The organism is Pseudoalteromonas sp. '520P1 No. 423' (assembly GCF_001269985.1).
Lineage (GTDB): Bacteria > Pseudomonadota > Gammaproteobacteria > Enterobacterales > Alteromonadaceae > Pseudoalteromonas.
In genome coordinates this window covers 57,672-115,342 of sequence record NZ_BBZB01000002.1, presented here as the reverse complement: position 1 = coordinate 115,342, position 57,671 = coordinate 57,672, and the positions used below count along the sequence as shown (strand labels likewise).

The following is a 57,671-nucleotide window of genomic DNA, read 5'->3' as shown; positions in this document are numbered from 1 at the left end:
TATTTTTAGCATTGATTTTATAAAGTAACATCTTTTCTTTTATATAATCATATAAAAGGGATCTGTTAGCGTTAAGCCAGATAAATTAATACTATACTGAAATTGCTTGTCATCAGTGAGTTTATGTTCTAGTTCTGAAATTGCTAAAAAAGTCCTATCGATAACCCATCTATCTAACTTAATAATTAAACCGTACTTTTCTGCTGCAGGTATAAACAGTGCTGGTGATATTAGGTTCTAATAAAAAATCTAAAAGAGAATGTGATATAAAATTTAAAAACTTATCTCCAAACGCATATCCAAAATTATTATTAATTACCTGAAACTTATCTAAATCTATATGAAATACAACTCCAGTAATTGTTATCGACTTTTGATGTTTTTCATCTATGACTTTATTCAAACATTGAATAAAGTATTGGCGGTTATTTAAACCAGTTAAATGGTCGTAATTATTACTATATACCAACTGTGTTTTCATTTCTGATTGTTTGGTGATCTAAGTTATCAGTTACTTCGCCCCCCATGCTCCAAAATTTACTTTCACATAATTTATTAAGTAATACTGCAATAAAAGTTTGTTCCTGTATTTCAATGTCGTGTTTAGAAACCATCATTTTAGCTATCATTCCAGCATGAAAAGACTGCGTCATTAAATTAATTAAACGATTGTAAACAATTGGGGTTAAATTTTTATTTTTTAATAAGCTACTGAGTAATTTAGATGTTAATGCATGATCATGTAACACTGCTTGACCTAATTTAGCTAAAGATGCTGTATCGTCCTTTGCTACGTTTTCAAGCTCTCTTACTGTAGATGCTAATGCAGGCATTTCTTGTTTTGAAATCTTATCTATCCAAGGCTGGGCTTTGTCAGAAAAGCTTGTATCCAATTGGAGTATCTCCATAGCCTGATAAGTATTAATAAAATATAGCAAAAATTTCTATTCTGTCAGTATTAAAGCAATATAAAGCCGTAGGGCTTTAGATTTTCTTCATATTAATTAAATTTAGCTGTTTAGATGTGATGAGTGACGAGCTTTTTAAGAGGATACGGTTAATATTTTTGATTTTAAAAAGTTGAAGGGCTAATATTTAAACCCTTCAACTTTATCATTTTATAAATGTATTATTTAATTTCTCTACGGTGAAGGATTTTATTTTCCAAAATAATAGATTTTAAAATTTGGTTAGGGACTTTTATCGCTAAACCATCATTCAAAGAAGCACTTTGCAATACGTCGTTGGCCTTCGATGCTCTAGATAAAGCAACGACCGGACAAGATTCAGTTTTCATATATTCAAGTGCGGCACTGAACATGCCCTCTGTTGGATCGCCTAGTGCCTTAGAATAATCATCAGCAACATTACAACCTTTAACTTCTGATGAAAATTGAGGAAACTCTTTTGGCACAAAACCATCAGAATATTCGCCAAAACCTTTTTCATTTACACCTTTAAATTGAATAGTGAAATAAGTATCGCCACAGTTATCTTGCGGATAGAAACCATAAGGTTTTCCACATGTTTTATTGCCTATTTGAATAACATCAATATCTATACCACGTAAGCCATTCATAAAGGCTTCACTGGCAGAACAAGTAGAGCCTGTAGTTAAAACAAATATACGTTGTAAAGCTACGCTTGGTAAATCCTCAGATGTAAATTGATACGATACGTAATCAATTTTTTTATTATAAAAAGGCGTTGGCGAAAGCGAACTTCCGGTTACAGGGTTAGTACTAGGATACTTATCATTAAAGATCGTATTTTCAAATGTTCGGTTACTAGTAGCATTATCTCCGGCAACCATATAAGCAAGTTGAGAAGCCATTGCCAATAATCCGCCACCGTTATAACGTAAATCAACAACAAGCTCTGAAACATTTTCATCTGAAAATTGCTTAACTGCTGCAATTAAACCTTCTTGTGCTAAACCAATATGAGAATTAAATTGTAAATAGCCGACTTTGCCGATTTCAGTCTCAATTATTTTTGTATTTTGTACTGGGGATGAAACAACATCTGCTGAAACAAATCTCTTAGTGATGATTGTGCCATCAGGTTCGAGTAATTTAAAATCATGAGATTCACCTACTTCAGCTGGAAACAAACCTGCGTTGATAACATCCACATTGTCACCATTTACAAAATCCACACCATCAACTTCCAAAATCTGTGTACCACGCTTTAAATCAGCTAACGCTGCTGGAGAGTCTGGTTCAGTGTATCTTACAGTTAAATTCCTAGGTGGGATCCGAGCATTAAATTGCCAACTTATGCCATAACCCGATGTAACACCAGATTGCGTTTGTTTTTTATAGTCAGCTGTGTTTTGGGAGCCATGAAAGTTATCTTTTTTTGCACCTGAATCTGTTGTTTGAGTGGTTTTAAGTTGTTTAAAATAATCTGCTACATTAAAGTTATTTGGATCATTATCTTCAATTTCGCTGTACCATAGGTAAGTGTTATCACTATAAGATCTTAACCACATTTTTTCATGTAGTGCACTGCCAGCTTTGTCAGGGTAAGGTGCATTGTTATTATAAGGATCACTACCGGTTCTTGGGGTTTCACAATAATCTTTAAATTTAGAGTCTGCTTCAAAAGTACCCGCAACCCAAGAAGGAGTATCACCAGTACCTGTGCCAGGATCAGTAACTAAATTTGTGCCACTATTTGATGAACCACCACAAGCCGTTAATGTTAATGCGCTTAAAGCTAAGAAAATTTTAGTTTTATCCGATTTATGAAATACCATAAATTCCTTCTTAATTGTTGCCAGTTTTAAATAAAACATTTGAAATATTTAAGCAAATTACCAAACCTCATATAAAGTTACAAGTAAGTTACAATTATTATCTATAGTCATTATGTATATATTATAGGTTCACAGTTTTATGCAGCTAATCTGCATATATAACACTCTCAAAAATTAATGAGAAAAACCCTAAGTTGACAGGGGTATAGATACAATATATTAGTTTAAATAAGCCGTTTTTATTTCAATTATTAATAAGGTCTAGATTTAAACCTTCAAAACAATACTTAAAAGTAAATTCCGTAAGCCTATAATTTTATTGATTAAATATACAAGCTTACATTGAGGTTTATCTAGATGAAATACCATGAAAAATAAAACTGAATAAATTGTTCTATCAGAACGTCAGGTTTTATTTTGTAATTCATAAAATTTAATAAATTGAATAAATAATCGATTTTATACAGTAAGGGTATTAAATGAGTAATAACTGGAATGAATTTAAAACACAGCTAGAGAACTGTCTATGTCCACCAGGTAATGGCGTATTCACGGTTAATACTGCAAAAGAACGTAAAGAAGCGTTACATCAAAAACTTTATAATGAAACATCACAAGAGAAAGTAACTGCTTTATGGCAATCATCTTTATCTGAGATGCCAAGTTCAGAGCATAAAGCGGTGATCCTAGGGATCAGTTCAGACTGTGGTGGCGGTATTTTACGTGGCGCGAACTGGGGTCCTTTATTACTTCGCGCAACTATGGTTGAACAACAAGCACAAACCCAAGCATTTGATATGGGTGATATTCGAATTATTCCTCATTTATTACACGATAAATACTTGAACAATGGCACCATAGAAAATTGTCAAAAAGCGCTATATAAAAAAGATGATGCTAACAATAAATCAGATTATGCTGTAAGCCCGTTATCTATTACAGAAGATGTATGTGATAGCTTCTATGCCAATCTCCCTGAGAAAGGTATTTTTGGTATCGGTGGTGATCACTCAATTAGCTACCCATTAACAAAATCATTTTTAAAAGCAAAACGTGATCGTGGTATCCGTACTGCAATTATACATTTTGATGCTCATACTGATTTGTTGGTAGAACGTTTAGGTATAGATCTATGTTTTGGTTCTTGGTGTACACATATTCTTGAATATTTGCCTGATCCAAGTCACTTAATTCAAATTGGCATACGCTCTAGTGGTAAACCAAAATCTCATTGGGAAGATACATTTGGCGTAAAACAGCATTGGGCACATGAAATTCAAGAGCAAGGCGCTCAAAAAATTGTTGATGGTATTATTGAACAATTAAAGCGTGACAATGTAGATGAACTTTATGTGAGCTTTGATATCGATGCATTAGATGCTAAATGGGCATCAGCAACTGGTACACCAGAACCAGATGGTATGACACCAGATGAATCTTTATTAATCTTAAAAGCATTAAGTAAACAGTTCCCAATTACAGGTGCTGATATGATGGAAATAGCACCTTTCACAGATAGCTCTTTAGTTGGTCAATCAAGTTCAGAAACGACATTAAAAGAAGGCGCAAAAATTTCAGCGTTTTTAATTGATGCAATGAATAAATAATAGAGTTTAATAATGAAACAAAACCCGCTTATCCAAAATATTAAAGAGCTGCTCAAAAAGCAACATATTCGTAGTCATTACGAATTGTCTTATTATTTGGCTGAGCGCGGTTTTGAAAATACCAGTCAGCCTCAGATCTCTCGCATTTTAAAACAAATTGGTGCGATAAGCATTAAAAATAGCAACGGTGAATCAGTTTATACAATAAAACATGAACTCATGATGCCAACACTTGATACGCAGGTAAAAGAACTTGTGATCGATAGCCATACTAATCAATATATTGTAATGGTGGAAACTATTCCTGGTTCAGCTGACGTCATTGCAAGAATAATTGAAAGCTTACCTGTTAAAACTCAGATCCTAGCGACAATAGCCGGAGACGATAATGTAATGCTGCTCCCAAAATCAATTAAAGAATGTAATCAAATTCTATCTTTTATAAAACAAGTCTTTAGCTAAGCAGAAAAAACTAATAATAGTCTTTTATTGTACCAAACAAGTCAAAATTACTACTTCACAGATACCAATAAAATATAATCTAAGGTTATAGCATCTTGTAATTGTATTGAAAATAATAATATAAGTTTATAAATTACATAGATTTCTTATCTAAGATTTATCTATTTTGATAATTAATGATAGTATCAAACCTATATAAAATTACATTTATTATGATCAATAAGGGTAATCAATGAACAGTTTCACTAAAGTAATTTGTTTTCTTTTTTTATTGCTAAAAACAACACATCTATTAGCAACTCCCTTTGAATCAGAAAATAGTTTTACGCCAGCAAAGTTAATACCTAAATCTCATAATGTAAAGGAAGTACCTCATGCAACAAGGCTCGAAGGTTGGGTATATATGAGTTATATAGTAGATGTGGATGGGAAAACTAAAGATATTGAAATATTAGCCTATTCCACTAAAGGTGCTAATTTACATCATGCATATAAAAGAGTAGAAAGCCTTCGCTATGAAGCCGCATTATATAAAGGTAAGCCTGTAGAGTCTGCTAAAACATATTTGCTTAAACATACAATTAGTTTTTATGGTAGCAATAATGAAGGCATTTCTACTGGGTATAGATATGGGTTTAATCGTGTTGATAAATATTTACAAACAAAAGAATTTACTAAAGCAAAAAGTGAACTTGATCAACTCAATGAAGATCATAGTAAAAATTTAACTGAGCAAGCCTTGACAGCATGGCTTTATAGTAACTACTACGCATCTCAAAAAGATTGGTCTAATTATGGAGAAATGGTACAAATAGCTAATCATTTAAGAGAAATGTTACCAACTAAAATGGCAATCAAAAATAGTCAAAATCTATTATCTTATTACGAGTTTACTCAACAATATGCAGATGCTGTTAATACCGTTTATAAAATGAAGAATATTAAAAACGCAGAAATTAAACCTGATACTATCAAAGCAATGATATTACCTTTATCAAAAAAGTTGAACAGCTCAGTTGCAATAAAAATTGAGGCAAATTTAAAAAAAGACATAGCATGGCAATACTCTGTTGGCCGTAAGGTATTAAGTGTCAAAGTCGAGCAAGGGAAATTAGACTCTGCACAATTTCGATGCACCAATGTCGTATACAACATTGAAATGGATAACTTAAACTCTATTGTCATACCAAATGACTTCCACAATTGTTCATTTTTATTAAAAGGTGCTGAAGGTAGTAAAATCATTATTACAGAAAAAAATCAAACTCAGTTATTATAAATTCTAAAGCGTAAGGTAATTAGGATATTTGCAAGCAGGGGCTATTGCTTGTTTTTAACTAGTTGGTATATCACTATTTAGTTACTATAAATAGTGAGTTAACATCTGATAAAACTCGATATTCATTACCTTACTTTTATTGTGACCAAGATGATATTCATGGTTGTTAGTGGTTATAGATTTACTAATTAAAAATAATGAAAGCCAGCTAAATAGCAGGCTTTTTACATTATTAATAAGCATAAAAAGGTATTTTCAAAAAAAATTTCAAAAAGTTTAAAAAAAATTTAGTTTTACTGTTGAAATTGCTTTGACCCACCCATATTAACTAATCATCGAGCAAGTGTATTACAAAATATTACAGAATTTTAGAAGTTGGAGAAAAGTTTCATGGGTAAGATTATCGGAATCGATTTAGGTACTACTAACTCTTGTGTTGCAGTACTTGACGGCGGTGTGCCACGCGTTATTGAAAATGCTGAAGGCGATCGTACAACTCCTTCAATCATCGCATATGCTGATGAAGGTGAGATTCTAGTAGGTCAACCTGCTAAGCGCCAAGCTGTAACAAACCCGACAAATACCTTATTCGCTATCAAGCGTTTAATCGGTCGTCGTTTTAAAGACAAAGAAGTACAACGTGACATCGACATCATGCCTTTCAAAATTGTTGAAGCTGATAACGGCGATGCATGGGTACAAGCTAAAGATGAAAAATTAGCAGCACCACAAATCTCTGCAGAAATCTTGAAGAAAATGAAAAAGACTGCTGAAGATTACTTAGGTGAAGAAGTAACTGGTGCAGTAATTACTGTTCCTGCATACTTTAACGATTCACAACGTCAAGCAACTAAAGATGCTGGTCGTATAGCGGGTCTTGAAGTTAAACGTATTATCAATGAACCAACTGCTGCTGCATTAGCATACGGTATGGACAAGAAGAAAGGCGACAACGTAGTAGCTGTTTACGACCTTGGTGGTGGTACTTTCGATATTTCAATCATCGAAATCGATGAAGTTGAAGGCGAGCACACTTTTGAAGTACTAGCTACAAACGGTGATACGCACTTAGGTGGTGAAGATTTCGATAACCGCGTAATCAACTACTTAGTAGAAGAGTTCAAAAAAGAGCAGTCAATCGACTTAAGAAATGACCCGCTTGCAATGCAACGTGTTAAAGAAGCAGCTGAAAAAGCGAAGATTGAATTATCTTCTGCACAACAAACAGATGTTAATTTACCATACGTAACTGCTGATGCAACTGGTCCTAAGCACATGAATGTTAAGATCACACGTGCTAAATTAGAATCTTTAGTTGAAGATTTAGTAGCACAGTCTTTAGCTCCGCTTAAGCAAGCACTTGCAGATGCAGATTTATCTGTTGGTGACATCCATGATGTTATCTTAGTTGGTGGTCAAACACGTATGCCTATGGTTCAAAAAGAAGTTGCTGACTTCTTTGGTAAAGAATCACGTAAAGACGTTAACCCTGATGAAGCTGTAGCTATGGGTGCTGCAATCCAAGCTGGTGTTCTAGCTGGTGACGTTAAAGATGTATTATTACTAGATGTAAGCCCGCTTTCTCTAGGTATCGAAACTATGGGTCAAATGATGACTACATTAATCGAGAAAAATACAACTATCCCTACGAAAAAGTCACAGACTTTCTCAACTGCGGAAGATAACCAATCAGCTGTAACGATCCACGTATTACAAGGTGAGCGTAAGCGTTCTTCTGACAATAAATCTTTAGGTCAGTTTAACCTTGAAGGTATCCGTGCAGCACAACGTGGTACACCACAAATCGAAGTAACTTTTGATGTTGATGCTGATGGTATCTTACATGTATCTGCAAAAGATAAAGATACTGGTACTGAGCAAAAAATCACTATCCAAGCATCTTCAGGTCTTTCAGATGAAGAAGTAGAAGCTATGGTTCGTGATGCTGAAGCAAATGCTGAAGCAGATAAAGAGTTTGAAGAACTAGCTGCTGCACGTAACCAAGCTGATGCGATGGTTCACGGTACTAAGAAACAAATCGAAGAAGCAGGCGAAGCATTACCAGCAGAAGATAAAGAAGCAATTGAAGCTGCACTAGCTGAACTAGAAACAGCAAGCAAAGGCGAAGATAAAGCTGAAATTGATGCTAAAACTCAAGCATTAATGGAAAAATCTCAAAAGCTAATGGAAATTGCTCAAGCTAAGCAACAAGCTGAACAACAACCAGGTGCAGAGCAAGCTGAACCTTCAGCTAAGCAAGACGACGATGTTGTTGATGCTGAGTTTGAAGAAGTGAAAGAAGATAATAAATAACTTTTAAAGCGTAATTAAATTAAAGAGTTATTTAGGGCGCACAAGTATATAAACTTGATGCGCCCTTTGTATTAATTCGCAATTAAGATTTTTTCAATAAACTTAATTGTCAATTAATTCGAGTTAAATTGATACAGAGAAAATTATGTCTAAACGCGATTGTTATGAAGTCCTTGGGATCTCAAAAGATGCCAGTGAAAGAGACATCAAAAAAGCATATAAAAAATTAGCAATGAAATATCACCCAGACCGTACGGCAGGTGATAAAGCATTAGAAGCTAAATTTAAAGAAGTAAAAGATGCTTATGAAATTCTAAGTGATAGTCAAAAACGTCAAACTTATGATCAATACGGTCATGCTGCATTTGAACAAGGCGGCGGCGGTGGCGGTTACGGCGGCGGCCAAGGTGACTTCGGCGATATTTTTGGTGATGTATTTGGTGATATATTTGGTGGCGGCGGCGGCGGTCGACGTCAATCTCGTCAGCAACGCGGTGCCGATTTACGCTACAACATGGAATTAAGTTTAGAAGAAGCTGTCCGTGGTAAAGAAGTGGAAATTAAAGTTCCAACTTGGGTTGGTTGTGAACCATGTGATGGCAGTGGCGCTAAGAAAGGCTCAAAACCAAAAACATGTACAACCTGTCATGGTTCAGGTCAAGTTCAAATGCGACAAGGTTTCTTTGCTGTGCAACAAACTTGTCCTACTTGTGGTGGTCAAGGCCAAATCATATCAGACCCATGTAAACATTGTCATGGACAAGGTCGTGTTGAAAAAAACAAAACTTTATCTGTGAAAATACCAGCAGGTGTTGATACTGGGGATCGTATTCGCCTTTCAGGTGAGGGTGAGGCAGGCGTACATGGTGCACCAGCCGGTGATTTATATGTTCAAGTTTCAGTACGTGAACATGCTATTTTCACACGTGATGGTAACAACCTTTATTGTGAAGTGCCAATTGGCTTTACAACTGCCGCATTAGGTGGTGGTATTGAAGTACCGACACTAGATGGTAGAGCAAAATTAAAAATCCCAGCTGAATGTCAGACAGATAAAATGTTCCGTATGCGTGGCAAAGGTGTTAAGTCTGTACGCAGTGGCGCGATTGGTGATTTAATTTGTAAAGTTGTTATTGAAACACCTGTAAAATTAAACGAGCGTCAAAAAGAACTGCTTCAAGAATTTGAAGATAGTATGAGCGATAATAATTCAAAGAATCGTCCAAAAGAGCAAGGCTTTTTTGATGGTGTTAAAAAGTTTTTTGATGATTTAACTAAATAAGTTAATCAATATAAGCAACCAGTACAGGCTGGTTGCTTTACCTTTTCACAACTATTTCCGCGCCAATAAATAATAAACGACTTCCAAATATTACCTATTTATTACAAAAAGCGATTCTTTATTATTGTTTAATTTGATATAAATAATTTATGTAACAAACAGGTGATTATTTTGCCTGATAAAATAAAAGATCATATAAAAAAAGAACAATAAAAGATCTCTATGTGATATGTTACGCAGTTGTATATACCGTTGTCATTTTTTGTTTTATCGAAACCTTTGAACTTTTATATAAAGCATCAAGAAAATTTGAACAATTGGAACTTGATGAAATTATCCCTACCTTAATAGTCAGTTCTTTTTGTTTTATTGCACTTTCATACAGAAGGTGGAAAGAAGCGAAATACCTATCACTGTATTGTTAAGGACTGTCACTAATCGATCCGCTCACTCATTTACCCAACCGTCGAGTAATCAAAAATTATTAACCGACTTACCTCAATCAGCCCAATATCCGGTATCACTTATTTTAGTTGATATACAAGGCCTACAAAGGATAAAAGAGCGCTTAGGTCTCTCTAGCTGAACACTCCCTAATACAATACTTAAATCATGTAACTGATCAATTAACTGCTTCACAATTGATAGTACAATGACATTCGGAGCAATTTATTATTTACTGCCCTGATACGAATATCTATTTAGCCAAGCAACTAATTAATGAATTAGAAACGGCACATCAACACATTACAAATAGTATTTTTGCAGAGATAGAAGTCACTTATGCCTATGAGAGTATTTTTAGTGATGATGAAGTATCTGTTGCACTCGCTGTATTAGAAGATAACCTTCATAAATCTCACTTGTTTAATAAAATTAATAACTAACACATTCGTAATTAGTTACATTTATTTATTATGATTTATAGTCATAGTCAACTATCTTAACTGTAATTAAATGATTGCATAAGAAAAATAATAAATGAGTAATCGGTTAGCCCCTTTATTAGATATTTGGTTTAAACAAAAAGATGAGTGTCAGTGGGTTTTAGCAAGTATTATAGAGACTAAAGGTTCCTCTTATCGAAAAGCGGGCGCTATCATGCTTTTTAATAGTTTAGGAAAAAGTTATGGCTTATTAAGTGGCGGCTGTCTTGAATCAGATTTATTACGACAAGCTCAAAAATGCATAACTAAAAATAGCAATATTTCTGTATGTTATGATATGCAAGATGAGGCTGATATCGCTTGGCAGTTGGGAATAGGTTGTGGCGGTTTAGTCAAAGTACTTTTGCAGCCAATCCTTAAAAACAATAATTACTTAGACCTGATAAAGCTAAAAGATGTATTGGCTCAGAGAAAGCAATGCACCTACCAAGTCAATTTAGAGTCGAGTAACAATCATGTTTTTACTATTCAAAGTGAAGCTAATTTAAACTCCTTTTTTAATATCAAAATTTTCCCAACGCCATCATTAATCGTTTTTGGTGGTGGGATTGATAGTAAACCCCTTATTAAAATGGCAAATACGCTAGGTTGGGATATTACGTTAATAGATAGTCGCCCTGGCTACGCACGAAACGCATACTTTAAAGAGGCTAACGCCATAATCAAACAAAACTATAAAACATTAACTGATGATGTAAAAATTCAACAAGCTGATGCAATTGTCATTATGCACCACAATGTAAGTTTAGATGCCCAAGCACTTAATTTGGCAAATGATTCAAAAGCAAAATATATCGGTTTATTAGGCCCACAACATAGAACTGAAAAAGTATTTTCACAAGCTGGTCTTACACCACTTACTTTTAAAAAGCCATTAGCAAACCCAATAGGCTTAGATTTAGGCGGTGAATTGCCTGAATCAATCGCTTTATCTATCTTATCTCAAGCGCATGCCAAAATTGAAAACAGCACCGCGAAATCTTTAGGTTTTTATCAACAAGAAACGATTATCGAGTTAGCTTATTCCAATTAAAAAATTGATAATCGAATAATTAGTCAGCAAAAAACAATCAACCGGAGCAAGTATGATCAGTTTAACCGTCAATAATAAAATTCTGAAACTTGATATCGAACCTCAAATGCCATTGTTATATGCATTAAGAGATGAACTTAAATTAACAGGTACAAAATTCGGCTGTGGTGCTGGACAATGTGGCGCCTGTACAGTTCATTTAGATGGTCAAGCGATCAGATCTTGTATCACACCAATTTCAGTTGTAGCAGATAAAAACATAACAACAATTGAAGGTTTAGGGGGAAGTGATGACCATAAAATACAAATTGCATGGAAAGAGTTCAAAGTGCCGCAATGTGGTTATTGTCAAAGTGGTCAAATGATGAGTGCAGCTGCATTATTAAAACACAATTCAGATCCTACAGAGCAACAAATAGAAAGCTTTATGCAAGGCAATATTTGTCGCTGTGGTACCTATAAAAGAATAAAAAAAGCAATTCAATCGGCAGCAAAAAAATAATAAGGATATTCGATAATGAAAAATATTGAAAATGTAAGCCGTAGAGATTTTTTAAAGCTATCAGGCATTAGTGCCACAGCTTTTATGTTGGGTGTGAATTTGCCTTTATCAAAAGTACAAGCTGAGGAAGTAGGCAATCACGAACTTAACTTTTTTGTAAGTCTAGATAGCAATGGTGATGTCACTTTAGTATGTCATAGATCAGAAATGGGCCAAGGGATCAGAACAAGTGTTCCACAAATCATAGCGGATGAACTTGAAGCTGATTGGAATAAGATCTCGGTTGTACAAGCCAAAGCCGATAGAAAATATGGTTCACAAGGTACAGCAGGTTCAGCATCAATTCGTAATTATTTTACAACAATTCGACAAACAGGTGCCGTTGCTAGAGATATGTTAGAGCAAGCAGCTGCAAATATTTGGCAAGTAGATAAATCAGCAGTGCAAGCAAAACAACATTATATTCACCATAAAACAACTGGGCAAAAGATTGGTTTTGGTGAGTTAGCAAAACATGCAGCGAAATTAACACCGCCAGATCCTAAAACGATTAAATTAAAAGCTAATACGGACTTCTCGTTAATTGGCAAAGACGTAAAACAAGTAGACCTAGATAATATTGTTGAAGGTAAAGCACAGTATGCGCAAGATATTCAACTAGACAATATGTTAATCGCTAGCATTCAAAGACCGCCTGTAGTTGGTGGAAAAGTTAAATCTTTTGATGCTACAGAAGCTAAAAAAGTAAAAGGGGTTGTTGATGTCATTCAACTAAAAGAACGGCCGTTTCCGGTAAACGTAATGCCTTTATCGGGTATTGCAGTTGTGGCAACTAATACATGGGCTGCAATTGAAGGCAGAAAAAAGCTTTTAATTCAGTGGGATCATGGCAACAAACAAGTTCATAATAGCGAATCATTTAAAAAAGAGCTGATCACAAAAGTTAATCAACCAGGCAATGCGGTAAATAGTAAAGGTGATGTATATGCACATAAATACAATCCACAAAATACCCTAGAGGCCACATATACAGTCCCTTATATTAATCATGCACCTATGGAAACACCCGCTGCCACAGCCATGATTCAAGGTGATAAATGTACTATTTGGGCTGGTACTCAGAATCCGCAATGGGCACAAGGCATGGTTGCACAAGAACTTGGCTTAAAGCGAGAGGATGCGCATAAAGTTGAGCTAAATGTCACCTTGATGGGTGGTGCATTTGGCCGTAAGTCTAAAGGTGATTTTATTATAGAGGCCGTGGAACTAGCAAAGGCCACAGGGCGTCCAATAAAAGTAATTTGGAGTCGTGAAGATGACATTAAACATGGATTTTATCACTCAAGCGCCGCTAACTATTTCAAAGCTGAAATTTTAGATAATGGCAAAGTCGATAATTTAATTTCAAGAAACGCTTACCCGCCAATCGGTTGGCTTTTTAATGATAAAACTAAAACACCCAGTGATAGTCAGCTCTCTTTAGGTTTTACCGACTTGCCTTTTGATTTAAATACATTAAGTTATGAGAATCATGAGGTTGATTCTTTTGTACGTCCAGGTTGGGTACGCTCAGTCGCCTGTATTAATAATGGGTTTGCATTAGGCTCTTTTGTTGATGAATTAGCAGTGAAAGCACAAGTGCCACCAAGAAAAATGTGGCTAGATTTAATAGGTTCAGACAGAGTTGTTGATCCAACTGAAAATGGTTTCAAATATTCTAATTATAATTTAGATCCTAAAGCACATCCTATAGATACAAAACGAATCAAACATATAATCAATCTGATCAGCGATAAAGCGAATGTTGAACACAAACTACCTCAAGGACAAGGGTGGGGCATCAGCTTTTTACGCAGTTTTGGCTCTTTTGTCGCTGCGGCCACTAAAGTTGAGGTTAAAGATAAAAAAGTCACAGTTTTGGAAATGCATACGGCAGTTGATTGCGGTATAGTTGTAACACCAGATCGCGTAAAAGCACAAATGGAAGGCGCTATGATTTTTGGTCTATCAATCGCCCTCATGGGTGAAATAACAGTAGATAAAGGCATAGTTGAGCAGAGTAATTTTCATGATTATCCTGTTACCAGAATCAATCAAGTACCTAAACTCTTCGTACACTTAGTTGACTCTGATGCACCACCTGGTGGTATTGGCGAGCCTGGTGTGCCACCTGTTGCACCTAGCATTACAAACGCCATTTACCATGCAAGTAAAACACGGATCAGAGACTTACCGGTTAATAAGGTATTTCAAGTATAATAAGTGTTAATTTAAGACTAAATAATGGTCAGTTTGGGCGCCACATAAACAGCGCTCTGATTGACCTTTATTATAATTTTCTGGGGTATAAGTACAATTTTTGAATCCCTGAACTGCACATTTATCCTGACAATTCAATTTTGCTACCCAGTTTGTATACTCACTAGACATCAAATTAAACATCATAATAATACTTATTACGTAAATAAATACTTTTACAAATTGAAACTTATTAGCAGTACTCATCAGTACCTCCAAAACTTCCATTGTTTTTTAATGTAAGCAGTCACCTTATTAGACTTTAGTCTAATAGTTTAAAAAATTAAATTAAAAGATCACAGCACTCTAAATATTTCTTTCTATACTTGAAATCGTAGCGAAATCATAAAAAATAGTATCAGGGAGAGTGATATGAGCGATTCGTTATTTGAAAGTATTGGGGGAGAAGGCGCTGTAAATGCAGCCGTAGATTTATTTTATAGAAAAGTTTTAATGGATGAGTCTATCAGCCATTTTTTTGAAAGCACCGATATGGATGCACAAAGAAATAAATCAAAAAGCTTTTTTACCTTTGCTTTTGGTGGACCTAATAACTATGCAGGTAAACCTTTGAAGAATGTACATACCCCCTTAGTTAATAATGGCCTTAATGAAACACACTTTATGGCTGTAGCAGGTCATCTACAGTCCACTTTAGACTAATTAGGTGTACCAAAAGAATTAAGTGCTCAAGTAATGCCTATTGCAGCGGTTACAATTAATGATGTATTGAATCGTTAATGCCGAAGATCTTTTTATCAAACAAGTGAGTTTACAGCAGGCAAAGATCAGTTGGTCAGCCAAATACTGCTGGAGAGCAATTTTATCAAATTGTGGCCAATGCTTATAGAACAAAACAACCTGTATTTATAGAAGTACCAAGAGATCAAGTTTTCAGAAAAATTTAACATTCCATTTGCTACAAGTTGGTTTGCTAAAGGCATGTTTGATGAGTTTTCGCCTTTGTGTTTAGGTGCATATAACGGTGTGTTTACACAAACATCAGGTAAAGACTACATTGAATCTCAAACCGATTATGTTTTAGAAATAGCAACAAGCATTCTTGCACAAGACTCAAATACAGCATTTGGCACAGGCACTCAGAAAATAGAAACCTATAGAGACACACATAAATATAAAACCAAAAGATGATTTAGATTTTAATAATTTAGCTGACAAATTAAATGAGCTGCAAAGTGAAGATCATACGCCATATGTTTATTTGCCAAAAAATTCAAGAAACTGGCAATAAAGATAGGACTGTGATCATCATAGGTGATGGCGGATTTCATTTTCAACTAAATGAATTAATAAATTTTTTAAAAGATAATACTCAAGTTACTATCATTTATATGCGCAACAATATATATGATTTAGGTAAAAGCAGTGATGCCAATATTTACAACTGTAACGATGAAAAATTCAATGTGCATAATATCATTCAAGCTTATTCAGGAAACTCTACAACGTGTAAAACTGTCAATGAATTTAAGCAAAGCTTTAAAACCAGTATGGATTCAGAGGGTATTAATTTAATAGAAGTTTTGGCAAAACCCATAGAAGAAAAGCAGTGTAATTAACAATAAATGTTAAAAATGACTTTATTTAGGGAAGTTTTAATTTTTAAGCAAAACTTGGGGAATTAAACCCCCAAGTTATTTATACCATTTGGTTAAAATGAAACTGATACATCACCGTAGAAGAAACGTCCACGAAATGAATATAAATTATCATCAGTGCCTGTTACGCCATTTTCTAGGTAAGGAGGCATTTTATCAAATACGTTTTGAATACCAAACTTCACATCCATTTTGTATTCTTCAATGAAGTAACCCACTTGAACATTATGGGAAACCGTTGAAGCCATTACATTTTTACCTTCAATTTCTGAATTATATGTCGCATCATAAGTTGCACGCATATTATCCATGCTCCAATCAAGCTGTAAAGTTGCTTTTGTTTCAGGAATACTGCCAAATGCACTATCGTAGTCACCTACAATATCTCTAAATGGTGTATCGTTTGTATCTTGCACTTCAAAAGCAAGCATACGAGATACATCCATATTCACTCTAAATTCACCAATTTGTGTTTCGAATAAGTAATTAGCATTTAAATCAACACCTGAAATATTACGAGATGCGATATTATTAGCAGGAGCATAAGTTGATGAAATATAACCAGTACCATTGTTTGAACGTTCTACATCATTAGCATAATCAGGGTTACCAGCAACATATTGATCGATTACATAATTTGTACTTGCAAATACAACATTGCTTTGTTCAATTTCAAAATAATCTAAAGTAAAAGCAAGATTATCAGATGCTTCATATACAATACCTAAAGTCATGTTATCAGCTTCTTCAGGCTTAAGATCTGGGTTACCACCACCAATTACATTTGAACTTAGAATGGTATTTTTACTTACAGCAGGATCTAATCCCTGACATCCAGGAATACTCGTATTAAAATAATTTTCTGTATTATCTGGATTACACGGATCATGTAAATCTTCAGTTAAGCTAACTGTTTGGCCTTGGTACATTTGCGCCATTGTAGGTGCTCTAAAACCAGTACTGAAACTACCACGTAACGTTAGCTCATCCATAGGTTTATAAATAACACCAAACTTAGGGTTGGTGGTACTTTCGTCGATATCGCTATACTCGGTATATCTAACTGCGGCTTCAAGCTCTAAGTTATCAAGTACTGGAATTTTCGTTTCTAAGTAAAGCTCAGTGATTTCACGAACAGGTGAAATAACAGGAGTACTTGCAGAAGCCCAAGATACATCAAAACTTTCTGTGCGCTGACTGATATCAACTTCTTGAGTTAGTTGATCTTCACGATATTCTACACCCACAGCAAACATCATTTCACCCGCTGGTAGCTCCATTAATGGACCTGAAACACTACCTTGTATAAACATTAAATCATTTTTGTTAGTTTGAACTGGGACCGTGATATTTATGTAATCAAGCATTTCTTGTGTAATTGACCCTTCTGGACCAAAAACGTTTAATGCTACACAATTTGGATCTTCATCAGTCTCACATTCGTCCGATAAAGCACGTTCAATACGATTAATTGATGGTTGAGAACCACCTGAAGTTACAAGTTCCGCAGATTGTTGAGAAAATACAACTTCCCAATCATACTCATCAGCAACAACCCCTTGTAAACCTAAAGTATAACGATTTATTTTATTCTCTGTTTTATAAATACGGGGACCATATTCACTAAAACGACGTGCTACATTACCTGCAACACCAAAAGGATTATATTTTTGATTTGGGCCTACACCAAAGTGATTACCATCTGCATCATCATAGCCTAAAAATGCGTTTGGTGTTTCAGCACCACCTGCATACCAACCGGTATCTACACCAGGAGGAGCCTGATTACCTTGAACAAATCCATCATGGAAAGATAACTCACTAAAGAAGCGCGTATCATCATTTAATTGATAGTCAGCAGTCATAAATATTGAAGTTGTTTTACTATCATTTGCACCTGACTGCACATCACGATAATTATAACCCATAGTATCGTAATCAAAAGGCACTACAACACTTGGGTTAGCTGCATCTAATACTGTCCAATTGCCTTCACCTAGACCAAAACCTGATAACTTTGCATTTGGTGCTGTACTTGAGCGTTTATTATCACCACCGATAAAACCAAAATCAGCATCATGTGTTAAATGACGATCTCTTTCTTTCCAGCCTGAGACATTGGTTGTTGATGCTGCAAGCATAAAACTGGCTTTATCAGTACTTGCACCCGTTACTAATCCAACTTTACGTTCCTGAGCATCACCTTCTGATGAAATACCATAATGTGTACTCACATCAAAACCATCAAACCTTTGCTTAGTTATGATATTAATAACACCCGCTATCGCATCAGAGCCATAAATTGCAGATGCACCATCTTTAAGTACCTGCATTTCTTGAACAGCTTCAAACGGTATACCTGACAAATCAACTAAACCATTGGCATCAGAACCTACAACACGACGTCCATTAACCAATACTAAGGTATTTGTTGCTTCTATTCCCCGTAATGTTGCTGTTTGAATAGAATTTGCACCTGAGCTACTTTGGTTATTTGTTGTATTGCCCGTTAGTGCTGGTAGACGACGTAATGCTGAACTTACATCAGTGATCCCCATATTAATCATGGATTGTTTGTCTATAACAGTGATAGGAGAAGTTGATGCTAATTCTGTACGCGCAATCCTTGAACCCGTAACCATAATACGCTCAACATCTTTTGCGCCTTCTGCAGCCTGAATAGTTGGCGCTGTTAATGCTGTTAGCATTGCTAACATAAGTGGTGTTGTCTTAAATGTTTTCATTATTATCCCGTATAATTTTTTGATATAACATTTTGTATTTGTTTCACACACTCATTAAGTGAAACTATTTCTAGGCTATACGGAATACCTTATACTGTATACAAAAGTTCATTAAGAAAATGTAATATTTTATTACAGGGCTGCATTTAGGGACTAAAGGCGGTAAATATATGATTAAACAGTTAATTAGTTTTATGCTGCCAAACACTAAATAGAGTTTAAACTCTACATTATTGCTTAATTTAAAGAAAAAATTAGAAATATAACTGACATGGTATTTAGGATTTGACGTATGTAGCTCAGGTTGAACTTTTATAGCATTTCCGATAATTAAATGACAAGTGAATTATCGGAAGTGATATAGCTAATGTGACTTAATTATGATTTTTGATTAAAAAGCTCAATAGTAACGTCTTCACCTGAAGATACACCATATGAATCTTGCACTAACATGACATAACAATTAGCACGGCTTAACGAGCTTAAAATGCCAGATCCCTGTTTACCAGTAGAGTTAACCTGCCATAAACCCGCTTCATCTTGACTTGCGATACCTCGCTGAAACTCTAACCTACCTGGACGTTTTTTAAAGTCAGCAATCGAAACTGCATTTAATCTTGTCCTAACAGTTTGATTTTCACCGGATAATTTTTTAATAAATGGGATCGCTAACTGATCAAAAGTGACAGTCGCAGAAACCGGATTGCCTGGTAAACCAATAAAATAGCTATCAGGTAACTTTCCACATGCAAATGGTTTTCCAGGTTTTATCGCAATTTTCCAAAAGTTAATTTCACCCATTTCGGTTAATATATCTTTGACATAATCCGCTTCACCTACAGACACACCACCTGAAGAAACGACAACATCGGCAACTTTATTTGCATGTTCAAATGTATTTCTTAAAATCATTTGATCATCGCTAATAATGCCTAAATCTATGATTTCAACCGGTAACTCTTTAAGCATTGAAATAACGGTATACCTATTAGATTCAAAAATTTGACCAGCCTTTAATTGACCACCTGGTTCGACTAATTCATCACCTGTCGACATTACAGCTACTTTTACTTTTGAAAATACATCAATTGCTTCAATGCCTAATGACGCAAGTAAACCAATATCAGCAGCAACTAATTTATGACCTTTATTTAAAACTAAAGCGCCTTTCTGAATATCTTCCCCTAAGTTACGGATATTAGCGCCTTTAGCAGCAGGTTTAATAAAAGTAATTTTGTCCTCAGCCACTTCAGTATTTTCTTGCATAATCACACAATCAACACCTTGTGGGATCACGGCTCCAGTCATAATGCGAACACATTGACCTTGTTCAACTATGCCCTCAAATGGCTGTCCAGCAAAAGAGTAACCAACCTTGTTTAGGGTATTATTACTCTCTAAATCTTCACTTCTTAAAGCATAACCATCCATCGCAGAGTTGTGATGCGGTGGCACATTAACAGGAGAGGTAATATCTTGTGCTAGAATACGCCCAAATGCTTTATTTATTGAAATCAATTCAGCGTCAAGACTTGGTACAGCACTACATAATAAACGTTTAAGTGCATCTTCAAAAGGCAGTAAATACCCTTGCTGGCTATCACAATCACACGACATAATTTTTAGGCCTTCATATATTAATTTATTTTCGAATTATACAAACAATACTATTTGATTCTTATGATTAAAATCATATTTCTGGTAGATCATTGCCAATATAATTTAAATAATTCTGGATATTGTAATTTTAGAAATTTAGCTTTGTTTTTAAAACGTTTCCCTTGAGGTTCATCAACACCAGATGGTACAAAAGGAAGTTCATCTTCATTTCTGTTTTCGTATATTTGACCTGCTAAAAGATCATATTCATCTAGATAAGGGTAAGGTTGTTCATCTTTTACAGGAATTACATCATAACCAGCTAAATTATCTGGATTTTCAAGTGCTTTATCAAAAATGGCACGACCACGTGAAATTAACCAAGAACGAAATTCTGAAAAAGCATATTCAGAATTACAGCCACAAATAATAAAAGCAGCAGCCCATAAATCCCATGTATAACTAATACGCATCTTTTGATTAAAGTATTTATCAAAATCAGCAAGTTCAGAATCGCAAAGCTGTTCTAGTTTATTTTTTAAGTTTTCAGAGATTTCATCAGGAGTTGCGTGAAAGTCAGGAGCTTGAACTAATGTCCAAAAGTGTTCTTCAGTCATAAAATATTCTTACATGTGTTTAATACATTAATTATATCTCATAAGTTAAAATAAAAAGCCCTCTAATTTATAAAATTAGAGGGCTTTAATCATTATTTATTACTAAATACTATTTATTTAATAAACCACGACGTTTTAATAAAGGTTCAATTTTTGGATCTTGACCTCTAAATCGCTTGTACATAAGCGCTGGATCTTCTGTACCGCCAGGTTCTAGTACATGTTTACGGTAACCTTCAGCTGTAGCTTGATCAAAGATACCTTTTTCTTTAAATACTTCCCAAGTATCAGCATCATAGATATTTGACCAAATGTACCCATAATAACCTGATGAGTATCCACCAGCGAATATATGAGAGAAGTAAGTTGTACGATATCTAGGTGCAATCTCTTTGATTAAACCAATTTTATCTAAATATGATTTTTCAAATGCATCTGCATCTTGAAGTTCAGCAGTTTCAAGTGAATGCCAATTCATATCTAATAATGCTGCGGCTAAGTATTCTGTTGTACCAAAACCTTGATTAAATTGACCCGCAGCTTGGATCTTTTCAATCAACGCCATAGGAATTACTTCACCTGTTTTATAGTGTTTAGCAAATTGTGCTAACACTTCAGGTTCCATCATCCAGTTTTCCATTACTTGTGATGGATACTCAACATAATCACGCGGTAAAGCAGTACCCGTTTGAGAACGGTAATAACCATTTGATAATAAACCTTGAATCGCATGACCAAATTCATGGAACAATGTTGATGCTTGATCAAAAGTTAATAATGTTGGCGTATCGCCTACTGGGCGAGGGTAGTTTAATACATTGTAGATAATAGGCTTTACATCTTCACCATACATACGGTGTTGCTTGCGGAATGAACTCATCCAAGCACCGCCGCGTTTGCTTTCACGCACATAGTGATCTGTTAGGAATAAACCCGCACTTGTACCGTCTTTTTCAAACATTTCAAAAGTACGTACATCTTCATGATATTTTGGTACATCAAAACGTTCCACAAATGTCACACCCCAGAGCTTTTCTGCTGTATAAAAAATACCTTGTAATGTATTTTCTAAAGAAAAGTATGGTTTTGCTTCAGAAGCATCTAGGTCATAACGATCTTTTCTGATTTTTTCTGCGTAATACCACCAATCCCAAGCTTCTAATTCAAACTTGCCACCTTCAGCATCAATCATTTTTTGCATATCTGCAGCTTCAATTTTAGCTTTAGCAAGTGCTGCAGGCCAAACTTGATCTAACAATTTAAATACATTTTGTGGTGTTTTTGCTGTCGCATTTTCTAAAACATAATCAGCATGGGTTTTGTAACCTAAGACTTGTGCGCGTTGGTAACGTAAAGAAGCAATTTTAGATGCTAGTTTTTTATTATCAAATTCATTATTGTTATCACCACGATGTGTATAACCATTATAAACGGCTTTACGTAGCTCACGATTTTCAGCGTAAGTTAAAAATGGGTTTTTACTTGGTCTATGCGTTGTGAATACCCATTTACCTTTATGACCACGCTCGATAGCAGTTTGTGCAGCAGCAGCAATAATATCAGCTGGTAAGCCTGCTAAATCAGACTCTTTATCAATGACAACTTCAAAGCTGTTTGTTTCAGCCAATAAATTTTCACCAAATTTTAAAGAAAGCTTACTGATCTCTTGGTTTAAATCACGTAATTGCTGTTTTTCATTTTCATTTAAATTAGCGCCACCACGTACGAAGCTTTTATAAGTCACTTCTAATAACGTTTTTTGATCAACACGTAACTCTAACGAGTCTTTACTATCGTATACTGATTTTACACGTTTAAATAATTTTTCATTTAATAAAATATCATCACTTAATGCTGATAATTTTGGAGAAAGTTCTTTTGCAATCGTGCGAACTTCATCACTTGACATAGAACCCGTTAAACCATAAAAAACATTGCTTACTTTATTCAGTAAAACACCGTTTTTTTCCATCGCTTCAATGGTATTTTCAAATGTAGGTTTTAATGGAGAGTTAGCAATTTCTAACGTTTGCGCTTTGCTTTGTGCAATACCTTTAGCAAATGCAGGTAAGTAATGTTCATTTTTAATTTTTTCAAATGGTGCGATACCAAAAGGTGTATCGTATTTTTCGAAAAAAGGATTTGCTTGAGTTGCAACTTCTGTTTTAGCAGCAACAGATTCATTATTATCACCTGTTGCTTGGCAACCAGCGAGTGCAATTGCTAAGGCAATTGGCGTTAGAATTTTTTTCATTTGTGTCTTCCATTTTATTGTCCACAGACATGAAACATTAAAATGGTAATAAGTGCAAAGAAATAAGATAAAAAGCATGGTTTTTATGTTGAAAATCAAATTTAGGGTTATTAAATTTACAAAACTTAGTTTTTATTATTTAATATTTCCTTAATCGTTGGATGAAAATTGCGTGGTAGCCAACGGGTTAAAATCTTATAAAAAGCATTGTGTCTCTGCATTTTTTGTAAAGTTGCTTCAAGTATCGCTATATTTTTTTTGCCTATTTCATTAGTATTGCAGCCTATATATCCTTCACTAAATTTTGGTGTTTCAGTGATCATAAGAGATATAATATCTCCAACTAAACCGAGCTTTTTAGCAATATATTCATGCTCATCAGGATAACCTAACACAATATCAACTCTGTCCATCACAAGCATTTTGGTGATGCTCTCTAACACGTTACTTCCTGGACGAAATGTCACTTGTGTAGATCTTGTAGTTGCAATGATTGAATCTATTTCAACGCCGTAAGAGCGATTAGGAATTGCGCCCAGCATCAAATTTTTATTCTCTAATAATTTAATTAACGATAAAGGCTTATCGATAGAAATGTTTAAAGCTTCAATATCACTTTTCCTCATAGCAATTGATACAGGCAAACCAATTGTTGAAGAAGAATCTGTAAAAGCGATATGTTTTTGTCTTTTTGGCGTTTTATAAAGAGAAAGTGTGCAAAAACTCTTATTTGGATCTGATAGCTCGTGTATCAATCTTGAGCCTGGAATATACATAAAAGTAAATTTATAATTTGGCATCATTTTATCTAGCAGTTTAATAATACCTTCATCTCGTCCCATACCTTGACCATAATCATCAATAATATAATAAGGAGGAAAATCATAAACTAGCCAATTAATTTCTTTCGAAAAACTCGTGTTATTAAACAATAAAAGAAATAGTAAAAATATATACTTAATATTCTTCACCTAAGTATTTTACTTATTAACTAAATATAGAACTATGCGGTAAAAAGGTCGATTGTTTTTTGACATAAATTGCAAATAATACAATAACTCTTTTCAGCATTATAATTGCACCAATATATTCCAACACCTCACCATCAAAGCACATTATTACATCACATCAAGCATTACTCATTGAAATTAAAGGATATTTTATTTGGCATAGTATCTGCGTTATATCTACTGAGCGTTTAATTTAATTTCAGGAAGTTATTATGTTGTTTGGGCGAAAAAAAAGAAAACCAATAAAAATCCCAAGTAAAAAAGTTGCACAGTGGAAGTATACAACATGTAATTACTGTTCTACGGGCTGTTCAATTGAAATTGGTCTAAACGAAGAAAATAAAATTGTTACAACTCGCGGCCATGCAGGGGCTGATGTAAATCGCGGAAAGCTCTGCATTAAAGGTATTTTAGAGCATGAGTTATTTGAAAGCCCAGGTCGAGGTAGTGAGCCTTTAATAAGAGAAAAACATTTTGAGTCTTTTGAGAAAACTTCTTGGGATAATGCTTTAGATACTACAGCTGAAAAAATAAAAGAAATACAAAAAAAATATGGTAAAGACGCTTTTGCAATTGTCTCAAGCGGTCAATTATTAACAGAAGAGTTTTATACTTTAGGTAAACTCGCTCGTGGCTGTATTGGCACAAACAACTATGATGGTAATACGACTTTATGCATGGCATCAGCGGTAAGTGGTTATAAAAGATCATTTGGTTCTGATGGCCCGCCAGGATGTTATGATGATTTTGAACATACCCATTGTTTTATGGCGTTTGGTTCAAATTTACCGGAGCAACATCCAATCATTTATTGGCGTTTGAAAGAAGCGTTAGAAAAAAGAAAGTTCCCTCTGATTGTTGTAGACCCTCGTGTCACTATGCTGGCGCAATTTGCTGATATTCATCTGCCTATCACCCCAGGTACCGACTGTGTATTAATCAATTCAATGATGTATGTGATCATCAATGAAGAGTTACAAGATCAAGACTATATTAATGCACATACTGAAGGTTTTGATGAAATAAAAACTTTAGTACAAGACTACTCACCAAAAACAGCACAACATATTTGTGGTATAGATGAAGATACCATAAGAAACGTGGCACGAATCTACGCCAAAGCACCAGCTGCTATGTCTATTTGGACTATGGGCATTAATCAATCAACTCATGGCTCTGACGGTGTCGCTAATATTAATAACCTTAACCTGATAACTGGCAATATAGGCAAGCCAGGAGGGACAAGTTTATCAATTACGGGTCAATGTAATGCTATGGGCACAAGAGAATGGTCATCTTGTTCTGGCTTACCTGGTTACCGTTATCTAGAAAACGAAGCCGATAGAAAAGAAATTGCACAGTTTTGGGGTATCGATCCTGAGTTTTTCCCTAAAAAACGCGGATTAGCTGAAACTGATATTTTTCCCGCAATTGAAACCGGTGAAATAAAAGGCATGTGGATAGTTGCAACCAATCCAATGACTTCCATGCCAAATACAGCCCGTATTCGCAAAGCATTAGAAAATTTAGATTTTTTAGTGATTCAGGATGTTTATGAAGATGTAGAAACGAACCAGTATTCCCATGTTTATTTCCCTGCAGCTGTTTGGGCTGAAAAACAAGGCTGTCATACCAATACAGAACGTCGTGTGAATTTAATAAACAATGCCATGCCACCATATAAAAACGCTAAACCTGATTTTTGGATTTTTAACCAACTGGCCAAACGTTTTGATAATGGCAAGATTATTAATTTTCCTGACGCTCCTGAAGATGTATTTAATGAAATGAAGCAACTGTCTAAAGGCAAAGATAGAACATTAGATATTTCAGGCATGAGTTATGAAAAAATTGAACAAGCGAAAGGTATTCAATGGCCTTATCGGGAAGGGCAAACCAGTTTAAAAGGAGATCCGCGTTTATATACTGATGGAAAATTCCAAACACAATCAGGCAAAGCTAACTTAATTCCCGTTAACTTTTACAATAATAATGAACAACCCTGTGATGAGTTTCCTTTTTGGTTAAACAGCGGCAGGGTCGTTGAACATTTTCATACCCGTACTCGAACAGGGAAAATTGGTAACTGTAATAAATTTAGCCCAACTGTATATATGGAAATGAACCCAGATGCAGCTATTGAGCTAGGTATTAGCCACCAGTCTTACGTTAGATTGACTAGCAGGCGAGGGGATGCGGTTGTCATGGTACAACTTACGCAAAGGGTTCCTCGCAATATGGTGTTTATTCCATTTCATTTTCACGATTGTGTCAATCGTTTAACTTTAGGTCTACTAGACCCTTATTCTCGTCAACCTGCATTTAAGCAGTGCTCAGTAAAAATTGAACAAATAGATCAAGTTGAAGCGGCACGTTTGAATGTTGAACGTCGCGTATTTTAGGAGAGGTTATTATGACTAAAGCAAGACAAGAAGAATTGAATGTACAAAGCTTTGATCCTAAAACGATGAAAGTTTCAAAAGAGCAGGCAGGGCGCTCAAATCATTGGGAAGTGAGAACTGATGAGCAAAAATATGCGTACTTACCTGATGTTAAAGCAAAAGAGACCAATCGTTATGGTAAACGTATTGATTTAATAGATATTACCGATCATCCAAAAGAGCGATCAATGTTTATTAATGAAAATCCAGAAGTGGGTTCGAACCCTAATAGAAATAAACAACATGGTTTCTTTTTCACAGCAGATAACTGCATTGGTTGTCATGCATGTGAATCAGCATGTGCAGAAAAAAATGAAACTCCTGCCCACTTATCATTTAGATCTGTTGGTTATGTTGAAGGGGGCTCATACCCTGATTATAAACGCATGAATATTTCTATGGCGTGTAATCACTGTGATGATCCTGTCTGTTTAAAGGGCTGTCCAACGCGTGCTTATACTAAACATGCTGAATATGGCGCTGTTTTACAAGATCCGGATACATGTTTTGGTTGTGGTTATTGTACTTGGGTTTGCCCTTATAATGCACCTCAGTTAGACCCAGTAGAAGGTCAGGTCTCTAAATGTAATATGTGTGTTGATAGATTAGAGGTTGGACTAAAGCCTGCTTGTGTCTCCGCCTGTGTTGGCAATGCATTAGATTTTGGCGTAATTGAAAATACGCCTGAAAAACGTCAACAATGTAAAATATCTATACCAGGTTTCCCTGATCCAAGCATTACAAACCCAAATATACGTTTTCAACAAACCAAAAGCTTACCTGATGAAATGACACGTACTGATGATATGCCCGTTAAATATCATAAAAATGACAAAGGTGATTACAAACCTGTTATTGATCAAAAGAAAGGCAAAGCCAGAAGCTGGAATTTTGGGAAGTTAAATAGCAGAGAAAACCCTTTAGTTTTATTTACTTTATTTGCCCAAGCAGCTTTAGGTACATTTTTAATTCCATTTATTGCAGCTCTGTTGGGTATCACATCATTTGAGCAATTCATGGTTTCAGACATGTTTTTACCACTCACTGTCATCGCTTTACTCATGACCTCATTTGGTTTATTTATGAGCGTGACACATTTAGGCAAACCATTTAGATTTTACCGTGGATTTAATAATTTAAGGCATTCCCCAATGAGCAGAGAAGGATTTGGTTTAGCCATGTTTAGTGCGGGTTGTGGCCTTACGGCGCTATTTTCATTACCACTAAATAAAACCTTAGTAGGCTTAACAAAAGCCTATATTGGTTTAGATTTAGTCGAATTAACGCAAACATTGCCATTAAACAATATCATTATTGGCACTGGTATGTTTGCAGTTATTTCAGGGTTAGCAGGTCTGTATTATATGAATCAATGTTACCAAATAAAAGCGCGTCCATTTTGGAATCACCTACAAACTGCAACCGCATTTATAGGCAATACTTTGTCTCTAGGCGCTATGACAAGTGCAATAATCATATTACCGACTTTATATGTAATGAATATTGATTTAACCCAGTCTTTATTCGTATTTAGCATGGTATTTATTCTAGGTATGTTCTTTGAAGCTTTAGGCTTAATAAAACATAACTCAGATTTAAACCGTAATGAAAATGAAGGCGGTGCAGCCCATTATGTGCAAAATACAACTTTTGGCAAAACATACCTTTTAAGAAACACTTTATTAGCTGTAAATATTTTATTCACCTGTGTTTTATTGAGTGCTCAGCTCCTTAATATATTAGAAGGCAACCAGTTAATATTATGGGGTTTATTCGCAATTTTAAACTGTATTACATCTCTAATTGGTCGTGCTTTGTTTTATATTTTAGTTATTCCAACAACCATGCCTGGTGCATTCTTTTGGAAAAATAAAGGATTTGAACAACATGCTAGAGATGTGGGTTTAGCAGATAACCCAGCAACAGGTGTCGCGCCTTTAGCCCATTAAATAATTGTAGGAGTTAGCTTTAGACACGAAAGTATTTATTCGGACCTAAAGACCCTCCTACAAATATTACAACATTATTAAGGTATTAAATTGCTTAAAGACATAAATGATACACTTAACAAGTCGTGCCTTATCGCATTGAGTTACTTTGACATAAGCGGTAAAACACTTAAAAAAACTGTTTTAGCAGGTACAGTTAAGTCCGTCGATAAAGAAATAGGCATTACATTAAGACTTGTTTCAGATAAAACGAACCAAGCAGAATTTATTATTCCTGGTGATTTATCATGCTGGTTTGTAGCACCAAAAGGCGAGTTTCATACCAGTCAAGCTGACATAAAAGTGATCAATCCCAATTATTTGATCACTTGGGATATACATCAAACAAAAGACAATACCCCAGATGGTGAACAACAATGGTGGCAGTGGCAGCCCAGATGTATAAAACCTAACATTAACTAATTGATTCAATCGTATTAAATTAACCGATTTGGCTCCAACCAAAACCTAAGCGTATCTTACCTTGAGAGTTGATACGCTTTTTTTGTTTTATATTGAGTCGTTATCAGAACCTTGTATTTAAATAAATCTGTAGGCCGGAATTTATTCGCGCAGAATTACTGAATATTTAGCCTTAATTTTCACGCACACCCTAAGTGCAATCCCTTTTCATAATAGTGCAAACAGCTGACTCAAAAAACATAAAATACAATAAGCTATTGAAATTTAAAAGGTTAAATAATGGCACTCTTATTGCCATTCTAATATATAGCATTGATAACAGTTGTAATGAAAGTTAGGTGTAATTCACTAACATGATAGGGGCTCAAATGGATACGAATAGAATAAAAATATTAGTTGTTGGTAATGGCATGGTTGGTCATCAGTTCGTCGAAAGTATGGTTGAAAAACAACAAGCATGTGACATTACTGTTTTATCAGCAGAGCCAAGGTTAGCATATGATAGAGTGCATTTATCAGAGTTTTTTGGTGGTAAGAGTGCTAATGATTTAGCGTTAACGACATCTGAGCATTATGATGAACTAGGCGTTAATTTTGTTACCAATGAAAAAATAACTGATATTAATCGCACTGATAAATTTGTCACAGCAAGGTCTGGCCAAACGTATCATTACGACAAACTGGTTTTAGCGACAGGATCATATCCATTTGTCCCGCCCATCCCAGGTAACACTCAAGAACATTGCTTAGTTTATCGCACAATAGAAGATTTAGAGGCAATAAGTGCTTCTGCTAAATCAGGAAAAGTGGGGGTTGTCATAGGTGGCGGGTTATTAGGCTTAGAAGCTGCCAACGCAATTAAACAATTAGGGTTAGATACCCATGTAGTTGAATTCGCACCTCAGCTAATGGCTGTTCAACTTGATCAAGCTGGTGGTAAGTTATTAAAAAATAAAATTGAAGATTTAGGTGTAACCGTTCATACCCAAAAAGCCACACAAGTTATCGAACAAGGTGATTTATGCCGTTATAAATTGAAGTTCTCAGATGGTACAGAGTTAGAAACCGATCTGGTTTTATTTTCAGCCGGTATTAGACCACAAGATGAATTGGCTAAAAAATTCGACTTAGCAATAGGTGAACGTGGCGGTATCGTAATTAACGACCAATGCCAAACCTCAGATGAAAACATATTCGCCATCGGAGAATGTGCATTGTGGCAAAACTTCATTTTTGGCTTAGTTGCACCAGGTTATACCATGGCACGTGTTGTGGCCGATCAATTAAGTGGCGGTTCAATGATGTTTAATGGTGCTGATATGAGCACTAAATTAAAACTAATGGGTGTAGAAGTTGGTTCTATTGGCGATGCACATGCTAAAACACCTGGCTCAAAATCTTATATATTTGAAAACCAAATCAAAGGCGTTTATAAAAAACTTGTCATTGATGAAGATAAAAATAAAATTTTAGGTGCTGTATTGGTAGGGGATACCAGTGATTACGATTCGTTATTGCAGATTTCACTTAACGATATGGATTTACCAGACGCTCCTGAGTCTTTAATTTTACCACACTCTTCGGATGCAGAACCTATGGGTGCATTTGAGCTACCAGATAGTGCAATGATTTGCTCTTGTCACAATGTAACTAAAGGCGATATCAAACAAGCGATTGCTGATGGTACAACTGATTTATCTGAACTAAAACAATGCACTAAAGCCAGTACTGGCTGTGGTGGTTGTACTGCATTATTAAAAACAACAGTCGATAAAGAATTACTTGTTTTAGGCGTAGAAGTAAAAGATGACATTTGTGAACACTTTGCTTATAGCCGTAAACAATTATTCCATATTGTAAAAGTAGAGCAAATAAAATCTTTTGATGAATTAAGAGATAAGCACGGTAAAGGCCATGGTTGCGAAATTTGTAAACCCGCAGTTGGCAATATTTTAGCATCTGTGTGGAATGAGTATATTCTGGAGCAAAGCCACTTACCTTTACAAGATACCAATGATACCTATTTGGGTAATATGCAAAAGGATGGTACCTATTCAATTGTGCCTCGTATTGCTGGTGGCGAAATAACACCTGACAAGCTCATAGTACTAGGTGAAGTTGCTAAAAAATACAATTTATATACCAAACTTACTGGTGGTCAACGTATTGATTTATTTGGTGCAAGAGTTGATCAACTACCGCCTATTTGGGAAGAATTAATTCAAGCTGGTTTTGAAACAGGTCATGCATACGGTAAATCATTACGTACCGTTAAATCATGTGTGGGTAGTACTTGGTGCCGATATGGTGTGCAAGATAGTGTAGGACAAGCAATTGAACTTGAAAACCGGTATAAAGGTCTGCGCTCTCCTCACAAAATAAAGTTTGCAGTATCAGGTTGTACACGTGAATGTGCCGAAGCACAAAGTAAAGATATCGGGATCATAGCTACTGAAAATGGCTGGAATTTATACGTATGTGGTAATGGCGGTATGAAACCACGTCATGGCGACTTATTTGCAACTGATTTAGATACGCAAACTATGGTTAGATATATTGATCGCATTCTGATGTTTTATGTTCGCACCGCAGATAGGTTACAACGCACTTCAGTTTGGTTAGAAGAACTTGATGGCGGTTTAGAATATTTACAACAAGTCATTATTGAAGATAACTTAGGATTAGCACTTGAGTTAGAAAGTCAGATGCAAAGTGTTGTAGACAGTTACCAATGTGAATGGAAAACCACGATTGAAAACCCTGAGTCTCTTAAGCGTTTCCGTCAATTTGTTAATAGCGAACTTACCGATAGCAATATTCAGTTTGTTACAGAACGTGAGCAAATAAGACCTGCAACACCAGATGAAAAACAACTGATCACAATCAAAGAATTATAAGGAGCACTCTATGACTGCTGCAACAAAATGGCAAACAATTTGCCAACAACAAGATTTAATACATGATTCTGGTATATGCGCATTGCTTAATGATGAACAACAAGTCGCTATCTTTTATCTTAAAGCTACTAACCAAGCTTATGCGATCAGTAATTACGATCCAATTGGTAAAGCAAATGTTTTATACCGGGGCATTATAGGCTCAATTGATGAAGATATCGTTGTCTCATCACCATTATATAAACAACACTTTTCATTAACTTCAGGTTTATGCATACAAGATGAAACTAAATCAGTTGCCGTATTTAAAACACGCATTATTGATGATTTAGTGCAGCTGAAAGTTGCTTAGCATATTTATATAAAAATAATGGGCGATTATCGCCCATAAATCAAAACTTAAGAGCAGGAGTTACTGTATGACAGCGCTAAATTGGCCACAATTGAGAATAAGCAGTGACTTGACTTTCTTTAACGGCATAAAAAAATTACTCGTAAAATATAACGTTAGAAACATAAATAAAAATAAAGAAAGCCATGGACAAGTTTACTTGATAGGTGCTGGCCCTGGTGATCCAGAGTTATTAACCATTAAAGCATATAGACTGTTGCAAGAAGCAGAAATCGTTTTTTATGATAGTTTGATCACAGACGAAATGTTGCAATTAATACCAAAAAAAACACAAAAAGTATTTGTAGGTAAACGTTGTGGTAAACATAGTATCAAACAAGACAATATATGTAATTTACTGGTAAAAGCGGGTTTATCAGGTAAAAAAGTTGTCCGATTAAAAGGAGGAGATCCCAGTATTTTTGGACGCTTAGCCGAAGAAGCAGATGCATTAAAAAATAACAATATTAAATTTGCGATTGTTCCCGGTATTACAGCCGCATCAGGTTGTGCAGCCTATTCAGGTATTCCTTTAACCCATAGAGAATATTCCCAATCTGTTCGTTTTGTTACTGCTCATTTAAAACGGGAAGAATTACAAGCTGATTGGCAAAATTTAGCATCCAGCAAAGATACTTTAGTATTTTACATGGGATTAAACCGCATTAATCAAATAAGAGAAAGCCTGATCAAACATGGCATGATAGCTACAATGCCTATTGCGATTATTGATAAAGGTGCGACAGAACAACAACAGGTCATTATAAGTACATTAAAAGATATCACTGAAACAATGAAAGGGTTAAAATTATTAGGTCCTGCACTGATTGTTGTGGGCGAAGTGATCAATGCCCGTCAAATTGTTGATTTAGATATGCTAAAAATGAGTGAAGTCGTGAATGAGTCAAGTTAAAACCCCTTTTTCTGAATATATCCGTCATATTGGTCGAGGCAAAAAAGCAGGTAAATATTTATCCCAAGAACAAGCCTTTGATGCTATGAACCAAGTAATTAATGGTGAAGTAAGTAAAGAACAACTTGGCGCTTTTTTAATGCTGCTGAGAGTACGAGAAGAAAGTGAAGATGAATTGGCCGGTTTTTTACAAGCAGTGCGTCAGTCAACAATAGCTGAATTTAAAAGTATTAAAGGTATTAACTTAGACCTTGGTTGTTATGCAGGAAAACGTCGACAACTTCCTTGGTTTTTATTAGCGGTATTAACTCTCGCAGATAGTGGACAAAAAGTATTTTTGCATGGCACTAAAGAGCCGCAATCACAAAGACTTTATCTTGACCAAGTTTTCAAATTATTAAACTTACCGATCAGTACAAATACGGTTGAAGCAAACCTCTTTTTAGAAGCTCATGGGTTTTGTTACGTAGAATTAGGCGATCTCAACCCTAAATTAAAGCAACTCATTGATTTAAGAGAGCTATTCGGCTTGCGAACCTGTGCAAATACCTTAGCCAGAATGTTAAACCCTACAAATGCCGCTTATAGCCTACATGGGGTATATCATAAAGAGTTTGATGAACGCCATATCCAAGTTGCTAATTTAGTTAATGATACCAATGTTGCGTGTTTTAGAGGAGAGGGTGGAGAAGTCGAAGTTAAATCAGATAGAGAATTCACATTACATTTAAATGATAACGAGGGGTTAAATCATACAGTAGATTTTCCTCAGTTATATTCTGGCAGGCAGCACAAAGCAGATATGGAAGATATTTCACAATTAAAATCTGTTTGGCAAGGTCAATTGCAAAATGAGTATGCAATATCTGCAATAACAGGCACTTTAGCTGTAATGTTGAGTTTAACTCAAAGATTAAATAGTCGGGAAGCGTTAGAGCAAGCAACTTGTTTATGGAATGATAGAAATATCATGCGATATTTTAATTAAACTGTATAGAAAAAGCCTCGATATAAAAATATATTGAGGCTGTTTTAAGTTTAATTATTGATTTTTATTAGTCGACGCATATTAAAAAGTAGTAAACATAACAAGAGTATTGAAATACTACCACCTGAACTTGATTCGGCTTTTTTAGCTTCTTGTTTTGCTAAGATTGTTAATTCTATTTTTCCTTAAACTATATTAACACCATCTGATACTTGATAAATAAATGAATCTTTCCCTGTGAAACCTGAATTAGCTGAATAACTATATTCACCCGTATTTGAAATGGTGACAGAACCATGTAATGGGCCTTAAAAAATTAAATATTCAAGTACATCTCCATCAATATAAGTTGTTGCAAATTTCCCTTTAACATTACTTTCATAAGCTACAGTTTCAAGTACCGTCACAACGAAAGGAAGATCATCAACAGGAGTAACTACAATATTAATTTCATAATCAAAAGTATCGCCAATTTCATCTGTTAATCTCAGCTCAAATGATGTATCACCATTAAAGTTTTTATTTGGCGTAAATTCGAAAACGCCATTTTTTTCTATTTTAATTTCCCCTTTTAAATGGGATGAATCCTTTAAAGTAAATTCATGAATATGATTTTCGACTTCAGTAATTTTAAAAACAGAATTTAATACTGTGTCTTCAGCTACTTCAAATTTAGCTATATCTAATTCAGGCGCATCATTTACAGGTGTTATTGAATAATTGATATTAAATTCAGTGCTATTACCATGTATATCACTGACTAATAATTTAGTGCTATCTTCACCATTTTGGTTCATTTCAGGCAAAAAGGTCATAATATTACTTTCTATACGGATAACACCTTTATCTCCTTGCTCTAACACACTGTAAGCAACCACATCTGATTCAGAATCAGTAGGGCTGGCAAGAAGTTGCTCATGAGTAGTTTGTTGATTATCTGGTATCACGCCAAACTCTTTTGACGTTATTTGTATCATAGAATAATCAGTTAATATCTGTATATGCCTAACTCTAATGTTACTCCCATAGTTTGTGTCTATGACATAAAAGTTACTTGAGTTACCTTTAACTAAATTAGAGAATTTATTGCCATTACCTAAATGCAGTAAAGCCTCTAAAAACAATTTATTTTGTTTTATTTGCATAGAAGATAAATATAGCTCTTGATTAACAGAAACTAAAAACACGAATCTTCCTTCATAACTTACAACTTCTTCAACAGATATATTATATTTATTAATGATTGATAAAGTATGGCTAGATAAGAAATATCAGTGCAAAGGTCTAAAAAGCATCATCAAAGTGACATCAGATGTTATTGAAAAGGCCACAAGTAAAGAGACGAGTGAGACACGTTGGTATATTAGCTCGTTAGGCTTAAATGCCAAGGAGGCTCTAGATTCGGTGCGAAGCCATTGGCAGGTAGAAAGTATGCAGTGGGTACTTGATATGACGTTTAGAGAAGATGAGTCACGAATACGTAAAGCTCAAGGTCCTCTGGTCTTCAACGTTATGAGAAAGATAGGGATGGCATTTTTCAAGCAAGATGAGTCGAAACGAGCCAGTATGGCGGCCAAAAAGAAAATGTCAGGGCTAGACGATGAATATCGCTCAACCCTGTTAGAGTCCGGGATTAAAATGCGCTAGCCGTGGAAAAAAAAATCTTGCATAAAAATAACTAATAATTTTAGTTATTTAAATTAATGTACTTCAATAAAACTCAAAGAAATAGCTACCAAAACACCCAGTAGCTATTTCTCTAAATCTAAAAAATAAAATCTACTCCTACTGTGACAGTATCGGAATCACCGTGATAACGCCAACCAGACTCAGGCACCGCTTCATCTACAAATTTATCATATTGTATTTTAAAAGATGCACTTGGGTGAAAGTCATAACGAATACCATAACTTAGCATGTAATGCTCTTCATAATCCTCAGTGTTAACGCGTTTTTTCCGTTTATGATCAGCCTTTGAGTAACTAATAAATGGGTGGAACTCATCTAAGTTATATACTGCTGAAATTAAGTATGTAGGAAACTCTGTACCATGGGCATCATCATAAGTTACCAGGTTCCAATCAAATAAAAATGTGAACATCGCTAGATCGACTGTGCCACCAAACCCTAAAAACGTTTGTGAAAATGGAGTGTAATCTGCAATACTACCATCCTGAGCGATGGTTTCTCTGTCTCTATCATTTTGAAAATATACAAAACGTACATCAAAAAAATCACCTGAAAGATTCCAATTAAATCCTAGGATATCTGTCCATAATTCATTGACTGATTTTGCACTGCCTCCATATAATTCATCGTAATATTTCATTTCTTTGTTATCATTGGAATATTCATTACCATAAAAGACACTAATCGTATTTGAATAATCCGCCAAAGAAAAATCGTACATGGCATTTAAACCATTAAACTGTGTCACTTGCCACCAATAAAGATTTGAAGGCGGCCTCATCCAAGGGTACGCATAACCCACCTCTGAAAACTCAGAAAAATAATACATAGGGATATTTCGCCTTCCTGCCATTAAAGTTAGCTCATCTGTAGCTTGATAAGTTAAATAATACCAATCAAATTCAGGGCTAAAGTCGTCAGTGCCTTTAGCAACCAATTGGCCTGTTACTTTTAAATTTTCTCCCATATCAGCTACAACTTGTAATGCAAATACGGTTTCAGGTTTAAAACTAAAGTCGTTACTATATTGACCTACGTCATAGAAATCAGCTGTTAATATTTGCTCTCTGGTAACTGATGGTGGGTTAGAAGCACTCGGAGGCTGACTCCAATCATAGTTAACATTATCCAGCGTTACATCATCTAGAGTTCGACCTGCAACAACAGACCCAAAGCCGGAAATTTTCACATCAGCAACTGTATAGCCTGATATAAAAACACTTGATACAAGTAAGGCTGATAGTGATTTTTTTAAAACTTTCATTTTGTCCTCACTTAAAATTTAGCAATAACTTTAACGGCGTCTGTCACAGAACTTGAGTTTATATAACCTATCGCACCTTTATTTGATGAAATGGTTGCAATAATTTCTGCGTCTGATGAGAGCTCATTAGGCATACTTCCTTTACCCGTAAAAACTAATTTGGACCAATATGCATTTACTTGGCTGCTAGAGCGACCAATAACGGCTTTATTAAATTCATCACGAGAATTCATGCCTTTAGATGCATTCATTGGCAATGCTACTTGGCCATTAGGGAATTTTTTCATTTTTCCCATGAATATTCTTTCAATTGAATTTTTATCTAAAGTAGAGCCATTGGCTGAGTTAACTATTACTGCAATTTCTGCAGATACAGAGTGAGTTGATAACATCCCAACAAGCATTGCAGTGAACATGATGCTGAACTGTTTTTTATTATAGTGTTTAAACATTGTTTGATTCCTCATAGAGCAGTTGATAACTAACACACAAGAAAAGCTTCATTGCTAAATATAGAATTATCTGAGTATTTATCAAACTTTAGTTTAATAAACAAACAATCAAGACACTCAATTAGTTGCACTTAAGCTGTGCATTGGTGTTTTTGTTTGGTGCTTCAATTCCATTCATAGCAAACGATAAAACATTAACTTATTGTTTTATATTTAATAATCATATTGGCATTGCCTTTGCTCTTAATCATTTAGATAAAATTAAACTTCAATTTCTAATCAAAAATTAGATATTTAGATGATAAGGATTCACATATGACTGATGCAGCGGGCATTAAACTCAGGTCTTTTTCAGGAAAGATGAAAATACTACACTTAAGTTGGATGGCGTTTTTTATCACATTTTTAGTGTGGTTTAATCACGCGCCATTGCTGGGTATGATAGCAAAAAGCTTAGGTTTAACTTCAGATCAAATAAAAACATTGCTCATTCTCAACGTGGCGCTCACTATCCCAGCTAGAATTGTTATCGGTATGTTAACTGATAAATATGGACCTAAAATAACTTATGCACTTTTACTCGCTATATCGAGTATTCCCTGTTTTGCATTTGCGTTGGCGGATTCATTTATGCAAGCTGCAATTGCCAGGTTTGCGTTAGGTTTTATTGGTGCCGGATTTGTAATTGGTATACGTATGGTAAGTGAATGGTTCCCTGCAAATGAGTTAGGTACCGCAGAAGGGATTTACGGGGGCTGGGGTAATTTTGGTTCAGCAGCCGCAGCTATGTTATTACCTGTATTAACTTTATATTTTGTCGATATCGGCATTGCCGGTGATAACGCATGGCGCTATTCTATTGGGTTAACAGGCTTGTTATGTTTAGCATTTAGTTTTATTTGGTATTTCAATGTGTCTGATACACCAAAAGGCGCAACATACTTTAAGCCTAAAACAACTGGCGCTATGGAAGTAACATCAACAGGTGACTTTTTCTTGTTATTATTAATGAAATTACCACTTTATGCAGCACTTGCATTACTAACTTGGAAATTATCTCCTGCAGCTGTCAATATGATTACCGATAACTTTGCTATCGGAATCTACTTCTGTTTGATTTTGTTATTTTTATATGAAGTTAAACAAACTTGGAGAGTTAATGGCCATATATTTAAAACGCCTGTTGAAGAAGTTCACAGATATTCATTTAAGCAAGTTGCGGTTTTAAATATTTTATACTTTGCGACATTTGGTTCTGAGCTAGCAGTTGTCTCAATGCTGCCATTATTTTTTAGTGAAACTTTTAGTTTAGATATAGTGCAAGCAGGTTTTCTAGCTTCATTATATGCATTTATGAATTTAGGCTCTCGTCCTGTCGGCGGCTGGCTAAGTGATAAGTTTGGCAGAAAAAAAGTATTGTTAATTTTAACGTTTGGACTTGCTGGAGGCTATTTTATTCTTGCTCAATTGAACAGTGAATGGCCGCTGTATTTAGCAGTCGCTGCAGTTATGCTGTGTTCTTTCTTTGTTCAATCCGGTGAAGGTGCGGTATTTGCAGCTGTACCATTAATAAAAAGACGTTTAACAGGACAGATTGCAGGCATGACAGGAGCCTATGGTAATGTGGGTGCAGTTGTATATTTAACCATATTATCTTTAGTTGATTATCAAACATTTTTCTTGGTGATTGCAGCAAGTGCTGTCGTAGGCTTTATCGCTATTTTATTTATGAGCGAACCAAAAGGCGCTATGGCAGAGGTAAATGCCGATGGAACAGTACAATTGATAAATGTAGGTTAATCCTTGATATCTTTCGTGGTAGTGATGCAAAGGCAGTAAACTCAATGCCTTTACATCACACTTGATATCAATGTGAATTATATAATTAGTTAAAGCGCAACAAGGCATTATGTGAAAATAAAAATGCAAAAATCGGATAAAACATCAACTGCAATTCAAGTCATTATTGGCGGTTATTCAAGTGCAGGGATAAAAGTTGAAAATCAAGATGCCTTTGCAGCTTTGATCCCTGAAGCCTCTTTACTTACAAATAAAGGAGCAAGTGCCGTTATTGCTGATGGTTTATCTTGTGCGGATAATGCAGCTGAAGCGTCACAACTGAGTGTGACACAATTTATAGATAGCTTTTATGCAACGCCAGATACCTGGTCAGTGCAAAAATCGGGGGCGAAAGTATTAACTAGCTTAAATAACTGGTTATACGGTCAAGCAAAAACAAACAAAACCAGTCAATGGTTAACAACACTTTCGGCCATCGTATGTAAGTCTTCAACAGCACATATTTTCCATGTCGGTGATTGTCGCATTTCAAGACTACAAAATAATATATTGGAAACATTAACCAGAGAGCATAATCATAAAGTAGGTGGAAAAAATACTGTTTTAACACGGGCTATGGGGGCTGATAACAGACTTGACGTTGATTATAAAAAAGTACCTATAGAGAAAGGCGATATGTTTTTACTTAGTAGTGATGGTGTTTTTAACCATTTAACTGACAAATATATTAAGAATCAGCTATCTAAACTAAAAAACAACACACAAACCAGAATCCACTTAGAACAACTCAGTAAACAATTTGTAGATAAAGCTATCGAATCAGGTAGTACAGATAACGTCACTTGTTTGATTATCAAAATTGATAAAACAGTCACAGATGATCAACAAACGTTATCAGATTATTTTGAAAATAAAGTGATCCCGCCACCTCTAAAAGTGGGTGACAAAATTGACAATTTTCAAGTTCAACAAGTCATTATGCATAATACCCGCTCACATATCTATTTGGTCAAAGAGCAAGACAAAGATAATATTAAAATTTTAAAAGCACCATCATTAAATTTCTCTGAAGATAAACAATTTTTACGTTCATTTATTCAAGAAGCATGGATAGGAGAACGAATTGATCATGCAAATTTAATGAAAGTAACCTTTGCACCAGAAAAAAGTCAGTTTTTGTATCATTTAAGTGGCCACATTAAAGGGCAATCATTAAGACAATGGATGACGCACAATCCAAAACCAGAACTTTACAAAATACAAAACATTTTAAAACAATTGATAACGGCTGTTCGTGTTTTACAAAGAATGGAAATTGTTCACTTAGATATTAGGCCTGAAAATATCATTATTGATGACAATGGGCACATCACATTAATTGATTATGGTGCAGCCAAAATAAAGTCATTTTATGATGGTTATCAAAATATTAAACACATGCCTATGGGAACGTTAGAATATAGCGCCCCTGAATACTTAATTGAAAGTAAAGCCGATTTTAAAAGCGATATGTTCTCAATTGCGATTGTTGTTTATGAGTTATTATCTGGGAAATATCCCTACAAATTGATTAAAAATCAGTATGAAATAAATCATAACTTAGCCCTTTGGCAATACAAAACGATTAGAAACTTCCGTAGTGATTGCCCAATAGAAATCGACTTAGCTATTAGACAAGCATGTTCACCAGATCATACAAAGAGATATAACGCATTTTCTGAATTCGAAGCAGATATTTGTGCTGAGAATATAAAACAAATTGGTCATTATAAAGAAATACCATTTATGGAACGAGAACCAGTGAAGTTTTGGAAACTCGTTTCTTTATTTTTATTCTTAACCTTATTGATAGTTGCGTTTAAATAACGTACCGATTATTGTTGTAACATGTTGCTTATGTTTAAATCAGGTCAAAAAACAAACAAAGAGATGGGTAATATCTTTAAAGATTATACATTCAAGGAAATACGTGCCATAGCGCAGTATTTTTCTAACCAAGAACATATAAAACCTGCAAACTTAAACCCTACAATCGACTCACTAAAGCACAGTATACAAGACGATAAAAATGGGTTTTAAAAAGGTAAAAAGCTTTATTTAATAGGTTATCAAAATAGAAATATAACAGTATGTGCCACGGTAAGACAGGGAAAGGTAAACCAAACACAATGCAATCAGAATAACAAATCAATATGCGCGATACATCAGAATGACATTATCGGCATACAAAAATAAAGGAACATTATGAGTAAAAGGAATTCAATTTCAGCAATAGCAATATTTATTATATTTATCTTAACTGGCTGCGCAGGTGGAAGCGCGACTGTCACTCAAGAGGTAAACCATAAACAATTACACTCAGATCTTAACTTTAACGGCGTTACTTATACTAAACAGGATTTTAAAACTGAGTTTACAGGTTTATATCTTAATAAAAACACCTCTTTGACTGCCAATCACCTCGAAACTGCGACTCGGGTTTTAAAGAATAAAAATGGACAACCCTTAAACACATTAGATTCAGTGCAAGTAATTAAATTTTTATCAATCGCCAACGCTTTAATTGAAATGCAGTATGGTTCAAATTATTTGTAGATAATACAATTATAAGTGAAAAATTGTTTCAAGATTTTTTAAATAACATTAATAAACCCTATATCCCAGATACAGTATGGTTTTCATTAGATAACAAGTCGTTCAAAGGCATTAATATCGTTAAAACTGCAATCAATAATTACATTAATGATAACCCTGCAGCCAAACTACATAATATTTAGCAAATACCAACAAATGAACTATTAAAATTGTATCTAACCCCTATAAGAAGTAAAAAAGTAATCCCTATGTTAGAACGCCTAACATTGATGAATTTAATCAAGTGCCTGACGAAGAGTTTTCAAGGTAGGCTAAGTTATTTCCTAAGCTATATTTTCTTGAAGGTTTACACCATGAAAAACAAATTGCTTTAACCTTTGATGATGGCGCCTCACGATACAGTTCAGGCGTTTTAAAGGTATTAGATAAAAATAATATTAAGGCCACATTTTTTGTGAACAGTAATAACATAGCTGCAAATAAATCTGTTTTAAAAAATATATCTGATAAAGGGCATACAATTTCTCATCATTCATGGTCACATCCAGATACCAGTTTATTTGAAAATAACGACATATGGTGGCAGCAAGAGTTTAAACCTACAAATGATTTACTCTATGAAACAATAGGCTATAGGGCTGGGATTTTTAGACCTCCTTTTGGCCGTATCAGAGATGATCAAATTAAATATTTAGCTAAAAAAGCCATATATAAATATGGCTTTTTATCGTTTTTATAAATTATTCAACTTTAAGTGTGATCGTACCCGTTTTAACTTCATCACTGCCTTTAACTTTATAAATATAGTTAAAGGTTACTGTATTTACGTTTGTTTCAGGTTCATGGTCATACCTAGGGGTGTTAAAGTATGAGAGGTAATACCATGTTTTATTTTCTAAATTAGTATAAAGTTGTATCTCGTTAACTTCTCTGTCAATAGTCTCATTTGTTGCAGTAGAAAAAGTATGTACTTTAGACAGCCCCGAAAAATTACCATTTTCGATTAGCGTTCTCGAATGGTATGTATCTGTTGAATTGTTATTCTCTACTTTATTTATTTTTATAAGCTCTAAAAATTCTAATGATTTAATTGATTCTGGAAAGTATACATATGAATCATAAGAATACTTTCCTTGAGTTGATACCTGTCCCGCAGTATTTTCAGCAACAATTAATTCATTTTGAAAACGACCATCATTATTATCTAGTCTTATATCATTAATGTTAAAATTTGCTAGATTGTTGTTTTCAACTGAAAAGGTATAACTATCATTTAATGAAAATATAGTTTCTGTTGTAGGGTTGATCATATTGCCAACCCGATATATGTATTCACCTGCTGCTAGTGCTGATGTTGGTTGTGCATCAACAAAAGTATTGTTATATTTTTGTGTAATAGTTAAAGGGATTACTTTTTCAATATAGCTGAATTTTGTGGTGCCTGGAGATACTAAGTCATCATTTTTATCATTGCCTTTAACCACGCTGATAATTTTAGATTGCTTTAAGTTGATTTGGCCTTCTATTAACTGAACAGGCGATCTAAAGAATTGATTTAAACTATGTTGATTTTCATCGACTTTTGCATTTAATAATTGAATATTCGAATCACTGTTACCTGAAGTTGATATATTAGGGATTACAGTTAGTGTTAGAACATTATCTTCTAACTGCATTAAACCTTCAGTTATATCATTAGAATACCATCCATTAATTAATATCCCTTCTTCTTTTGGCGTTACAGCGACAGTTAAGCTTTTATAAGTTTCATTATTATTGACGAAACTAGGCAGTTTTAAGTTTAATTGACCTGAACCTGAGTAATTAAAAACATATTGTTTTGTGACTTCATCAAATAGTGCATTAATACTTTTATTTGCTTGATTCGTTGAGAAAAATGTCAAACCTTCAAACGGATTACCCGTTTCATCAATTACATTTACACGAATTTCAAAATCTTGAGTTATATATTCATTTTCTGATTTAGCAAAAAAAACAGAGTTAGTATCAAGCTGGTCAAAAGATATATAATCAGAATAATCAACAAGATCAAAATCATTTATTTTGTCGCCGTCAACATCTAATTTTACTTTTACTCTTCCAGAAACACCTTCAGGAATAATGATATTGTATTTACCTGTCACCTCATTGAAACTTGCTTTTACAATATAATCAGCAAATATATCAGAAGGCTCGTTATAAGGGCTCATAGTAGAGTAGTTATAGCTTAATTCAATATTATTTATTGGAGTATTATCTGTTTCATTTAATATTTCAATCTCCACATCTAAGCCTTTTGCAACCAATAATGAATCTAATTGACTTGTTGCTACTTGATTATTCACTGTGCCACTTGTTCTTTTATAAAATGCGCGGGTAACAAATGCGTTATCTGGGCTTGATATCTCAATTAAGATATCTGTATAACTAGGTAAGCCGGTAATTGTAAGTTTATTATCCGTTAAAATAGGCAACTCAAACCATTCATGGCCTAATTTATAACGAACTTTAGCACCACTAATAGCTTCTTTTGATGTATAGTCTTTAATACTACCTACTAAGGTAACAGAAGCGGCTTGCTCTTCATTTTGATTTTTTAAAATTTCATTTTGTGCTTCTAGCGCTGCTACAAGCGCGGCATTATCTTCGTTTTTATCTTCTACTTCTAAGCAACCAGAAATCATTAAAGAGGTAGAAATAGCCATAGCAATAGGAAGTTTTTTAAACAAGGTAAAGTCCCTTTATATATTTGAATTAAAATTTTAGCGCATACTAGCAATAAAACGGATATTTGCAATAAAATAATAAAAAAAACAATAATTTACCGGCTTATTTCATTTACATTTATTTTCATATGCTTTAAAAGTTTTCTTCACCACTTAGCCAGATTAATATAATATTTAAAAAATCCATTTCACTGTAATTAGGTGCCATCGGATACTCTAACGGGCTGATTGCATAAAAGGTTTCTATCCCACTGTCACCATCAGGACCAAACTGTGGGGCATTATTAAAATAAACACGCGCTGCATAAGTCCCTTCTAAATATTTACGTTGGTGGCATATTTGAGTATGGCGTGTATTGGCTGCAGTACCATCTGTTTTAGATGTGAAACGCATAACAACATTAGTATGATCTAATGAATCTGGATGAAAACTAATGCTATCGTCCCACCAAGTCGCATATTTAATTCCAGGATGACCTTTTTCTGTTCTTGCAACCCAGCCATTTTTTTGTGCGTCGGCTAATGTTTTATAATTAAAATCATCAAACATTACTTTCGATGGCTTTGAATTAGCGATAGCTGGTGAAGCGATGCCTGTTGTTAGAGTGAAAATAACTGGCGAGATAAATTTAAAGTGATCGTTTTTTCAATTAAATTATATTAATAGGTTAAACTTTAAATTAAAAATTGAAATAAATTTCCATTAAGTAAGCTTATTTATTACTTTTAGCTTAGCTACATACTTTACAACTTGCCACTTTAGCAAACTTAAAGCTAATCGTTTGGCTTGTTATGGCATCTATCATCAGTATTTTACCTTCAAGTGGCTCGCCTACACCCATTAGGATTTTAAGTGTTTCTAATGCTTGATATGAACCAATGATACCAACAAGTGGTGCTATTATTCCTGACTCAACACAACTTAATGCTTGTTCACCAAACCTGTGGCTAAAACAATGATAACAAGGCGCATCTTTTGCCATAGTAAAGCTAGTAACTTGACCTTCCATACGTATTGCAGCACCTGACACAAGTGGCGTTTTAGACTTAAAACATCCAAGGTTGATCATTTCTCTGGTTGTTAAATTATCAGTACAATCTACAACAATATCGTGTTGAGAAATTAATGTGTTTAATTCTTCACTTTCGAGCTTTTTATCAATAATTTCAATGTCACATTCACTGTTAATTGCAGCTAAGCTGCCTTGTGCGGAAGCAACTTTAGAGTAGCCAACATCTGCTTCTGTATGTAAAATTTGTCTTTGTAAGTTAGTCACTTCTACCGTATCAAAATCAACTAATGTTAATTTACCTATGCCAGAACTTGCTAGAAACGGTGCACAGCTACAACCTAAACCACCTAAACCTATCAGTAATACCTTACTGTTCAACAGTTTTTCTTGACCTTCAAAATCAATAGATGGAATTAAAACATGGCGGCAATATCTTAAAGATTGTTTATCTGTGAGTTGTTTCATTGAAAAGTCATTAAATGCTAATTTGATACTGCATTTTAACTAATTACAAATAGAGATAAATATTTAATTTAATCTTTCTGAGTCCTTGTTATTCTAAATCAATATATTTTTGAAAAGTGAATCAATTCTGGAGGGGTGATCTTTTTTCAATTAGACATATTTAACACTTTTAATTCTTTCGTTAATTATCTTTGAAATTTCAAGCAAAAGACTTGGTATTTTTGCATTCATCCCTATATTTATGGCTTTATGTATTTGTAAATAGCAAATCATTGTAGCTCTTAAAGGATTTTTATGTCCGACTGCATTTTCGAAACTTTGATACTTTGATACTTTGAATAAACCTCCCAAAAATCACCATGTTTAAAATATGTAGTGCCAATTTTATGCTCTAATATTAAAGGCCATGCATCCTCAATTGAATTGCATGGGCCATATTGCTCAAACGCTTCACATTGCTCACCGTTCAATGTGTTAGCTGCCTAAATAGTGTTAAGGTATTTTTCGTGATAACTTGATGTCATATCTAGTTTGCTAGAATCATCTTAAGACTGAAAAACTTTCCCTAAACTTTTTGCAACTAACGTATTAATTTCAAAATCAATGATCGCTGTTAATATTAAGTGTAAAAAAAAGACATTAACGTTAAATTTAATTAAAAAAGAAAGGTAATGAAGCTTAAGTTAAACAAAAAAAGGGTTTTAAAATGAAAAAATATTTATTTACTATATTGTTTATACTCTGGACTGGAAAAGCTTTTTCTGCGCAGGATATTGTAATTAATTGTAATTTTTGTAGTGATACAGCTAAATTTAGCACTGCAAATCAATACCTTCAAGCACGGCTAAGGGGAGGTGAATATAGGTTTATCGTCCTTGATATGGGTTTTTTAAGTTATAGTGAATTTGATGTACACATACCAGAACAAAGTAACCCTGAGTTCGGTGCGCCAACGGAAGGAGCTACAATAAGTGAGGTTAGCCGTCTAAATCAAAGTGACCTAGAACGTTACTTACAAGAGGCGAAAGCTTACTACGATGAAGCTTTCTCCCAATTTGGAGATGATTTCATAGTTTTACCTGCAGGTTCTCCTTACAGAAGTGCATATGATGCTTTGAGTTATCGAAGTGACTTTAATTCATATGTTACGAATTATACTAATAACGAATTAAATACTGTTATTTCAACAATGAAACAAGGTGAAGTGGCAATGGAAAAAATAGCAGCAAGCCTACAAGTTGGACTTTCTGCTTTGGTATCTGCATCGATAAGTTTACAAAGGACTGTAACAGGAACTGTTCAATTTAGAGATGGCACTTCTATAAAAATAAAAATAGATTTAAGTCAGGATTTATCGAAAGGATTAGAGTTAGCACTCACCATGACATCTGATGCATATGATGCTCAAGGGAACCTTTTACCAAAAAATAAATTAGAATTAAAGAATTTCACAGCGAATGGTACCAGTTTTAGTTCAGAAGCATTTGGCGATTATCTTAAGAGTAAAGATATTAGTGTATTTGGTCTAAGTGGTGGTTTAGGAGGAGAACGTTGCACAACAGAATGGCAGTGTGATTCTACAGGAATGAATTGTACATTAGTGATAAAAACCTGCGGTTAGCGCATAAATAGAGACTGATAAATATTATTTAACTGCCTATCCATTAGAGTTAATTGATAGGCAGTTATTGCTCGTTTTAAACGTTTTTTAAACACCCATAAAATTTAGCCATCTAAAAATTAATGATCTTAGCTTTAGTAGTTAGTTTAATAACGTTTTAGGTGAATAATGGCCAGAGCACGAGAGTCCTTAATTGATTTAGATGCAACACCTTATTATCATTGTATTGATCGCTGTATTCGTAGAAGTTTTTTATGCGGTGATGATATTTATTCAGGTAATAACTTTGACCATAGACGCACTTGTCTAGTTGATATAATAAAACTTTTAGGTTCTGTATTTCTAATTGATATTACAGCTTATGCCATTATATCTAATCACTATCATCTGATTTTAAAGGTTAATCGAGATGAAGCATTTAGTTTATCGGATGATGAAGTCATTGAGCGTTGGTATCAGTTATACCATGGTTGTATGTTGGTTGACCGATATAGAGCAGGCGAAAAGCTTGATTCTGCTTGTCTATTTCGTATTAATGAAATAGTAAAGGAGTGGCGTAGTCGTTTATATGATATTAGCTGGTTTATGCGAAACCTTAATGAGTTTATAGCCAGAAAAGCCAACAGCGAAGATAATTGCACAGGTAGGTTTTGGGAAGGTCGCTTTAAATCACAAGCTTTATTAGACGAATCAGCCATCCTAAGTTGTATGATGTATGCCGATTTAAACCCAATTAGAGCTAAAATGGCAGATTCATTAAAGGAGAGCGATTTCACACCCATTCAAGAGTGTATAAAACAATATCAAGCATTTCAAAAGCAACAGCCGACAAACTCAGACATTACTGTATTACAACAACCAAAACAATTATTGCAATTTGGCTATTCAATAGATAAAAACACCATACCTTTTACACTTTTTGATTATTTAGAATTAGCAGACGGTTAGTTGTACCAAGCAAGCGTGGCTCAGTTGAATCAACAAAACCTGCAATATTAAATGAATTAAACATAAAATAAATAGTTGGATAAACACCATTCAACATTTTATAAGGCAACATGCATGTGGGTTTGTTAACTCAGTATAATCAATCGCAACTTGTGTTCGTGCTTTTGCATCCGTAGCATCTATGTATTTTTGAGTTGTTTCGTCGTTAATCATTTTAGGTTGTGGAAAAACTAACTGAAATACTGAGTCAGTAGGGTAGTCATCCCAATTAATACTATTAAGTTAGTGACGAGCAGCAAGAAAACGATAAACTTCTACAAAAAATTCACGCTCTACAATGTGACCTATATCTATGCCGTTTTGATTCAAAATTGCACATACTTCTCTAAATCCCGATAAACCTGAGTAGTGCTCTTTATCAGTAAATAAAAATGGTTTTTTCTCCATAAACCCAGAGTGTTGAGGATATGAGGCATGCAAACGACTTAACAAACCAGCAGGTAACAAGTTCTCTTTATTTATTGTATTTATTATTTCATCAGAATAACCATATCTGTCCATGGTATCGCTAATATCTTGCTGTGATACAACCAAATGTTTTGTTTTTTTATAGTTTCAGTTGGAATTACTTTAACAGCAATATTACTTGCCTTACTTTGATCACTCATTTTATCGCCCTGTAATGAATCTTAAATAGAATGTTTTTTAACCTTATTATTTATGGGGATATATGATAAATATTTAATTTTTATGCCAGATATAGGTAAAAACTATAGCTTGATATAGATCAAACTATTTGTTCTATAGATACGTTAATCTGATTAAAAACCAATCAAGACTGTATTTATATATGGATTTAAGGGCACTTAAGTATTTTGAAGCAGTATATGAACACGGCAGTGTAATACCAATTACACTAATTTTGTGATCAAATTGTATGTATGAAATATATTACCCAAAAACAACTCGAAGATAAGTTGAAATTGATAGATATCAAACCCCTTATCGCTAAAGAAACCAATGGTCGAATGCGTATCCGTTTATTGGCTCTGTCACACATAAAAGATGGAGCCAATAGAGCGCAAACCGCTGTTTCTTTAAAAGCTAGCCGAAAAGCAGTAAATGATTGGCCGAGAAAATTCTTCAATGATGGTATTGAAGGTTTAAATGAAAAAACAAGATCAGGACGCCGTTCAAAACTTACGACCACTCAATTATCCGAGCTTAAAGAATATATCCAATTGCACAGCATAAAAGACAGTGGAGGCAGGTTAAATGCTGAAACACTTGTTTCACTCATTAATGAAAAGTTCGCAGTGAAATACAGTAGAACTAATGTTTATAGGCTGTTACATGTACTTAATTTTTCATGGATAACAAGCCGCTCTCGCCACCCTAAGCAGTCTAAAGAAATCCAAGAAGATTTTAAAAAAAATACAAAATGAGATTGATCGAAAAGATCCCTATAGATCAAGCCTTAGGTAGTGTAGATATCTGGTTTCAAGATGAAGCAAGGTTTGGTCAACAAAATACCACCACGAGGTTATGAGCAGAAAAAGGGAGTCGTCCGCGAGCAGTTAAACAGCAGCAGTTTTTAAACGCTTACTTATTTGGTGCTGTTTGCCCCGCGAATGGAAAGACAGAGGCTTTAGTCGTACCATTTTCAAATAAAGAAGGTATGAAGCTCCACATGGAGCAAATATCAAAAGCCACACCACCAGGTAGGCACAGCGTTGTGATAATGGATGGTGCGGGTTGGCATACAGAAAATGTTGTTGGTGAATTTGATAATGTCAGCATGATTAAATTACCCGCATATTAACCAGAATTGAATCCTATTGAGCAAGTATGGCAGTGGTTACGGCAAAATGAATTAGCGAATAAATGTTTTAAGGATTATGACGATATTGTTGAGTCTTGCAGCAATGCATGGAACAACTTCAGAAGTGATATAGAACGAGTAAAAAATTTATGTTTTAGAGACTGGTTAAATTTGGGTGGTTAATTAGTGTAATTGGTATAAGCGCAGCTGCTAGGCATTGTTATGTATCGCAACCTTCAATAACGACAGCAATTCTACAAATTGAACAAACCTTATCGACCCAGTTATTTAACCGACATGCTAGAGACGTGATACCGAATGCAGCCGCTCAAAAGCTATATCCATATGCCAAAGATATATCAGGAAAATCTAAAACAATGCTCAGTCTATTTAAAGATGGACCCACTCCTGTTCCTGTCAGATTGGGGATTATGCGATCTTTAGGGGCCAAACGCATGAGCCAACTGCTGACTAAACTCAATGACAAAATAGAAAATTTAGAAATAACTTTAGTAGATCCCCACGAAACCTGTGATGCAAGAGTTGTGTTAGCACAATCAGTCAATACCAAAGCGGTTTTCATGCCAATATTCAAAGATTATTATGAACTCGCATTACCTAAACAGTGGGATATTTCGCAAAAGAACATCATTTCATCAATGGATCTTGATAAGTTACCATTTATCAATCGCAACCCATGTGATGCATTAGATAAATTAAAGTTACAACTTGATATGTTAGATATTCAATTTCAAACTCGAGCCAACATCAGAACAATCGAATATGCTTGGCAGTTAGTAAGTGCCGCAGTGGGCGCGGCGTTATTTGCAAAATGGCAAGAAATTATAGATGCTGACGTAATTACCTTTAAGCCTATACAAGATATCAATTTTTTAAAGAAATAGGCCTAGCCTATAAAGAAGAAAATAAAAGTCATCCCCTCGTAACGGCTTTGATGGATATTTGTACACATTAATAAAGATAAAATAGTGCATGTGTGTACTTACTAAGTGCAATAAATTCATCAAAAAAACATAACCAACTGAATTAATTAAATAATATTAATTGGCATTGTGATTGCTATTTTAAATTACTGGTGACTTAAGTACAAAATCAATTGTAGTAATTTTATAAATATATGATTTCACAAAATTAACTGCCAAACTAAGTTAATAAAACACAATTAAATGTTAATTTATTTTTAACAAGACAAGTTTAGATCATATAAAGTTCAAAATAACTCTGAATTAATTCTAAAATTTGATTTTAATCAATTTGTCGCCTGCAAATAGGCGTATCTTTAGCGCCAAGAAGTTAATAAAAAATTAAAGTAGCAAGTTAACTAATCAGGTGATTAATATGAAAAAAGCAATTTTCTCTGTATCAAAAATAGTGTTAGCACTTTCAAGTGTTTTAGGTATGAGCCAAATGGCGATGGCAAATCAAGGTCCATCAATTACAGAAGCTGTTGCAAACGGCACAACAAAAATCAATATGCGAGCACGCTATGAAGCTGTTGATGAAGATAACGCTAAAAAAGATGCAAACGCAGGTACTTTACGTACACGTTTAACTTACAAAACAGCAGATTTTAAAGGTTTTAATGTACTTGCTGAAATTGATAATGTAACAGCGATAGGCCAATACAATAGTACAGATAATGGCAATACAGATTACTCTGTAGTTGCAGATCCAGAAGGCACAGATGTAAACCAATTTGCGTTAAGCTATAAAAATGGTGGTTTAAAAGCAACAGCTGGTCGTCAGCGTATTTTACATCAAGGTCAACGTTTTGTAGGTGGTGTAGGCTGGCGTCAAAATGAGCAAACATATGATGGTTTACGTATAGAGTACGCATTAAGTTCAGCACTTAATTTTGATTACGCTTACATTCATAATATTAATAAAATCTTCGGTAATTCTGATGGTAAACCAGATGCACATGGCGCTTTTCAATTAGCAAATGTTAATTTCAAAATTAATAAAGAACATAAAGTAACTGGCTTTGTTTACGACCTTGATTACGATGCATCAGCTGATAGTTCAACACAAACTTTAGGTATTGACTATAACGGTAAGTTTGGCCCAGTAAATGTGCATGCTAGCTACGCAACACAATCAGATACAGCAGATAGTACAAAAGATTTCAGCACTGATTATTATGCAGTTGATGCAAGTATCAAAGTAAGCTCATTTAAAATTAAAGCAGGTGTAGAAGTATTAGGCAGTGATAACGGTGTTGCTTTTTCAACACCACTTGCGACTTTGCATAAATACCAAGGTTTCGCTGATAAGTTCTTAGGCACGCCTGCTACGGGGATCCAAGATGTATTTGCTGGTGTGGCAACTAAAATTGGCCCAGTTGCAGTAAGCGCAACTTACCATGACTTTACATCTGATGTAGATAGCATAGATTACGGTTCTGAATTAGATTTAACCGCTAAGTACAAGTTCAATAAAAAAGTAACTGGTTTAGTTAAATATGCTGATTATAGTGCTGACGCACATTCAGTAGATACGAGTAAGCTGTGGCTGATGGTTAACGTTAACTTTTAAAGAAACAAGTTCCATACCAACAACCAAGGGCTCATTTATTGAGCCCTAAATGATTTAAATCATGAAAACATATCATAGTTCAAATTCAGACTAGCTTTATTAATAAACTATCATTATATTGAACATAAGATTTTAACAACTCCGAGCCTTTATACCTTCGTTCCAGAGCGTTCAAGGAATACTGGCCGTGATCACGTTAGTTTTAACACTAAGTTGGTCACCAGGGTTTAAAAAGAAATTTTTAGACCTCCCACTACTTGGAAAGGTGTTGACATGCTACAAGACCCACAAGGGCGTAAATTTAGTTATTTACGGCTCTCTATAACAGATCTATGTAATTATCGTTGTAATTATTGTTTACCTGATGGTTATAAATGTGATTCAAAACCTGATTATTTATCGCTTGATGAAATAAAATTGGTTGTTGCCTCTTTTGCCCGTCACGGTATAAATAAAGTGCGTATTACAGGCGGTGAGCCGAGTTTACGACGCGACCTACCTGAGATCATAACAGCAATAAAAAATACCCCAGGCATAGAAAAAGTTGCTTTAACAACTAATGCTCATCAACTGGATCGTAAAGTACAACAATGGGCTGATTGTGGTTTAGATGCAATCAACATCAGTTGTGATAGCTTAGATGCACGCATGATGAAAGCGGTCATTGGTCGTGATAATCTTGCCGAAATGATGGCTGGCATTGATATCGCATTAAAAAGCACAATTAAACAAGTTAAAATAAATACTGTTCTACTAAAAAAATATAACTACAAACAATTAGACCAGTTAATAGATTGGGTAAAAGATACGCCTATTTCTCTACGTTTTATTGAGCTAATGCAAACTGTAGATAATAAAGAATACTTTGAAGCCAACCATGTCAGTGCAGAAGAAATTGGTAAATGCCTTGAAGAAAATGGTTGGGCACAAATATTACGCGGTAAAAATGCAGGACCTGCAAAAGAGTTTTGTCATCCCGAATATGACGGGCATGTCGGTTTTATAGCACCGTATAGCAATGACTTTTGTGGCAGTTGTAATAGATTAAGAATATCCTCTGTTGGTAAGTTACACCTGTGCTTATTTGGTGAGTCTGGTTACAGCTTAAGAGACTTGCTTGTTAAAGGGCGCGAAACTGAGCTTGATCAATTTATCGCTAATGTTTTAAAAGATAAACCAGATACCCATTTTTTACATCAAGGCATTTCTGGTGGTACAACTGATTTAGCCATGCTTGGAGGCTAAATTATGTCTGTTTCAAATCACATTCATTTTGGTTTAGTACTTGCTGGTGGCCGTTCTTCAAGAATGGGTAGCGATAAAGCAATGCTTGTTAAAGGAAATGTTAACTTACTTGACAATGCAAAACTCTGTTTATCAACAAGCTTATGTCAACAAGTATTGATCAGCAGGAATACCGAACAAGGGATACGTGATCGCTATTTAGATAAAGGACCACTGGCGGGTATTGAAGCCGCAATCAAGCATGTACCAAGTGGTGCTTGGCTGACCATCTTGCCAGTAGATATGCCACTTGTTCGCAGTAGCGACTTAGTGCAATTACAAAAAACAGCACAAGCGTCAAAAAATGCTGTTTATTTTGAATCTCATATGTTGCCTTGCGTAGTTAAAGTCACTATTGATTTAAAAGAATTTTTAAAAGATGCCTTAGAAGGCAAATATAAAAACTCAATTTATGCCATGCTAAAGACACAAAACGCACATACTTTGGCACAGGACGAACCGCTTTACTTAACAAATGCTAATACACCAGATGATTGGCAAGCTGTTAAAACTCACTTTTAATTAAGGATTTCCATTATGGGACATAAAACGCCACAACCTTTCCAACCATTACAAATTGCTGTTTTAACGGTTTCTGATACACGTGATGAATCAAATGATACATCAGGCGCTGCTTTAGTTGATGGTTTACAAACTGCTGGCCATAACCTAGCTGACAAAAAAATTGTAATCGATGATGTTTATAAAATACGCGCAATTGTATCCCAGTGGATTGCGAGCGATCATATACAAGCTGTGGTTATTACTGGCGGTACAGGTTTTACATTTAGAGATTCTACACCTGAAGCATTAACACCCTTATTTGATAAAGAAGTGGATGGCTTTGGTGAGTTATTCCGTCAAATTTCTTATGAACAAATTGGTACTTCAACAATACAGTCTCGTGCAATTGCTGGCATGGCAAACAAAACCGTTATTTTTGCAATGCCAGGTTCTACAAACGCCTGTAAAACTGCATGGAATGACGTGATTAAACAGCAATTAGATGCTTCTCATCGTCCGTGTAACTTTGTACCCCAACTAAAAGAATCTACTGTTGAATTATGTGAGAGCCGAGGTTAATTATGGGCTTTACACATTTAAATGAACACGGCGAAGCCAATATGGTTGATGTAACTGAAAAAGCAGTTACAGAACGTATTGCACGGGCATCAGGGCGTGTTTACATGAAACCTGAAACTTTAGCCATGATCCGTGATAATGGTCATAAAAAAGGTGACGTATTACAAGTTGCACGAATCGCTGGGATCCAAGGCGCTAAAAAATGCTCTGATCTGATCCCATTATGCCACCCTTTAATGCTGACTAAAGTACAAGTAGATTTCACTTTCAATGAAGTGCAATCATGCATTGATATAGAAACTTTAGCTAAATTAGCAGGGCAAACCGGTGTTGAAATGGAAGCATTAACAGCAGCTTCTGTGGCTGCGCTGACAATATTTGATATGTGTAAAGCAGTTGATCCTGCTATGTGCATAAGCGATATCAAAGTATTAGAAAAGCTTGGCGGTAAATCTGGGCATTATCAAGCGCAATAACACTGCCAATTATCAGGCTTAGACTTCATTTTAAGTCTGGCGATATAAAATCTGTAGTTAAGGGTTAAAAATGATAAAAGTATTATTTTTTGGGCGACTAAGAGAATTATTAGATTGCTCTGGATTAGAAATTTCTGATTTTGAACAAACGACAGTTGCGCAGTTGCGAATAGAGCTTGCCAATAAAGGAGCCAAATGGGCGGAATTTATTGCAGGTAATAATGCCCTTGCTGCAGTTAATCAAGAAATGGTAGAAGAAACTAGCTTGATTAAATCTGGTGATGAAGTCGCTTTTTTCCCTCCAGTAACAGGCGGTTAGTATTATGATCAGCGTACAAGAAGCCGACTTCAATTTAAGCACTCAATATGAGATGTTACGTGCTAAAGATAATACTGATGGTGCGATTGTTACTTTTATCGGTGTAGTGCGAGATTTTAATCAAGGCCATGATGTAACAGGTTTATTTTTAGAACACTATCCTGCTATGACAGCTAAATCTTTAGAACAAATATCTGTACGTGCAAAAGAAAGATTTAAAGTAAACCAATTAGATATTATTCATAGAGTAGGGCAATTAGCTTTGGGCGATCAAATTGTATATGTAGGCGTGAGTAGTCCACATAGAGAAGAAGCCTTTGCTTGCGCGCAATTTGTAATGGATTATTTAAAAAAAGAAGCACCTTTTTGGAAAAAAGAAACCAGAAAAGATCAACAACAAGATATTTGGGTTGAAACAAACCAAAAAGACAAAGAAGCTCTAAAAAAATGGCAATAGAATAACAATGCTGTAACATCGCTATTTCAGTGTATTTAAAACACTTAAAATATAAAAAGAGAACAAACAAACATATATGCTAACAAGATTTTTATTATTATTAATCACGATTTTTAGCCTTCAAAGTTTAGCAACACCCCTTCGTATAGCGGTTGCCAGTAACTTTAAATTGCCTCTAAATGAAATCGTTACACAATACCAAAAGAGTACAAATAAAAAAGTAACTGTCTCCTCTGCTTCTAGCGGTATTTTATATCAACAAATAAAGGCCGGTGCGCCTTTTGATGTGTTTTTATCAGCAGATGAAAACAGACCCACAATGCTGGTTAATGAAAATTTCGCAATTGCACAAAGCATGTATGTGTACGCACAAGGACAACTTGTTTTTTATTCACCTAAACAAAAAATAAAATTATCTCAACTAAATAATTCCGATAATAAACTCGTGATCGCCAATCCTTTACATGCGCCTTATGGCGTTGCGGCAAAAAAAGTATTAAATGACATACTAACAACCCCTTTTAAAGGGACTTATATAACAAGTAGCAATATCGCATCTGCTTTTCAAATTGTGCATTCAGGTAATGCCCCTGCAGGTTTAGTCTCAATGAGTCATATCGTATCAACTGAGGTCAAACAAAAAGATTATATTTTATTAAACAATGAAAATGCATATATCCCTCAAGCAGTTGTGATCTTAACCCGAAGTAAAAAGCTAACAGAATCAAACGAC

The 57,671-nt window shown here is 34.8% G+C and carries 51 protein-coding genes, 4 pseudogenes and 1 riboswitch (1 of these 56 only partly in view); of the genes and pseudogenes, 38 read left to right on the top strand and 17 right to left on the bottom strand.

Annotation, left to right across the window (positions count from 1 at the left end; translation table 11 throughout):
• Positions 1 to 39 precede the first annotated feature (39 nt).
• The 4 genes from PSA_RS27310 to PSA_RS19120 all read right to left on the bottom strand — a co-directional run bounded on the left by PSA_RS27310 (position 40) and on the right by PSA_RS19120 (position 2,761).
• Complete coding sequence (locus PSA_RS27310; RefSeq protein ID WP_371257870.1) at positions 40 to 183, bottom strand: hypothetical protein; 144 nt, start codon at positions 181 to 183, stop codon at positions 40 to 42.
• The gene (locus PSA_RS19130) at positions 179 to 481 is read right to left on the bottom strand and encodes a GGDEF domain-containing protein (protein ID WP_042145612.1); all 303 of its coding nucleotides are present in this window, start codon (positions 479 to 481) and stop codon (positions 179 to 181) included. Before PSA_RS19130 ends, PSA_RS27310 begins: the two co-directional genes overlap by 5 nt.
• On the bottom strand, positions 459 to 893 hold the full coding sequence (locus PSA_RS19125; RefSeq protein ID WP_042145610.1) for a hypothetical protein: 435 nt from the start codon (positions 891 to 893) through the stop codon (positions 459 to 461). Before PSA_RS19125 ends, PSA_RS19130 begins: the two co-directional genes overlap by 23 nt.
• A 236-nt stretch (positions 894 to 1,129) precedes the next feature.
• Positions 1,130 to 2,761, bottom strand: a complete 1,632-nt coding sequence (locus PSA_RS19120) for a S41 family peptidase (RefSeq protein ID WP_042145607.1) — start codon at positions 2,759 to 2,761, stop codon at positions 1,130 to 1,132.
• 479 nt (positions 2,762 to 3,240) lie between these two features.
• On the opposite strand from PSA_RS19120, the gene PSA_RS19115 reads away from it, so the two are divergent.
• The 11 genes from PSA_RS19115 to PSA_RS19060 all read left to right on the top strand — a co-directional run bounded on the left by PSA_RS19115 (position 3,241) and on the right by PSA_RS19060 (position 16,064).
• Positions 3,241 to 4,368, top strand: a complete 1,128-nt coding sequence (locus PSA_RS19115; protein ID WP_042145604.1) for an arginase family protein — start codon at positions 3,241 to 3,243, stop codon at positions 4,366 to 4,368.
• A gap of 12 nt (positions 4,369 to 4,380) precedes the next feature.
• Positions 4,381 to 4,830, top strand: coding sequence for a hypothetical protein (locus PSA_RS19110; protein ID WP_042145601.1), 450 nt, complete (start codon positions 4,381 to 4,383; stop codon positions 4,828 to 4,830).
• Between the two features lie 232 nt (positions 4,831 to 5,062).
• Positions 5,063 to 6,109 (top strand): energy transducer TonB, encoded by a 1,047-nt coding sequence (locus tag PSA_RS19105; protein ID WP_042145598.1) that lies wholly within the window; start codon positions 5,063 to 5,065, stop codon positions 6,107 to 6,109.
• A 390-nt stretch (positions 6,110 to 6,499) separates the two neighbouring features.
• Positions 6,500 to 8,422 (top strand): molecular chaperone DnaK, encoded by a 1,923-nt coding sequence (dnaK, locus tag PSA_RS19100; protein ID WP_042145595.1) that lies wholly within the window; start codon positions 6,500 to 6,502, stop codon positions 8,420 to 8,422.
• A gap of 145 nt (positions 8,423 to 8,567) precedes the next feature.
• Positions 8,568 to 9,704, top strand: coding sequence for a molecular chaperone DnaJ (gene dnaJ, locus PSA_RS19095; RefSeq protein WP_042145593.1), 1,137 nt, complete (start codon positions 8,568 to 8,570; stop codon positions 9,702 to 9,704).
• Positions 9,705 to 10,685: 981 nt separating this feature from the next.
• On the top strand, positions 10,686 to 11,684 hold the full coding sequence (locus PSA_RS19090) for an XdhC family protein (protein WP_042145590.1): 999 nt from the start codon (positions 10,686 to 10,688) through the stop codon (positions 11,682 to 11,684).
• A gap of 52 nt (positions 11,685 to 11,736) precedes the next feature.
• Complete coding sequence (locus PSA_RS19085) at positions 11,737 to 12,186, top strand: (2Fe-2S)-binding protein (protein ID WP_042145587.1); 450 nt, start codon at positions 11,737 to 11,739, stop codon at positions 12,184 to 12,186.
• Positions 12,187 to 12,201: 15 nt separating this feature from the next.
• The gene (locus tag PSA_RS19080; RefSeq protein ID WP_042145585.1) at positions 12,202 to 14,445 is read left to right on the top strand and encodes a molybdopterin cofactor-binding domain-containing protein; all 2,244 of its coding nucleotides are present in this window, start codon (positions 12,202 to 12,204) and stop codon (positions 14,443 to 14,445) included.
• Between the two features lie 411 nt (positions 14,446 to 14,856).
• Positions 14,857 to 15,147: a group 1 truncated hemoglobin gene (locus PSA_RS19070; RefSeq protein WP_127924119.1), complete on the top strand. Its 291-nt coding sequence runs from the start codon at positions 14,857 to 14,859 to the stop codon at positions 15,145 to 15,147.
• Positions 15,148 to 15,426: 279 nt separating this feature from the next.
• Positions 15,427 to 15,636, top strand: coding sequence for a hypothetical protein (locus PSA_RS19065; RefSeq protein ID WP_042145580.1), 210 nt, complete (start codon positions 15,427 to 15,429; stop codon positions 15,634 to 15,636).
• Between the two features lie 44 nt (positions 15,637 to 15,680).
• Positions 15,681 to 16,064 carry a thiamine pyrophosphate-dependent enzyme gene (locus tag PSA_RS19060; protein WP_193216508.1) on the top strand — a complete coding sequence of 128 codons (384 nt, stop codon included), beginning with the start codon at positions 15,681 to 15,683 and terminating at the stop codon, positions 16,062 to 16,064.
• Positions 16,065 to 16,156: 92 nt separating this feature from the next.
• Here PSA_RS19060 and PSA_RS19055 read toward each other — a convergent pair whose 3' ends face one another.
• From PSA_RS19055 to PSA_RS19035, 5 genes are all read right to left on the bottom strand, one after another.
• A complete protein-coding gene (locus tag PSA_RS19055) occupies positions 16,157 to 18,847 on the bottom strand; it encodes a TonB-dependent receptor (protein ID WP_042145576.1) in 2,691 nt (896 codons plus the stop codon).
• Positions 18,848 to 19,225: 378 nt separating this feature from the next.
• A complete protein-coding gene (moeA, locus tag PSA_RS19050) occupies positions 19,226 to 20,464 on the bottom strand; it encodes a molybdopterin molybdotransferase MoeA (RefSeq protein ID WP_042145573.1) in 1,239 nt (412 codons plus the stop codon).
• Positions 20,465 to 20,553: 89 nt separating this feature from the next.
• Positions 20,554 to 21,063 carry a DUF4240 domain-containing protein gene (locus PSA_RS19045; RefSeq protein ID WP_042145571.1) on the bottom strand — a complete coding sequence of 170 codons (510 nt, stop codon included), beginning with the start codon at positions 21,061 to 21,063 and terminating at the stop codon, positions 20,554 to 20,556.
• A 109-nt stretch (positions 21,064 to 21,172) separates the two neighbouring features.
• Positions 21,173 to 23,317: a M3 family metallopeptidase gene (locus PSA_RS19040; RefSeq protein ID WP_082305826.1), complete on the bottom strand. Its 2,145-nt coding sequence runs from the start codon at positions 23,315 to 23,317 to the stop codon at positions 21,173 to 21,175.
• Between the two features lie 125 nt (positions 23,318 to 23,442).
• Complete coding sequence (locus PSA_RS19035; protein ID WP_082305825.1) at positions 23,443 to 24,288, bottom strand: TIGR02285 family protein; 846 nt, start codon at positions 24,286 to 24,288, stop codon at positions 23,443 to 23,445.
• A 251-nt stretch (positions 24,289 to 24,539) separates the two neighbouring features.
• Between PSA_RS19035 and PSA_RS19030 the strand changes: the two genes are divergently transcribed.
• From PSA_RS19030 to PSA_RS19000, 7 genes are all read left to right on the top strand, one after another.
• Positions 24,540 to 26,729: a molybdopterin oxidoreductase family protein gene (locus PSA_RS19030; protein WP_042145569.1), complete on the top strand. Its 2,190-nt coding sequence runs from the start codon at positions 24,540 to 24,542 to the stop codon at positions 26,727 to 26,729.
• A gap of 65 nt (positions 26,730 to 26,794) precedes the next feature.
• Positions 26,795 to 28,717, top strand: coding sequence for a DmsC/YnfH family molybdoenzyme membrane anchor subunit (locus tag PSA_RS19025; RefSeq protein ID WP_042145761.1), 1,923 nt, complete (start codon positions 26,795 to 26,797; stop codon positions 28,715 to 28,717).
• A gap of 90 nt (positions 28,718 to 28,807) precedes the next feature.
• The gene (locus tag PSA_RS19020; protein ID WP_052380004.1) at positions 28,808 to 29,179 is read left to right on the top strand and encodes a hypothetical protein; all 372 of its coding nucleotides are present in this window, start codon (positions 28,808 to 28,810) and stop codon (positions 29,177 to 29,179) included.
• A gap of 368 nt (positions 29,180 to 29,547) precedes the next feature.
• The gene (gene nirB, locus PSA_RS19015; RefSeq protein ID WP_042145566.1) at positions 29,548 to 32,076 is read left to right on the top strand and encodes a nitrite reductase large subunit NirB; all 2,529 of its coding nucleotides are present in this window, start codon (positions 29,548 to 29,550) and stop codon (positions 32,074 to 32,076) included.
• A gap of 10 nt (positions 32,077 to 32,086) precedes the next feature.
• Positions 32,087 to 32,428, top strand: coding sequence for a nitrite reductase small subunit NirD (gene nirD, locus PSA_RS19010; protein WP_042145565.1), 342 nt, complete (start codon positions 32,087 to 32,089; stop codon positions 32,426 to 32,428).
• Positions 32,429 to 32,495: 67 nt separating this feature from the next.
• The gene (cobA, locus tag PSA_RS19005; RefSeq protein ID WP_052380003.1) at positions 32,496 to 33,380 is read left to right on the top strand and encodes a uroporphyrinogen-III C-methyltransferase; all 885 of its coding nucleotides are present in this window, start codon (positions 32,496 to 32,498) and stop codon (positions 33,378 to 33,380) included.
• Positions 33,367 to 34,368, top strand: a complete 1,002-nt coding sequence (locus PSA_RS19000; RefSeq protein ID WP_042145559.1) for a glycosyl transferase family protein — start codon at positions 33,367 to 33,369, stop codon at positions 34,366 to 34,368. Before cobA ends, PSA_RS19000 begins: the two co-directional genes overlap by 14 nt.
• 185 nt (positions 34,369 to 34,553) lie before the next feature.
• On the opposite strand, the pseudogene PSA_RS27305 reads toward PSA_RS19000, so the two are convergent.
• Positions 34,554 to 34,661, bottom strand: a pseudogene (locus tag PSA_RS27305) (Ig-like domain-containing protein); the annotation flags it as partial.
• Positions 34,662 to 34,676: 15 nt separating this feature from the next.
• On the bottom strand, positions 34,677 to 35,555 hold the full coding sequence (locus PSA_RS18995) for an Ig-like domain-containing protein (RefSeq protein WP_042145558.1): 879 nt from the start codon (positions 35,553 to 35,555) through the stop codon (positions 34,677 to 34,679).
• A 49-nt stretch (positions 35,556 to 35,604) separates the two neighbouring features.
• Here PSA_RS18995 and PSA_RS18990 point away from each other — a divergent pair.
• Positions 35,605 to 36,015 (top strand): annotated as a pseudogene (locus tag PSA_RS18990) (ISAs1 family transposase); the annotation flags it as partial.
• Between the two features lie 118 nt (positions 36,016 to 36,133).
• On the opposite strand, the gene PSA_RS18985 reads toward PSA_RS18990, so the two are convergent.
• Together PSA_RS18985 and PSA_RS18980 are read right to left on the bottom strand one after the other, a co-directional pair.
• Positions 36,134 to 37,321 (bottom strand): hypothetical protein, encoded by a 1,188-nt coding sequence (locus tag PSA_RS18985; RefSeq protein WP_042145551.1) that lies wholly within the window; start codon positions 37,319 to 37,321, stop codon positions 36,134 to 36,136.
• A gap of 11 nt (positions 37,322 to 37,332) precedes the next feature.
• Complete coding sequence (locus tag PSA_RS18980; protein WP_231665420.1) at positions 37,333 to 37,773, bottom strand: phosphate ABC transporter substrate-binding protein; 441 nt, start codon at positions 37,771 to 37,773, stop codon at positions 37,333 to 37,335.
• Between the two features lie 315 nt (positions 37,774 to 38,088).
• On the opposite strand from PSA_RS18980, the gene PSA_RS18975 reads away from it, so the two are divergent.
• From PSA_RS18975 to PSA_RS18955, 6 genes are all read left to right on the top strand, one after another.
• Positions 38,089 to 39,573 carry a NarK family nitrate/nitrite MFS transporter gene (locus tag PSA_RS18975; protein WP_042145549.1) on the top strand — a complete coding sequence of 495 codons (1,485 nt, stop codon included), beginning with the start codon at positions 38,089 to 38,091 and terminating at the stop codon, positions 39,571 to 39,573.
• A 111-nt stretch (positions 39,574 to 39,684) separates the two neighbouring features.
• Positions 39,685 to 41,439 (top strand): bifunctional protein-serine/threonine kinase/phosphatase, encoded by a 1,755-nt coding sequence (locus tag PSA_RS18970; protein ID WP_052380002.1) that lies wholly within the window; start codon positions 39,685 to 39,687, stop codon positions 41,437 to 41,439.
• 21 nt (positions 41,440 to 41,460) lie between these two features.
• Positions 41,461 to 41,652 (top strand): hypothetical protein, encoded by a 192-nt coding sequence (locus PSA_RS18965; RefSeq protein ID WP_127924118.1) that lies wholly within the window; start codon positions 41,461 to 41,463, stop codon positions 41,650 to 41,652.
• A gap of 165 nt (positions 41,653 to 41,817) precedes the next feature.
• Complete coding sequence (locus PSA_RS18960; RefSeq protein WP_042145544.1) at positions 41,818 to 42,168, top strand: hypothetical protein; 351 nt, start codon at positions 41,818 to 41,820, stop codon at positions 42,166 to 42,168.
• A gap of 23 nt (positions 42,169 to 42,191) precedes the next feature.
• Complete coding sequence (locus PSA_RS25420) at positions 42,192 to 42,350, top strand: hypothetical protein (protein WP_157575795.1); 159 nt, start codon at positions 42,192 to 42,194, stop codon at positions 42,348 to 42,350.
• Between the two features lie 182 nt (positions 42,351 to 42,532).
• Positions 42,533 to 42,907: a polysaccharide deacetylase family protein gene (locus tag PSA_RS18955; RefSeq protein WP_082305824.1), complete on the top strand. Its 375-nt coding sequence runs from the start codon at positions 42,533 to 42,535 to the stop codon at positions 42,905 to 42,907.
• Position 42,908: 1 nt separating this feature from the next.
• Here the strand turns inward: PSA_RS18955 and PSA_RS18950 are convergent, their stop codons facing one another.
• The 3 genes from PSA_RS18950 to moeB form a co-directional block, all read right to left on the bottom strand.
• Positions 42,909 to 44,897, bottom strand: a complete 1,989-nt coding sequence (locus tag PSA_RS18950; protein WP_042145541.1) for a hypothetical protein — start codon at positions 44,895 to 44,897, stop codon at positions 42,909 to 42,911.
• Positions 44,898 to 45,027: 130 nt separating this feature from the next.
• Positions 45,028 to 45,444: a hypothetical protein gene (locus tag PSA_RS18945; protein ID WP_231665419.1), complete on the bottom strand. Its 417-nt coding sequence runs from the start codon at positions 45,442 to 45,444 to the stop codon at positions 45,028 to 45,030.
• Positions 45,445 to 45,625: 181 nt separating this feature from the next.
• Positions 45,626 to 46,372: a molybdopterin-synthase adenylyltransferase MoeB gene (gene moeB / locus PSA_RS18940; RefSeq protein WP_042145539.1), complete on the bottom strand. Its 747-nt coding sequence runs from the start codon at positions 46,370 to 46,372 to the stop codon at positions 45,626 to 45,628.
• Between the two features lie 706 nt (positions 46,373 to 47,078).
• On the opposite strand from moeB, the gene PSA_RS18930 reads away from it, so the two are divergent.
• Both PSA_RS18930 and PSA_RS18925 read left to right on the top strand, forming a co-directional pair.
• Entirely contained in the window at positions 47,079 to 47,993 is a 915-nt protein-coding gene (locus tag PSA_RS18930; RefSeq protein WP_042145533.1) for a hypothetical protein, read from the top strand.
• A gap of 168 nt (positions 47,994 to 48,161) precedes the next feature.
• The gene (locus PSA_RS18925; protein WP_052380000.1) at positions 48,162 to 48,941 is read left to right on the top strand and encodes a hypothetical protein; all 780 of its coding nucleotides are present in this window, start codon (positions 48,162 to 48,164) and stop codon (positions 48,939 to 48,941) included.
• Between the two features lie 282 nt (positions 48,942 to 49,223).
• Here the strand turns inward: PSA_RS18925 and PSA_RS25950 are convergent, their stop codons facing one another.
• Positions 49,224 to 49,535 (bottom strand): hypothetical protein, encoded by a 312-nt coding sequence (locus tag PSA_RS25950; protein ID WP_193216507.1) that lies wholly within the window; start codon positions 49,533 to 49,535, stop codon positions 49,224 to 49,226.
• 347 nt (positions 49,536 to 49,882) lie between these two features.
• Between PSA_RS25950 and PSA_RS24770 the strand changes: the two are divergent.
• The 11 genes and pseudogenes from PSA_RS24770 to modA all read left to right on the top strand — a co-directional run.
• Positions 49,883 to 50,946, top strand: a pseudogene (locus PSA_RS24770) (IS630 family transposase).
• A pseudogene (locus PSA_RS27300) lies at positions 50,925 to 51,035 on the top strand (LysR family transcriptional regulator); the annotation flags it as partial. The pseudogenes PSA_RS24770 and PSA_RS27300, both read left to right, overlap by 22 nt.
• Positions 51,036 to 51,218: 183 nt before the next feature.
• Positions 51,219 to 51,668, top strand: a complete 450-nt coding sequence (locus tag PSA_RS26515) for a hypothetical protein (RefSeq protein ID WP_231665417.1) — start codon at positions 51,219 to 51,221, stop codon at positions 51,666 to 51,668.
• A gap of 454 nt (positions 51,669 to 52,122) precedes the next feature.
• Positions 52,123 to 53,319 carry an alginate export family protein gene (locus PSA_RS18900; RefSeq protein ID WP_052379999.1) on the top strand — a complete coding sequence of 399 codons (1,197 nt, stop codon included), beginning with the start codon at positions 52,123 to 52,125 and terminating at the stop codon, positions 53,317 to 53,319.
• A 127-nt stretch (positions 53,320 to 53,446) separates the two neighbouring features.
• A riboswitch (molybdenum cofactor riboswitch) is annotated at positions 53,447 to 53,603 on the top strand.
• Complete coding sequence (gene moaA, locus PSA_RS18895) at positions 53,593 to 54,564, top strand: GTP 3',8-cyclase MoaA (RefSeq protein WP_042145524.1); 972 nt, start codon at positions 53,593 to 53,595, stop codon at positions 54,562 to 54,564. (Overlaps the previous riboswitch by 11 nt.)
• A 3-nt stretch (positions 54,565 to 54,567) precedes the next feature.
• On the top strand, positions 54,568 to 55,125 hold the full coding sequence (locus PSA_RS18890; RefSeq protein ID WP_042145520.1) for a molybdenum cofactor guanylyltransferase: 558 nt from the start codon (positions 54,568 to 54,570) through the stop codon (positions 55,123 to 55,125).
• A gap of 15 nt (positions 55,126 to 55,140) precedes the next feature.
• Positions 55,141 to 55,686: a molybdenum cofactor biosynthesis protein B gene (gene moaB / locus PSA_RS18885; RefSeq protein ID WP_042145519.1), complete on the top strand. Its 546-nt coding sequence runs from the start codon at positions 55,141 to 55,143 to the stop codon at positions 55,684 to 55,686.
• A gap of 2 nt (positions 55,687 to 55,688) precedes the next feature.
• Positions 55,689 to 56,162, top strand: coding sequence for a cyclic pyranopterin monophosphate synthase MoaC (gene moaC / locus PSA_RS18880; protein WP_042145516.1), 474 nt, complete (start codon positions 55,689 to 55,691; stop codon positions 56,160 to 56,162).
• A gap of 70 nt (positions 56,163 to 56,232) precedes the next feature.
• Complete coding sequence (moaD, locus tag PSA_RS18875; RefSeq protein ID WP_042145514.1) at positions 56,233 to 56,481, top strand: molybdopterin converting factor subunit 1; 249 nt, start codon at positions 56,233 to 56,235, stop codon at positions 56,479 to 56,481.
• Between the two features lie 4 nt (positions 56,482 to 56,485).
• Complete coding sequence (locus tag PSA_RS18870; RefSeq protein WP_042145511.1) at positions 56,486 to 56,938, top strand: molybdenum cofactor biosynthesis protein MoaE; 453 nt, start codon at positions 56,486 to 56,488, stop codon at positions 56,936 to 56,938.
• A 76-nt stretch (positions 56,939 to 57,014) separates the two neighbouring features.
• On the top strand, positions 57,015 to 57,671 hold the 5' portion of the coding sequence (gene modA / locus PSA_RS18865) for a molybdate ABC transporter substrate-binding protein (protein WP_042145508.1). The gene runs 69 nt beyond the window's last position; 657 of the gene's 726 nt are visible here — the first part of the coding sequence; the start codon lies at positions 57,015 to 57,017; the stop codon falls past the right edge of the window.

Excerpts from the sequence above, each read along its gene's own strand:
- PSA_RS19130 (WP_042145612.1), bottom strand. The coding sequence starts at position 481 with ATGAAAACACAGTTGGTATATAGTAATAATTACGACCATTTAACTGGT.
- PSA_RS19120 (WP_042145607.1), bottom strand. The coding sequence starts at position 2,761 with ATGGTATTTCATAAATCGGATAAAACTAAAATTTTCTTAGCTTTAAGC.
- PSA_RS19115 (WP_042145604.1), top strand. The coding sequence starts at position 3,241 with ATGAGTAATAACTGGAATGAATTTAAAACACAGCTAGAGAACTGTCTA.
- PSA_RS19110 (WP_042145601.1), top strand. The coding sequence starts at position 4,381 with ATGAAACAAAACCCGCTTATCCAAAATATTAAAGAGCTGCTCAAAAAG.
- PSA_RS19105 (WP_042145598.1), top strand. The coding sequence starts at position 5,063 with ATGAACAGTTTCACTAAAGTAATTTGTTTTCTTTTTTTATTGCTAAAA.
- dnaK (WP_042145595.1), top strand. The coding sequence starts at position 6,500 with ATGGGTAAGATTATCGGAATCGATTTAGGTACTACTAACTCTTGTGTT.
- dnaJ (WP_042145593.1), top strand. The coding sequence starts at position 8,568 with ATGTCTAAACGCGATTGTTATGAAGTCCTTGGGATCTCAAAAGATGCC.
- PSA_RS19090 (WP_042145590.1), top strand. The coding sequence starts at position 10,686 with ATGAGTAATCGGTTAGCCCCTTTATTAGATATTTGGTTTAAACAAAAA.
- PSA_RS19085 (WP_042145587.1), top strand. The coding sequence starts at position 11,737 with ATGATCAGTTTAACCGTCAATAATAAAATTCTGAAACTTGATATCGAA.
- PSA_RS19080 (WP_042145585.1), top strand. The coding sequence starts at position 12,202 with ATGAAAAATATTGAAAATGTAAGCCGTAGAGATTTTTTAAAGCTATCA.
- PSA_RS19070 (WP_127924119.1), top strand. The coding sequence starts at position 14,857 with ATGAGCGATTCGTTATTTGAAAGTATTGGGGGAGAAGGCGCTGTAAAT.
- PSA_RS19065 (WP_042145580.1), top strand. The coding sequence starts at position 15,427 with ATGTTTGATGAGTTTTCGCCTTTGTGTTTAGGTGCATATAACGGTGTG.
- PSA_RS19055 (WP_042145576.1), bottom strand. The coding sequence starts at position 18,847 with ATGAAAACATTTAAGACAACACCACTTATGTTAGCAATGCTAACAGCA.
- moeA (WP_042145573.1), bottom strand. The coding sequence starts at position 20,464 with ATGTCGTGTGATTGTGATAGCCAGCAAGGGTATTTACTGCCTTTTGAA.
- PSA_RS19045 (WP_042145571.1), bottom strand. The coding sequence starts at position 21,063 with ATGACTGAAGAACACTTTTGGACATTAGTTCAAGCTCCTGACTTTCAC.
- PSA_RS19040 (WP_082305826.1), bottom strand. The coding sequence starts at position 23,317 with ATGAAAAAAATTCTAACGCCAATTGCCTTAGCAATTGCACTCGCTGGT.
- PSA_RS19030 (WP_042145569.1), top strand. The coding sequence starts at position 24,540 with ATGTTGTTTGGGCGAAAAAAAAGAAAACCAATAAAAATCCCAAGTAAA.
- PSA_RS19025 (WP_042145761.1), top strand. The coding sequence starts at position 26,795 with ATGAAAGTTTCAAAAGAGCAGGCAGGGCGCTCAAATCATTGGGAAGTG.
- nirB (WP_042145566.1), top strand. The coding sequence starts at position 29,548 with ATGGATACGAATAGAATAAAAATATTAGTTGTTGGTAATGGCATGGTT.
- nirD (WP_042145565.1), top strand. The coding sequence starts at position 32,087 with ATGACTGCTGCAACAAAATGGCAAACAATTTGCCAACAACAAGATTTA.
- cobA (WP_052380003.1), top strand. The coding sequence starts at position 32,496 with ATGACAGCGCTAAATTGGCCACAATTGAGAATAAGCAGTGACTTGACT.
- PSA_RS19000 (WP_042145559.1), top strand. The coding sequence starts at position 33,367 with ATGAGTCAAGTTAAAACCCCTTTTTCTGAATATATCCGTCATATTGGT.
- PSA_RS18985 (WP_042145551.1), bottom strand. The coding sequence starts at position 37,321 with ATGAAAGTTTTAAAAAAATCACTATCAGCCTTACTTGTATCAAGTGTT.
- PSA_RS18980 (WP_231665420.1), bottom strand. The coding sequence starts at position 37,773 with ATGTTTAAACACTATAATAAAAAACAGTTCAGCATCATGTTCACTGCA.
- PSA_RS18975 (WP_042145549.1), top strand. The coding sequence starts at position 38,089 with ATGACTGATGCAGCGGGCATTAAACTCAGGTCTTTTTCAGGAAAGATG.
- PSA_RS18965 (WP_127924118.1), top strand. The coding sequence starts at position 41,461 with ATGTTGCTTATGTTTAAATCAGGTCAAAAAACAAACAAAGAGATGGGT.
- PSA_RS18960 (WP_042145544.1), top strand. The coding sequence starts at position 41,818 with ATGAGTAAAAGGAATTCAATTTCAGCAATAGCAATATTTATTATATTT.
- PSA_RS18945 (WP_231665419.1), bottom strand. The coding sequence starts at position 45,444 with ATGTTTGATGATTTTAATTATAAAACATTAGCCGACGCACAAAAAAAT.
- moeB (WP_042145539.1), bottom strand. The coding sequence starts at position 46,372 with ATGAAACAACTCACAGATAAACAATCTTTAAGATATTGCCGCCATGTT.
- PSA_RS18930 (WP_042145533.1), top strand. The coding sequence starts at position 47,079 with ATGAAAAAATATTTATTTACTATATTGTTTATACTCTGGACTGGAAAA.
- PSA_RS18925 (WP_052380000.1), top strand. The coding sequence starts at position 48,162 with ATGGCCAGAGCACGAGAGTCCTTAATTGATTTAGATGCAACACCTTAT.
- PSA_RS26515 (WP_231665417.1), top strand. The coding sequence starts at position 51,219 with ATGAGCCAACTGCTGACTAAACTCAATGACAAAATAGAAAATTTAGAA.
- PSA_RS18900 (WP_052379999.1), top strand. The coding sequence starts at position 52,123 with ATGAAAAAAGCAATTTTCTCTGTATCAAAAATAGTGTTAGCACTTTCA.
- moaA (WP_042145524.1), top strand. The coding sequence starts at position 53,593 with ATGCTACAAGACCCACAAGGGCGTAAATTTAGTTATTTACGGCTCTCT.
- PSA_RS18890 (WP_042145520.1), top strand. The coding sequence starts at position 54,568 with ATGTCTGTTTCAAATCACATTCATTTTGGTTTAGTACTTGCTGGTGGC.
- moaB (WP_042145519.1), top strand. The coding sequence starts at position 55,141 with ATGGGACATAAAACGCCACAACCTTTCCAACCATTACAAATTGCTGTT.
- moaC (WP_042145516.1), top strand. The coding sequence starts at position 55,689 with ATGGGCTTTACACATTTAAATGAACACGGCGAAGCCAATATGGTTGAT.
- moaD (WP_042145514.1), top strand. The coding sequence starts at position 56,233 with ATGATAAAAGTATTATTTTTTGGGCGACTAAGAGAATTATTAGATTGC.
- PSA_RS18870 (WP_042145511.1), top strand. The coding sequence starts at position 56,486 with ATGATCAGCGTACAAGAAGCCGACTTCAATTTAAGCACTCAATATGAG.